At 71.1% G+C, this 54,570-nt stretch carries 53 protein-coding genes and 1 pseudogene (2 of these 54 only partly in view); 25 read left to right on the top strand and 29 right to left on the bottom strand.

The window, feature by feature from the left end:
• From ASF44_RS21490 to ASF44_RS21465, 7 genes are all read left to right on the top strand, one after another.
• Nucleotides 1–34: the end of an ABC transporter substrate-binding protein gene (locus ASF44_RS21490; RefSeq protein ID WP_056901288.1), read on the top strand. Its footprint begins 1,124 nt before the window's first position; 34 of the gene's 1,158 nt are visible here — the last part of the coding sequence; its start codon lies beyond the left edge, outside the window; it ends in the stop codon at nt 32–34.
• Between the two features lie 16 nt (nt 35–50).
• Nucleotides 51–923, top strand: a complete 873-nt coding sequence (locus ASF44_RS21485) for a branched-chain amino acid ABC transporter permease (RefSeq protein WP_056901287.1) — start codon at nt 51–53, stop codon at nt 921–923.
• Nucleotides 920–1,960 (top strand): branched-chain amino acid ABC transporter permease, encoded by a 1,041-nt coding sequence (locus tag ASF44_RS21480; protein WP_056901286.1) that lies wholly within the window; start codon nt 920–922, stop codon nt 1,958–1,960. The genes ASF44_RS21485 and ASF44_RS21480 overlap by 4 nt, the downstream gene beginning before the upstream one ends.
• A gap of 241 nt (nt 1,961–2,201) precedes the next feature.
• Nucleotides 2,202–2,981 carry an ABC transporter ATP-binding protein gene (locus ASF44_RS21475; protein ID WP_056901285.1) on the top strand — a complete coding sequence of 260 codons (780 nt, stop codon included), beginning with the start codon at nt 2,202–2,204 and terminating at the stop codon, nt 2,979–2,981.
• The gene (locus tag ASF44_RS21470; RefSeq protein WP_056901284.1) at nt 2,968–3,672 is read left to right on the top strand and encodes an ABC transporter ATP-binding protein; all 705 of its coding nucleotides are present in this window, start codon (nt 2,968–2,970) and stop codon (nt 3,670–3,672) included. The genes ASF44_RS21475 and ASF44_RS21470 overlap by 14 nt, the downstream gene beginning before the upstream one ends.
• A 131-nt stretch (nt 3,673–3,803) precedes the next feature.
• The gene (locus ASF44_RS31990; RefSeq protein ID WP_156374622.1) at nt 3,804–3,953 is read left to right on the top strand and encodes a hypothetical protein; all 150 of its coding nucleotides are present in this window, start codon (nt 3,804–3,806) and stop codon (nt 3,951–3,953) included.
• 37 nt (nt 3,954–3,990) lie between these two features.
• Entirely contained in the window at nt 3,991–4,623 is a 633-nt protein-coding gene (locus tag ASF44_RS21465) for a DedA family protein (protein ID WP_082524952.1), read from the top strand.
• A 114-nt stretch (nt 4,624–4,737) separates the two neighbouring features.
• On the opposite strand, the gene ASF44_RS21460 is transcribed toward ASF44_RS21465, so the two are convergent.
• From ASF44_RS21460 to ASF44_RS21440, 5 genes are all read right to left on the bottom strand, one after another.
• Complete coding sequence (locus tag ASF44_RS21460) at nt 4,738–6,375, bottom strand: MFS transporter (protein ID WP_056901282.1); 1,638 nt, start codon at nt 6,373–6,375, stop codon at nt 4,738–4,740.
• Nucleotides 6,372–6,773 carry a DoxX family protein gene (locus tag ASF44_RS21455; RefSeq protein ID WP_056901456.1) on the bottom strand — a complete coding sequence of 134 codons (402 nt, stop codon included), beginning with the start codon at nt 6,771–6,773 and terminating at the stop codon, nt 6,372–6,374. The genes ASF44_RS21460 and ASF44_RS21455 overlap by 4 nt, the downstream gene beginning before the upstream one ends.
• Nucleotides 6,773–8,659, bottom strand: coding sequence for an amidohydrolase (locus ASF44_RS21450; protein WP_056901281.1), 1,887 nt, complete (start codon nt 8,657–8,659; stop codon nt 6,773–6,775). The genes ASF44_RS21455 and ASF44_RS21450 overlap by 1 nt, the downstream gene beginning before the upstream one ends.
• A gap of 308 nt (nt 8,660–8,967) precedes the next feature.
• The gene (locus ASF44_RS21445) at nt 8,968–9,621 is read right to left on the bottom strand and encodes an isochorismatase family protein (protein WP_056901280.1); all 654 of its coding nucleotides are present in this window, start codon (nt 9,619–9,621) and stop codon (nt 8,968–8,970) included.
• A gap of 116 nt (nt 9,622–9,737) precedes the next feature.
• A complete protein-coding gene (locus ASF44_RS21440; RefSeq protein ID WP_056901279.1) occupies nt 9,738–10,439 on the bottom strand; it encodes a pirin family protein in 702 nt (233 codons plus the stop codon).
• 111 nt (nt 10,440–10,550) lie between these two features.
• Here ASF44_RS21440 and ASF44_RS21435 point away from each other — a divergent pair, with 111 nt between their 5' ends.
• On the top strand, nt 10,551–11,462 hold the full coding sequence (locus tag ASF44_RS21435; protein WP_056901278.1) for a LysR family transcriptional regulator: 912 nt from the start codon (nt 10,551–10,553) through the stop codon (nt 11,460–11,462).
• A 93-nt stretch (nt 11,463–11,555) separates the two neighbouring features.
• Here ASF44_RS21435 and ASF44_RS21430 read toward each other — a convergent pair whose 3' ends face one another.
• Entirely contained in the window at nt 11,556–14,060 is a 2,505-nt protein-coding gene (locus ASF44_RS21430; protein WP_235579299.1) for a hybrid sensor histidine kinase/response regulator, read from the bottom strand.
• Between the two features lie 211 nt (nt 14,061–14,271).
• Here ASF44_RS21430 and ASF44_RS21425 point away from each other — a divergent pair, with 211 nt between their 5' ends.
• Nucleotides 14,272–14,976, top strand: coding sequence for a VIT family protein (locus ASF44_RS21425; RefSeq protein WP_056901277.1), 705 nt, complete (start codon nt 14,272–14,274; stop codon nt 14,974–14,976).
• A 53-nt stretch (nt 14,977–15,029) separates the two neighbouring features.
• On the top strand, nt 15,030–15,668 hold the full coding sequence (locus ASF44_RS21420) for an MBL fold metallo-hydrolase (RefSeq protein WP_056901276.1): 639 nt from the start codon (nt 15,030–15,032) through the stop codon (nt 15,666–15,668).
• Nucleotides 15,669–15,674: 6 nt separating this feature from the next.
• Here ASF44_RS21420 and ASF44_RS21415 read toward each other — a convergent pair whose 3' ends face one another.
• Together ASF44_RS21415 and ASF44_RS21410 are read right to left on the bottom strand one after the other, a co-directional pair.
• A complete protein-coding gene (locus ASF44_RS21415; RefSeq protein ID WP_056901275.1) occupies nt 15,675–16,643 on the bottom strand; it encodes an NADPH:quinone oxidoreductase family protein in 969 nt (322 codons plus the stop codon).
• A 107-nt stretch (nt 16,644–16,750) separates the two neighbouring features.
• The gene (locus ASF44_RS21410) at nt 16,751–17,695 is read right to left on the bottom strand and encodes a LysR family transcriptional regulator (RefSeq protein WP_056901274.1); all 945 of its coding nucleotides are present in this window, start codon (nt 17,693–17,695) and stop codon (nt 16,751–16,753) included.
• 92 nt (nt 17,696–17,787) lie between these two features.
• Between ASF44_RS21410 and ASF44_RS21405 the strand changes: the two genes are divergently transcribed.
• The 3 genes from ASF44_RS21405 (at nt 17,788) to ASF44_RS21395 (ending at nt 20,189) form a co-directional block, all read left to right on the top strand.
• Complete coding sequence (locus tag ASF44_RS21405) at nt 17,788–18,582, top strand: SDR family NAD(P)-dependent oxidoreductase (protein ID WP_235579298.1); 795 nt, start codon at nt 17,788–17,790, stop codon at nt 18,580–18,582.
• Nucleotides 18,583–18,658: 76 nt separating this feature from the next.
• Nucleotides 18,659–19,624, top strand: coding sequence for a tripartite tricarboxylate transporter substrate binding protein (locus tag ASF44_RS21400; RefSeq protein WP_056901272.1), 966 nt, complete (start codon nt 18,659–18,661; stop codon nt 19,622–19,624).
• A gap of 37 nt (nt 19,625–19,661) precedes the next feature.
• Nucleotides 19,662–20,189, top strand: coding sequence for a carboxymuconolactone decarboxylase family protein (locus ASF44_RS21395; protein ID WP_056901271.1), 528 nt, complete (start codon nt 19,662–19,664; stop codon nt 20,187–20,189).
• A 21-nt stretch (nt 20,190–20,210) separates the two neighbouring features.
• Here the strand turns inward: ASF44_RS21395 and ltnD are convergent.
• Both ltnD and dtd read right to left on the bottom strand, forming a co-directional pair.
• A pseudogene (gene ltnD / locus ASF44_RS21390) lies at nt 20,211–21,110 on the bottom strand (L-threonate dehydrogenase); the annotation flags it as partial.
• A gap of 10 nt (nt 21,111–21,120) precedes the next feature.
• Complete coding sequence (gene dtd, locus ASF44_RS21385) at nt 21,121–21,558, bottom strand: D-aminoacyl-tRNA deacylase (protein ID WP_056901269.1); 438 nt, start codon at nt 21,556–21,558, stop codon at nt 21,121–21,123.
• Nucleotides 21,559–21,669: 111 nt separating this feature from the next.
• On the opposite strand from dtd, the gene ASF44_RS21380 reads away from it, so the two are divergent.
• Entirely contained in the window at nt 21,670–22,455 is a 786-nt protein-coding gene (locus tag ASF44_RS21380; protein WP_082524951.1) for a class II aldolase/adducin family protein, read from the top strand.
• Between the two features lie 231 nt (nt 22,456–22,686).
• Here the strand turns inward: ASF44_RS21380 and ASF44_RS21375 are convergent, their stop codons facing one another.
• From ASF44_RS21375 to paoA, 5 genes are all read right to left on the bottom strand, one after another.
• On the bottom strand, nt 22,687–24,159 hold the full coding sequence (locus ASF44_RS21375; RefSeq protein WP_056901268.1) for a Fic family protein: 1,473 nt from the start codon (nt 24,157–24,159) through the stop codon (nt 22,687–22,689).
• Between the two features lie 13 nt (nt 24,160–24,172).
• Nucleotides 24,173–24,640: an N-6 DNA methylase gene (locus ASF44_RS21370; RefSeq protein ID WP_056901267.1), complete on the bottom strand. Its 468-nt coding sequence runs from the start codon at nt 24,638–24,640 to the stop codon at nt 24,173–24,175.
• 312 nt (nt 24,641–24,952) lie between these two features.
• Nucleotides 24,953–27,169 (bottom strand): aldehyde oxidoreductase molybdenum-binding subunit PaoC, encoded by a 2,217-nt coding sequence (paoC, locus tag ASF44_RS21365; RefSeq protein ID WP_056901266.1) that lies wholly within the window; start codon nt 27,167–27,169, stop codon nt 24,953–24,955.
• Nucleotides 27,166–28,122, bottom strand: coding sequence for a xanthine dehydrogenase family protein subunit M (locus tag ASF44_RS21360; protein ID WP_056901265.1), 957 nt, complete (start codon nt 28,120–28,122; stop codon nt 27,166–27,168). The genes paoC and ASF44_RS21360 overlap by 4 nt, the downstream gene beginning before the upstream one ends.
• A complete protein-coding gene (paoA, locus tag ASF44_RS21355; protein ID WP_056901264.1) occupies nt 28,119–28,790 on the bottom strand; it encodes an aldehyde dehydrogenase iron-sulfur subunit PaoA in 672 nt (223 codons plus the stop codon). The genes ASF44_RS21360 and paoA overlap by 4 nt, the downstream gene beginning before the upstream one ends.
• Before the next feature lie 209 nt (nt 28,791–28,999).
• Here paoA and ASF44_RS21350 point away from each other — a divergent pair, with 209 nt between their 5' ends.
• Both ASF44_RS21350 and ASF44_RS21345 read left to right on the top strand, forming a co-directional pair.
• Nucleotides 29,000–29,986, top strand: coding sequence for a DnaJ C-terminal domain-containing protein (locus tag ASF44_RS21350; protein ID WP_056901263.1), 987 nt, complete (start codon nt 29,000–29,002; stop codon nt 29,984–29,986).
• Between the two features lie 2 nt (nt 29,987–29,988).
• A complete protein-coding gene (locus ASF44_RS21345) occupies nt 29,989–30,309 on the top strand; it encodes a chaperone modulator CbpM (protein WP_056901262.1) in 321 nt (106 codons plus the stop codon).
• A 33-nt stretch (nt 30,310–30,342) separates the two neighbouring features.
• Here the strand turns inward: ASF44_RS21345 and ASF44_RS21340 are convergent, their stop codons facing one another.
• The 6 genes from ASF44_RS21340 to ASF44_RS21315 form a co-directional block, all read right to left on the bottom strand.
• Entirely contained in the window at nt 30,343–31,125 is a 783-nt protein-coding gene (locus ASF44_RS21340) for a GntR family transcriptional regulator (protein WP_056901261.1), read from the bottom strand.
• A gap of 26 nt (nt 31,126–31,151) precedes the next feature.
• Entirely contained in the window at nt 31,152–32,009 is an 858-nt protein-coding gene (locus tag ASF44_RS21335) for an oxaloacetate decarboxylase (protein WP_056901260.1), read from the bottom strand.
• Nucleotides 32,006–32,533 (bottom strand): 3-isopropylmalate dehydratase, encoded by a 528-nt coding sequence (locus tag ASF44_RS21330; RefSeq protein WP_056901259.1) that lies wholly within the window; start codon nt 32,531–32,533, stop codon nt 32,006–32,008. The genes ASF44_RS21335 and ASF44_RS21330 overlap by 4 nt, the downstream gene beginning before the upstream one ends.
• Nucleotides 32,530–33,810 carry a 3-isopropylmalate dehydratase large subunit gene (locus tag ASF44_RS21325; RefSeq protein WP_056901258.1) on the bottom strand — a complete coding sequence of 427 codons (1,281 nt, stop codon included), beginning with the start codon at nt 33,808–33,810 and terminating at the stop codon, nt 32,530–32,532. Before ASF44_RS21325 ends, ASF44_RS21330 begins: the two co-directional genes overlap by 4 nt.
• Nucleotides 33,807–34,778, bottom strand: a complete 972-nt coding sequence (locus ASF44_RS21320) for a tripartite tricarboxylate transporter substrate binding protein (protein ID WP_082524950.1) — start codon at nt 34,776–34,778, stop codon at nt 33,807–33,809. Before ASF44_RS21320 ends, ASF44_RS21325 begins: the two co-directional genes overlap by 4 nt.
• A 110-nt stretch (nt 34,779–34,888) precedes the next feature.
• Nucleotides 34,889–35,356: a CopD family protein gene (locus ASF44_RS21315; protein ID WP_056901257.1), complete on the bottom strand. Its 468-nt coding sequence runs from the start codon at nt 35,354–35,356 to the stop codon at nt 34,889–34,891.
• Nucleotides 35,357–35,471: 115 nt separating this feature from the next.
• Between ASF44_RS21315 and ASF44_RS21310 the strand changes: the two genes are divergently transcribed.
• The 3 genes from ASF44_RS21310 to ASF44_RS21300 are packed head-to-tail and all read left to right on the top strand — an operon-like array spanning nt 35,472 to nt 38,429.
• Nucleotides 35,472–36,551, top strand: a complete 1,080-nt coding sequence (locus tag ASF44_RS21310) for a S1C family serine protease (protein ID WP_056901256.1) — start codon at nt 35,472–35,474, stop codon at nt 36,549–36,551.
• A 2-nt stretch (nt 36,552–36,553) separates the two neighbouring features.
• The gene (locus ASF44_RS21305; RefSeq protein WP_235579297.1) at nt 36,554–37,543 is read left to right on the top strand and encodes a tripartite tricarboxylate transporter substrate binding protein; all 990 of its coding nucleotides are present in this window, start codon (nt 36,554–36,556) and stop codon (nt 37,541–37,543) included.
• 28 nt (nt 37,544–37,571) lie between these two features.
• On the top strand, nt 37,572–38,429 hold the full coding sequence (locus ASF44_RS21300; protein ID WP_056901254.1) for an alpha/beta hydrolase: 858 nt from the start codon (nt 37,572–37,574) through the stop codon (nt 38,427–38,429).
• A gap of 6 nt (nt 38,430–38,435) precedes the next feature.
• On the opposite strand, the gene ASF44_RS21295 is transcribed toward ASF44_RS21300, so the two are convergent.
• Both ASF44_RS21295 and mprF read right to left on the bottom strand, forming a co-directional pair.
• Nucleotides 38,436–39,773: a virulence factor family protein gene (locus ASF44_RS21295; protein WP_056901253.1), complete on the bottom strand. Its 1,338-nt coding sequence runs from the start codon at nt 39,771–39,773 to the stop codon at nt 38,436–38,438.
• Nucleotides 39,770–42,412, bottom strand: coding sequence for a bifunctional lysylphosphatidylglycerol flippase/synthetase MprF (gene mprF / locus ASF44_RS21290; protein ID WP_082524949.1), 2,643 nt, complete (start codon nt 42,410–42,412; stop codon nt 39,770–39,772). Before mprF ends, ASF44_RS21295 begins: the two co-directional genes overlap by 4 nt.
• Before the next feature lie 122 nt (nt 42,413–42,534).
• Here mprF and ASF44_RS21285 point away from each other — a divergent pair, with 122 nt between their 5' ends.
• From ASF44_RS21285 to ASF44_RS21275, 3 genes are all read left to right on the top strand, one after another.
• Nucleotides 42,535–42,741: a DUF3820 family protein gene (locus ASF44_RS21285; protein ID WP_056662692.1), complete on the top strand. Its 207-nt coding sequence runs from the start codon at nt 42,535–42,537 to the stop codon at nt 42,739–42,741.
• Between the two features lie 121 nt (nt 42,742–42,862).
• On the top strand, nt 42,863–43,156 hold the full coding sequence (locus ASF44_RS21280; RefSeq protein ID WP_056901252.1) for a hypothetical protein: 294 nt from the start codon (nt 42,863–42,865) through the stop codon (nt 43,154–43,156).
• Nucleotides 43,153–44,085: a glutaminase gene (locus ASF44_RS21275; protein ID WP_056901251.1), complete on the top strand. Its 933-nt coding sequence runs from the start codon at nt 43,153–43,155 to the stop codon at nt 44,083–44,085. Before ASF44_RS21280 ends, ASF44_RS21275 begins: the two co-directional genes overlap by 4 nt.
• Nucleotides 44,086–44,105: 20 nt before the next feature.
• On the opposite strand, the gene ASF44_RS21270 is transcribed toward ASF44_RS21275, so the two are convergent.
• The 6 genes from ASF44_RS21270 to ASF44_RS21245 all read right to left on the bottom strand — a co-directional run bounded on the left by ASF44_RS21270 (nt 44,106) and on the right by ASF44_RS21245 (nt 48,991).
• Nucleotides 44,106–44,522, bottom strand: coding sequence for a putative toxin-antitoxin system toxin component, PIN family (locus tag ASF44_RS21270; RefSeq protein WP_056901250.1), 417 nt, complete (start codon nt 44,520–44,522; stop codon nt 44,106–44,108).
• 10 nt (nt 44,523–44,532) lie between these two features.
• Nucleotides 44,533–44,778, bottom strand: a complete 246-nt coding sequence (locus ASF44_RS21265; RefSeq protein WP_056901249.1) for a hypothetical protein — start codon at nt 44,776–44,778, stop codon at nt 44,533–44,535.
• 95 nt (nt 44,779–44,873) lie between these two features.
• Nucleotides 44,874–46,016 (bottom strand): alanine racemase, encoded by a 1,143-nt coding sequence (locus ASF44_RS21260; RefSeq protein ID WP_056901248.1) that lies wholly within the window; start codon nt 46,014–46,016, stop codon nt 44,874–44,876.
• Nucleotides 46,013–46,990, bottom strand: coding sequence for a threo-3-hydroxy-L-aspartate ammonia-lyase (locus tag ASF44_RS21255; RefSeq protein WP_056901247.1), 978 nt, complete (start codon nt 46,988–46,990; stop codon nt 46,013–46,015). The genes ASF44_RS21260 and ASF44_RS21255 overlap by 4 nt, the downstream gene beginning before the upstream one ends.
• Nucleotides 46,991–47,088: 98 nt before the next feature.
• Nucleotides 47,089–48,003, bottom strand: a complete 915-nt coding sequence (locus ASF44_RS21250) for a LysR family transcriptional regulator (RefSeq protein WP_056901246.1) — start codon at nt 48,001–48,003, stop codon at nt 47,089–47,091.
• Between the two features lie 73 nt (nt 48,004–48,076).
• Complete coding sequence (locus ASF44_RS21245) at nt 48,077–48,991, bottom strand: LysR family transcriptional regulator (protein ID WP_056901245.1); 915 nt, start codon at nt 48,989–48,991, stop codon at nt 48,077–48,079.
• A 212-nt stretch (nt 48,992–49,203) separates the two neighbouring features.
• Between ASF44_RS21245 and ASF44_RS21240 the strand changes: the two genes are divergently transcribed.
• The 3 genes from ASF44_RS21240 to ASF44_RS21230 all read left to right on the top strand — a co-directional run.
• A complete protein-coding gene (locus tag ASF44_RS21240; RefSeq protein WP_056901244.1) occupies nt 49,204–50,076 on the top strand; it encodes an alpha/beta hydrolase in 873 nt (290 codons plus the stop codon).
• 112 nt (nt 50,077–50,188) lie between these two features.
• Nucleotides 50,189–51,460, top strand: a complete 1,272-nt coding sequence (locus ASF44_RS21235; protein ID WP_082524948.1) for an efflux RND transporter periplasmic adaptor subunit — start codon at nt 50,189–50,191, stop codon at nt 51,458–51,460.
• 77 nt (nt 51,461–51,537) lie between these two features.
• Nucleotides 51,538–54,570: the 5' portion of an efflux RND transporter permease subunit gene (locus ASF44_RS21230; RefSeq protein WP_056901243.1), read on the top strand. Its footprint extends 207 nt past the window's final position; the window shows 3,033 of its 3,240 coding nt (coding positions 1–3,033); the start codon lies at nt 51,538–51,540; the stop codon falls past the right edge of the window.

The following is a 54,570-nucleotide window of genomic DNA, read 5'->3' as shown; positions in this document are numbered from 1 at the left end:
CGAACTCAAAGACGGCCAGGTCTCCGTCAAGTAACCCATAGGGCACCGGCGTGGACCAGTTCCTCCAACACCTCTTGAACGGCCTCGTGCTCGGGGCCACCTATGCGCTGCTGGGGATCGGCCTGACGCTGATCTTCGGCATCATGAAGGTGGTCAACATGGCGCACGGCGAGCTGTACACGCTGGGTGCCTACGTGGCCTTCGGCTTCGTGTCGCTGCTGGGCCTGAACTACTTCGGCTCGGTGCTGATGGCCGCCGCAGTCGGCCTGGCGGCCGGCGCGGCCATCGAATGGCTGCTGCTGCGCCGGCGCAACCTCGCGGCCATCGACGAGGTCATGCTGATCATGATCGGCGTGATGATCGTGCTGCAGAACGCCGAGCTGCTGGCCTGGGGCGGCGTGGCCAAGGCCGTGCCTTCGCCATTCTCGCAGGAGCCCATCGTGTTCGGCGCGGTCTCGGTCTCGCCGATCCGGCTGTTCGTGCTGTGCATGGCGCTGGTGCTGCTGGTGGCCTTCTACCTGCTGATCGAGCGCTCGCGCCTGGGCCTGTCGATGCGCGCCACCTTCCAGGACAAGGACGCCGCCAAGATCGTCGGCGTCAACGTCTCGCGCATCTACACGCTGACCTTCGCGCTGGGCTCGTGCCTGGCGGCGGTGGCCGGCGCGCTGCTGGCACCGGTGTTCGTGGTCAACCCGACCATGGGCGACCTGGCCAGCCTGAAGGCCTTCGCCATCGTGATCCTGGGCGGCCTCGGAAACCTGGCCGGCGCCGCGCTGGGCGGTTTCGCGCTGGCGCTGATCGAGGAGTTCGGCGCCGGCTACATCTCCACGGCCTACCGCGATGCGATCGGCTTCCTGGTGATCCTGGGCGTGATGCTGTTGCGGCCCCAGGGCCTGTTCGTCATGAAGGAGCGCGTCGGATGAAGTCGTCCGTCCTGTTGTTCGCCGCCAGCGTGCTGGTGCTGGCCGGGCTGCCGTTCTGGTGGCCCGATCCCTATGTGCTGTCGGTCGTCGCCTCGGCCGGCATCTTCATCGTCGCGGCCATCAGCCTGAACCTGCTGCTGGGCTACACCGGCCAGCTGAGCCTGGGCCATGTCGCCTTCTTCGGCATCGGCGCGTACACCAGCGCGCTGCTGTCGCTGGGGTTCGACGTGTCGCTGCCCGGGCTGGATGCGCCCTTCGTCGTCACGCCCAAGCCCGTCTGGCTGGCCTTCGCCAGCGGCATCGTGGTGGCGGGCCTGTTCGGCTGGCTGGTCGGCAAGCTGGCCTTCCGGGTGCGCGGCGCCTACTTCGTGATCGTGACGATCAGCTTCGCGCAGGTCATGCGCATGGTGGCCACCAACTGGGTCGACCTGACCGAAGGCCCGATGGCGCTCAACAACATCCCGCCGCTCACGCTGTGGACGCCCGGCGGCGTGGTCGACCTCGTGACCAAGGCGCAGACCTACTGGCTGGTGCTGGCCGTGGCCGTGCTGGCCTGGCTGCTGGTGGCGGCGCTGGTGCGCAGCCGCACCGGCCGCGCCATGGTGGCGCTGCGCGAGAACGAGACGCTGGCGCGCTCCATCGGCGTGCCGGTCACGCACTACCTGCGCATCGCGGCCGTCGGCGCCGCCGCCATCGCGGGCGCCGCGGGCGGGCTGTATGCGCACACCGTGCGCATCATCGACCCCGACGTGTTCATGTTCATGTTCACCATCACCATGGTGATCATGGTCATCGTCGGCGGCAAGGGCACGCTGGCCGGGCCGGTGGTGGGCGGGCTGCTGTTCGGCCTGTTGCCCGAGCTGCTGCGCGGCACGCTGCGGCCCGAGGTGCAGTGGATGCTGTATGGCGCGCTGATGATCGTGATCCTGGTGTTCATGCCGCGGGGCATCGTGCCTTCGGTGTCAGGCTTGTTCCGCAAGCGGCCTGCGCGCCCGGTGGCCATTCCACCCGTCGCCGTGGCTGGGGAGCCGACATGATGGGTTGCGCCAAGACGGCGGCAGCGTGCCTGCGTTCTCCAGCCCACGCTCGCGGAAACCGGCAGTGGCATGCAGGACACACGCCCTTGAACACCGACGGCGCGCCAGATGCGCATCTCGCCGTCGCGAATGGGGCCTGCGCCCGCGAGCGTGCCCCGGAGAACGCGTGTCTGCGCCGCCTGCCGTCTGGGCCACAACCCTCGCGCACCACCTGCAAAAACCACCACAGGGACATAAAAGCATGAGCGAAGTCCTGCGACTCGAAGGGGTCACGGTCCAGATCGCCGGCCTGCGCGCCGTCGACCAGCTGAGCTTCGCCGTCGAAGCCGGCCAGATCGTGAGCCTGATCGGCCCCAACGGCGCCGGCAAGACCACCACCTTCAACGCGATCTCCGGCTACATGCGGCCCACCGCCGGCCGCGTGCTGCTGTTCGGCGAGGACGTGACGGGCCAATCGCCCGACCGCATCGCCCAGCGCGGCCTGGTGCGCAGCTTCCAGCGCACCAGCGTGTTCGCGGGCTGCACGGTGTTCGACAACATCCTCACGGGCCTGCACCTGCGCGGATCGAGCGGCGTACTGCAGGCCTTGCTGCGCGGCGCAGGTTTCCGGCGCGAGGAAGACAGGCTGCGCGAACAGGCGCGCGAGATGCTGGGCTTCCTCGGCCTGCAATCGCGTGCCGACGAGCTGGCCAGCAACCTCTCGTACGGCGACCAGCGGCTGCTGGGCGTGGGCCTGGCGCTGGCCGCGCAGCCGCGCGTGCTGCTGCTGGACGAGCCGGCCGCGGGCCTGAACCCGTCGGAGACCGAGGCCTTCAAGCAGATGGTGCGCCGCATCCGCGACAGCGGCGTCACCGTGCTGCTGGTGGAGCACGACATGCACATGGTGATGTCGATCTCCGACCACATCGTGGTGCTGAACCACGGCAAGCTCATCGCCACCGGCGGCCCCCAGGCCATCCAGCAGGACCCGGAAGTCATTCGCGCCTACCTCGGATCGGGGCTGCAGCATGCTCAAGCTTGAACAAGTCTCCGTGCGCTACGGCGCCACCCTGGGCGTGGACCACGTCTCGCTCGAAGTGCAGGAAGGCGAGCTGGTCACGCTGATCGGCGCCAACGGCGCCGGCAAGTCGACCACGCTGCGCGCCATCAGCGGGCTGGAGCCGCTGGCCGGCGGCAGCATCCACTTCGACGGCCACAGGATCTCCGGCGCCATGCCGGCGCAGATCATCGACCGCGGCATCGCACACTGCCCCGAGGGCCGGCGCGTGTTCCCGCAGCTCTCGGTGCGCGAGAACCTGGAGATGGGCGGCTACCGCCGCACGGACCGCCAGCGCATGCGCCAGGACATGGAGCACATGTTCGACAAGTTCCCGCGCCTGCGCGAGCGCAGCGGCCAGGCCGCGGGCACGCTGTCGGGTGGCGAGCAGCAGATGCTGGCGATCGCGCGCGCGTTGATGTCGCGCCCGCGGCTGGTGATGTTCGACGAGCCCTCGCTGGGCCTGGCGCCCAACTTCGTGGAGATGATCTTCGCGCTGGTGCAGGAGGTGCGGCGCGAGGGAACGACGGTGCTCATGGTCGAGCAGAACGCCTACGCGGCGCTGCAGATGTGCAACCGCGCCTACCTGTTGACCAACGGCCGGGTCGTCAGCCAGGGCACGGGCGCGGACATGCTGGCCAACGAAGGCGTCAGGACGGCCTACCTGGGCGGCTGAGGGCGCCGCCGGCGGACTGCGCGCGGGCCGCCGCGCGCTTTATTTGGGGCGTTTGTGCGCTTTTCCGCGAACAGTGCGTTGCTCCGCATGGGATTTATCGCGCGCGCAGGGCGGCATACAGTCCTCCCATCATGAAAAAGACCCTCGTCCTGACCATTGCCGCCCTCGGTGCCGTTGCCAACATCGCCTGGGCCGGCAGCACGCTGTCCACCTCCACGTCGCCGTCGACGTCCCACCCGCCGCTGCAGTGCGCCTGCGTGATGGGCGGCCCGGCCGCCTGAGCCTTTCCCCTCGCCAGATCCCAAGGAGCCCCACACCATGCAAGCCCTGACGTCACTGATGGCCGCGTACGGGCTCGCGCTCGTCTTCGCCGTCACGCTGGCGGCACGGGCGGGCGTGCCGCTGCCGGCCGCGCCCCTGCTGGTGGTGGCCGGCGGCGCGGCCGTCGCCGCACCGGGCGGCCTGGTGCAGATGTGGCTGCCCGCGCTGGCGGTGGCCATCCTGGCCAATGTGCTGGGCGACGTGGTCTGGTACCTGGCGGGCCGGCGCTATGGCCACCGTGTCATGCGCCTGCTGGCCCGGTTTTCGCCGTCGCGCGGCGCCCATGCAGCCGGCAGCGGAGCGCCTGCGGCCCACTGGGGCGGCGGCGCGCTGCTGGCCGCCAAGTTCGTGCCGGGCGTGTCGGTCGTCGCCGCGCCGATGGCCGGCGCGCTGGGCATGTCGATGCGGCGCTTCCTGCTCACCGACACGCTGGCCAGCGCCATCTGGTCGGCGCTGTACCTGGCCCTGGGTGCGGTGTTCAGCCGCCAGCTCGGCGCCGTGCTGGAGGCACTGGCCGGCGCGGGCCTAGTGCTCGCCCTGGCCGCGGCAGCCGGCCTGGCCGGCTTCTTCGCCTGGCGCTGGTGGCAGCGCCACGGCGCGCTGGCCTCGACGGTCGGCCAGGTCAGCTGAGGCGGGCCGCTCGCCCCGACCCTGGAATCAAGACGCGGCGTCGCAGCGCGCGCGCCGCCAGGCACCGGGCGTGGTGATGGTCGGCATGGCCTGCGCCTCCCGGTGGTCGACAAATCAGTCTTCGCGCGGTGCTGCGGCCTGCGCCTTGCCGTCCTTCAGGTCCAGCGCCAGGAAGTGGTGCACGACCGGCTTGTCCGGCTCGATGTGGAAGCGCACGGCGGCAGCCTGCATGTCGGCATCGGCCTTGGAGACGCGGTGGTGCTGGCGCAGGTGCTCGGCCCAGGATTCGACCAGGAACCACTCGATCACGCGCTCGGGCTGGCCGGTGTGCTCGGCCACGCCCCAGGCGTAGGCACCGTCGCGGCGCCGCTCGCGCGCCACCGCCTGCATGGCGTGCAGGAAGGCCGGGATGTCGTGCTTGCGGATGCGGTACTCGATCTGGATCACCACCGGGCCGCGGTCGTGCGCCACGGGCTCGGTCAGCATCGGCTCGGGCCAGTGGTTGGCGGCCTGCAGATCGGCCTCGCCGGTCGGCAGCTTCACGCGGTGGAAGACGAAGGCCACCACCACCAGGCCGGCCGCGCCGACCAGCAAGGCCATCGGCACGCCCACCTGCTGCGCCACCAGGCCCCAGGCCAGGCTGCCGCCGGCCATGGCGCCGTTGAACACCATCAGGTAGATGGCCAGGCCGCGCCCGCGCACCCAGTTGGGCAGCACCGCCTGGGCCACGCCGTTGAGCGTGGTCAGCGCGATGATCCAGCCCAGGCCCAGCACCAGCACCAGCAACACCGCGGCCCATTGCGGCGGCGCCAGCGACAGGGCGGCCATCACGGCGGCCGCCAGCAGCGCGGCCAGCAGCACCAGGCCGTCGGCGTCCAGGCGCTGGCGCAGCCGCGGCATCACCAGCGCGCCCAGGATGGCGCCCGCGCCCACGGCGCCCAGCATCACGCCGTAGAAGCCGGCCGTGCCCTGGAGCATGTTGCGCGCCACCAGCGGCAGCAGCGCCCACACCGCGCTGGCGAACAGGAAGAACACGGCTGCGCGCAGCAGCACCACATGCAGTTCCTTGCTGGCCCTGGCATAGCGCAGGCCGGCCCGGAAGGCGCCGAAGAACTGCTCCGACAGACCGGTGTCCACGGCCGGTGGCCGCTTCCACCACAGCAGTGCGGCGATCACGAACACATAGCTCAGCACGTCGGCGCCATAGGCCGCGGCGGCGCCGAAACTGGCCAGCAGCAGGCCGCCGACGGCTGGGCCCAGCGCGCGCGCGATGTTGATGCCCAGCGAGTTCAGCGCGACCGCGTTCTTGAGGTCGTGCCGCGGCACCAGCTCGGGCACGATGGACTGCCAGGTCGGCCCCATCAGCGCCGCGCCGATGCCGCCGACAAAGGTCAGCGCGACCAGGTATTCCACCGTGAGCGTGTTGGTGCGCGCCAACACCAGCAGCGCGCCGCTGACCAGCGCCAGCAGGATCTGGATGCCGATCAGGAAGCGCCGCCGGTCCAGGATGTCGGACAGCACGCCCGCGGGGATCGCCAGCAGGAAGATCGGCAGCGTGGCCGCCGTCTGGATCAGCGCCACGGCCGTGGGGCTGGCCGACAGCTCGGTCACCATCCACGAGCTGGCCACGTCGCGCATGAAGCTGCCGATGTTGCCCAGCACCGTGGCGGCCCACAGCACGGCGAAGACGGGTTGGCGCAGCGGCGCGAAGCTGCCGGAAGGAGGCGAGGCGGTGGGGGAGGGGTTGTTCATGGCGTCAGGCCCAGGTCATGCCAGGCGACGAGCAGGAACGCGCCCGCCAGGCCCAGGTGTTCGAAGAAGGTGTTGGTCACCGGCCGGCGTTGCGCGGCCGGCAGCGTCCAGAAGCGTGCGGCCAGGACGTTGGCCAGCAGCGTGAAGCCGCACAGCGCCAGCGCGCCCAGCCAGCGCCACCAGCCGCTGACCACCATCGCCGAGGCGACAGCCTCCAGCGCGATGGTGGCCGCGGCCAGCGGTGCGGCGGGCGCCAGGCCGAACTGCCGCATCTCGGCCACCGCGGCGGGAAAGTCGCGCGCCTTGTCGAATGCGCCCTGCAGGTAGGCCGCGCACAGCAGCAGCAAGGCCAGGCTGTGCACCCATGGCGAGACGAAGGCGCTGCGCAGTGCATCCATCAGACCGCCCAGCACGCGCAGCCCAGCGCGCCCCAGAAGCCCTTCAGATCGCTGATCGGCAACCTGCTGCTCCAGGCCGTGGCGTGCTGGTGGCCATGCACATTGCAGTCGTTCGCACAGGCGCAGGCGGCGGCCGCCTGGCGCAGCGTGGCCTGCAGCGGCGCGCCTTGCTCGCCCCAGTTGCCGTAGCCGCCGAAACGGCGCACGGGCGACCAGTCCGGCATGGCCGGCGGTGGTGCGCCTTCATCCATCGCGGCGAAGTCGCCGGCCGCGTAGACCACCTTGCCGCCGACCACCGTCAGCAGCGCCGTGGTGTCGGCGATCTCCGATTCGGCGCAGGCGAAGAAGTCGCGGTCGGGCACCACCAGGTCGGCGAACTGGCCTTCCTCGATGCGGCCCTTCTTGCCGACCTCGTTGGAGAACCAGGTGACGTTCTCGGTCCACATGCGCAGCGCGGCCTCGCGGTCCAGGCAGTTGCGCTGCGGGTACAGCTGCATGCCGCCCACCGTCTTGCCGGTGACCAGCCAGGACAGCGACACCCAGGGGTTGTAGGAGGCGACACGCGTGGCGTCGGTGCCGGCCGAGACCTTGACGCCTTTCTCCAGGATCTTCTTGACCGGCGGCGTGGCCTCGGCCGCACCGGCGCCGTAGCGCTCGACGAAGTACTCGCCCTGGTAGGCCATGCGGTGCTGCACGGCGATGCCGCCGCCCAGCGCGGCGATGCGGTCGATGCTCCGGTCGGAGATGGTCTCGCAGTGGTCGAAGAACCAGTTCAGGCCCTGCAGCGGCACGTCCTGGTCGACCTTCTCGAACACATCGAGCGCGCGGGCGATGGTCTCGTCGTAGGTGGCGTGCAGGCGCCAGGGCCAGCGGTTCTGCGCGAGCAGGCGCACCACCTCTTCGAGCTCGCCTTCCATCTCGGGCGCCATGTCGGGCCGCGGCTGGCGGAAGTCTTCGAAGTCGGCGGCCGAGAACACCAGCATCTCGCCCGCACCGTTGTGGCGGAACCAGTCCGTGCCCTGCTTGTACTGCGAGGTGGCGGTCCAGTTCAGGAAGTCGGCCTTCTCCTGCTTGGGCTTCTGCGTGAACAGGTTGTAGGCCAGGCGGATCGTGAGCTGGTCGGCCTTGGCCAGTTCTTCGATGACGGCGTAGTCGTCGGGATAGTTCTGGAAGCCGCCACCCGCGTCGATGGCGCCCGTCACGCCCAGGCGGTTCAGCTCGCGCATGAAGTGGCGGGTCGAATTGAGCTGGTATTCGTACGGCAGCTTCGGGCCCTTGGCCAGCGTGGCGTAGAGGATGCTCGCGTTGGGCTTGGCCAGCAACAGGCCGGTGGGGTTGCCTGCGCTGTCGCGCACGATCTCGCCGCCGGGCGGCGCGGGCGTGTCGCGCGTGTAGCCCACGGCGCGCAGTGCGGCACCGTTGAGCAGGGCGCGGTCGTACAGGTGCAGCAGGAAGACCGGCGTGTCGGGCGCCACGGCGTTCAGCTCGGCGATGGTGGGCAGGCGCTTCTCGGCGAACTGGTGCTCGGTGAAGCCGCCGACCACGCGCACCCACTGCGGTGCGGGCGTGATGTCGACCTGGCGCTTGAGCATGGCCATGGCGTCGGCCAGGCTGCGCACGCCGTCCCAGCGCAGTTCGAGGTTGAAATTGAGGCCGCCGCGGATGATGTGCAGGTGGTTGTCGATCAGGCCGGGCAGAACGCGTTTGCCGCGCAGGTCGATGAGCCTCGTGTCGGGGCCGGCCAGCGGCATGACCTCATGGTCCTGGCCTACCTTGAGGAAGCGGCCGTTCTGGATGGCGACCGCGCTGGCCGTGGGCTGGCTGCGGTTCAGCGTGGTGATGAGGCCGCGGTGCAGGATGAGTTCTGGGGTGGTGCGTGCTGTCATGTCGGTGGTTCCTGGCGGGTGGCAATGAAACGTGGCGCGTGGGCCGAGGACGCTGGGTGGCCCCTTGGCTCATGTCCCCCGCCCCGGGCCGCAGGCGGCCCGGGGCTCCTCCTTCACTTCGCTGCGGGGCCACCCAGCATCCTCGGCCCCGGAGCGTCGCGTCGCACGCGAAGGGGGATGCGACGGTGGTTCTCAGATCAGCGTGATGGCATGCCCTGCGCAGCGAAATAAAGGAGGAGCCGAAGGCGGGGGACATTCGCGGAGCAGGGCGTGCCGTCGCGCTGATCCCGCGCGACGTCACAGCAAGCTCAGCCCTCGTGCGCCCCGAACATTGCCCGCGCGTAGTTGATGCCGATGCCATACCCGCCGCCGAACTTGCGCGCGATGCCCGTGGTCATGTCGTAGGTGTCGGTGCGCGCCCAGTCGCGCTGCATTTCCAGCAAATACTGCAACGCCGTGATCGGCTGCGCCCCGGCCTGCACCATGCGGTCCATGGCGCGGTTGTGGGCTTCGGCGGAGATGTCGCCGCAGGCGTCGGCGATCACGTAGACCTCGAAACCCTGGTCCAGCGCCGACAGTGCCGGGCCGACGATGCACACGCTGGTCCACAGCCCGGCCAGCACGATGCGCGACTTGCCGATCTCGTTGATGCGGGCGATGACGGCGGCATCCTCCCAGGTGTTCATCGAGGTGCGGTCCAGCAGCTTGAGGTCCGGGAACGGCGCTGTGACCTCGTCGAACATCGGGCCGGAGAAGCTCTTCTCGGCCACGGTGGTCAGGATGGTCGAGGCACCGAAGCCGGCCGCCGCGCTGGCCACCAGCGCCGCGTTCGAGCGCAGCTGCACCGGGTCGATGGAGTGCGTGGCGAACGCCATCTGCGACTGGAAGTCGATCATGACCAGGGTGTGGTCGGTCGGGTTCAACAGCTTGGCGCCGGGCGTGGGGGTTGCGGTGATGGCCATGGTGAAAGCTCCTGTGGAAGTCGAAGAACGAAATGGGGTGGCGGGCGGCGGCGGAGGGTGGACCAGGCCGCCGCCTGCTGGATGGACCGTTGGTGCGGTCGGTCGGACGAATGTGCTCAGGCGGCCGAATCGACCAGCACCAGCTCGGCGTCGGCCACGGCCGTCACCCGCACGGTGTCCACGTCGCGGATGGCGGCGCCGTCGCGGGCCTCCAGGCGCACGCCGTCGATCTCGACCGTGCCGCTGGCCGGCACCAGGTAGCCGCGCCGGCCCTTGCCGAGCTGGTATTCGGCGCTCTCGCCGGCCTTCAGCGTGGCCCCCAGCACCCGGGCGTTGGTGCGGATCGGCAGCGCGTCGTCGTCGCCGGCCATGCCGCTGGCCAGGGCCACGAACTGGCCCGAGCGCGCGCCCTTGGGGAAGGGCTTGGCGCCCCAGGAGGGGGCCTTGCCGCGGCTGTCCGGCATGATCCAGATCTGGAAGATCTTGGTCACGCCGGGCTCCTGGTTGTATTCGGAATGGCGGATGCCCGTGCCCGCGCTCATGACCTGCACGTCGCCGGCTTCGGTGCGGCCCTTGTTGCCCATGTTGTCCTGGTGCGTGATGGCGCCTTCCCGCACGTAGGTGATGATTTCCATGTCGGCATGCGCGTGCGGCGGAAAGCCGGTGCCGGCCGCGATGGTGTCGTCGTTCCACACCCGCAGCGCGCCCCAGTGCATGCGGGCCGGGTCGTGGTAGTCGGCGAACGAGAAATGGTGCTTGGCGTCGAGCCAGCCGTGGTTGGCTCCACCGAGTTCTGCGAAGGGGCGGCGTTCGATCATGGTGTCTTCTCCTGGCGGTGCACGTGGTGCGTGTTGCGATGGAGTGACTTTAGGAAAGCACGATCGATAAGAGAATAGAAAAGATGGAAAACGATCTATTCCAAAAGCTGCATGTCAAAGCTGCCTGACCTGGAGGCCTGGGCGATCTTCGCCAAGGTGGCCGAGACCGGCTCCTTCGCCCGCGCGGCCCGCGACCTGGTGGTTTCGCAGCCCACCGTCTCCAAGGCCATCACGCGGCTGGAGGCGCGGCTGCGCGTGGTGCTGTTCCACCGCACCTCGCGCAAGATGTCGCTGACGGCCAGCGGCGAGCTCGCGCTGGAGCGCGCCGCGCGCATCCTGGCCGAGGGCGAGGCGGTGGAGGCGGAGGTCACGGAGCAGTCCAAGAGCCTGCGCGGCACGATCCGCGTGGCCGCGCCCATGTCGTTCGGCGTCACGCACCTGGGGCCGGTGCTGCCGGGCTTCATGGCGCAGCACCCCGAGGTGACGCTGGACGTGCACTTCAGCGACGCGCTGACCGATGTGGTGGCCGATGGCTTCGACCTGGCACTGCGCATCTCCAGCCTGCCCGATTCCAGCCTGCTGGCGCGCCGGCTCTGCGCGGTGCGCATCCTGCTCGTGGGCGCGCCGGCCTACTTCGCGCAGCACGGCCAGCCGGCCCATCCGCGCGAGCTGGCCGGCCACCGCGCGCTGCGCTACGTGCATGCGCGCGTGGGCGAGGCCTGGCGCTTTCGGCATGCGCGCCAGGGCGAGTTCGCGCAGGTGGTGCCCTCCGCGCTGCGCGTGAACAACGCCGAGGCGCTGGTGCCGGCCCTGCGCGCCGGCCTGGGCCTGGCGCTGCAGCCCGAGTTCCTGGCCTGGGAAGACCTGCGCGCGGGCCGGCTGGTGCAGGCGCTGCCGGACTGGGCGGTGGACCCGATCGCGCTGCACATCGTCACGCCGCCCGGCCGCGCCAAGCCCGCCCGCGTGCAGGCCTTGACCGACTACCTGGCGCTGGCCTTCCAGCAGGCGCCCTGGGCCAGTTGACGCACCGCGCCCGCGCGGCATCCGCATCCCGGCGTGGCCGGCTTCGCCGTCTGGCGCCTGCGGGCCACCGGGCCTGCCCCGGTCGCCCGCGCCTCAGGCCGCCGGCGGCTGCGCGCGCCGCGGCGCGTCCAGCACCTCGCGCACGCGCGCGGCGAGCTCTTCGATGGTGTAGGGCTTGCCGATCAGTTGCACGCCGGGATCGAGCACGCCGTTGTGCACGACCGCGTTGCGCGTGTAGCCCGTGGTGAACAGCACCTTGAGCAGCGGCCGCCGCTTGAGCGCCTCGTCGGCGAGCTTGCGGCCGTTGACCTCGGGCATCACGACGTCGGTGAACAGCAGGTCGATGTCCGGGTGCGCGTCGATGAGCCGCAGCGCCGCCGCCGCGCCGTCGGCCTCCAGCACGCGGTAGCCCAGCTCGTTGAGCGCATCGACGGAGAGCTGGCGCACGGCCGGCTCGTCCTCCACCACCAGCACCAGTTCGCGGCTGTCGCCTGTGGGCAGCGCCTGCGGCACCTCGTCCGGGGCGTCCTCACGGTGCGGGCCGAGCAGGCGCGGCAGGTAGACCTTCACGGCCGTGCCCTGGCCGACCTCCGAATAAATCTTCACGTGGCCGCCGGACTGCTTGACGAAGCCGTAGACCTGGCTCAGCCCCAGCCCGGTGCCGCGGCCGACCTCCTTGGTCGTGAAGAAGGGGTCGAAGGCCTTGCCGATGACCTCGGGCGACATGCCCGTGCCGGTGTCGCTGACGGCCACCAGCACGTATTGGCCCGCCGCCAGGCCCAGGTGATCGGCGGCGTAGCGCGCGTCCAGGTGGCAGTTGGCCGTCTCGATGGTCAGCCGGCCGTTCTCGCCCATGGCGTCGCGGCCGTTCACGGCGAGGTTCAGGATCACGCTCTCGAGCTGGTGCGGGTCCACGTGCGTGCGCCACAGGCCGCCGGCCAGCACGGTCTCCAGCCGGATGGCGCCGCCCAACGAGCGGCGCAGCAGGTCGGACATGCCGGCCACCAGCTTGTTGGCGTCCACGGCCTCGGGCTTGAGCGGCTGCTGGCGCGAGAAGGCCAGCAGCCGCTGGGTCAGCTGCGCCGCGCGCTTGGCGCCGTCCTTGGCGGCTTCGACATAGCGTTGCGCACGCGGGTCGCCGTCGGCGAAGCGCCGCCCCAGCAGGTCCAGCGAACCGATCACCACGGCCAGCATGTTGTTGAAGTCGTGCGCGATGCCGCCCGTGAGCTGGCCCACGGCCTCCATCTTCTGCGCCTGGCGCAGCGCGTCCTCGGTCTTGCTGCGCGCGGCCACTTCCTCGGCCACGCGGCGCTCCAGCGTGTCGTTGAGCTCGCGCAAGGCCAGTTCGGCGCGGTGGCGCTTGGTCACGTCCTGGAACAGCACGGCCACCTGCCGGCGTTCGACCGGGTCGACGCGGAAAGCCGCCAGCTCGAGATAGCGCCCGGTGCGCACCAGTTCGCGCTCGAAGCGCACGGGCTCGCCGGTCAGCAGCACCTTGCGGTAGATCTCGACCCAGCCATCGGCCTCCAGCGGCACCATCTCGCGCACGCGCTGGCCGACGACGTCGGCGATGCCGGCATTGGCCAGATAGGCGGGGTTGGCCGCGACGTGCACGTAGTCGCTGAGCGGGCCGTGCGGCCCGTCCAGGAACTCGATGACGCAAAAGCCCTCGTCGATGGTGTCGAACAGCGCGCGGAACTGGCGCTCACTCTCGAGCAGCGCGGCCTGCGTGGCCTTGCTCTCCGACAGGTCGGAGGCGGTGCCGAACCACTCGACGATCTCGCCATCGTCGCCGAACACCGGCACTGCGCGCGACAGCGTCCAGCCCAGCGTGCCGTCGGCGCGCAGCACGCCGTGTTCGAGTTCGAACGGGCTGCGGGTGTCGATGGCCCGGCGGATCGCCTGCATCACGCCGGGGTGCTCGCGTGCGGGCAGGTGCAGGTCCATCCAGCTCGGGTTGGGCTTGCTGGTGTCGGTCAGGAAGCCCTGGCCATTGACCTCCAGCGAGCGGCTCCAGTCCGCGTTCATGCGGTAGATGACATTGGTGCTCGCCCGCGTGAGGGCCTGCAGCCGCGATTCGCTGGCCGCCAGCCGGCGCTGCGCCAGCACCTTGTCGGTGGTTTCCCAGACCGTGCAGACCAGGCCGCGCACCACGCCGTCGTCGTCGCGCAGCGGCGCGTACGAGAAGCTGAACCAGGCGGACTGCTCGCTGTCGGCGCGCCGCACGCGCAGTTCCATGTCTTCGCGGTAGAGCGCCTGGCCGGCCAGCGTGGTCTCCACCAGCGGGCCGACGTCGGCCCAGATCTCGGCCCAGACCGTGCGCAGCGCGGCGCCCAGCGCGTGCGGGTGCTTGTTGCCCAGCATGGGCGCGTAAGCGCCGTTGTAGACCATCGTGAGCGCGTCGCCCCAGGCCAGCCACATGGGCACGGGCGAGTCCAGCACCATGGTGACGGCGGCCCGCAAGGGGCGCGGCCAGTGGGCGGGTGGACCGAGTGGGGAGGTGGCCCAGTCGTGGCCGCGCAACATGGCGGCCTGGGGGCTGGAACCCGGTGGGAATTGCGTGTCGTCGGGCAGCGATCTGCCCAAGCCCTCCAGCATGCCGCTGCCTTTCGTCGTTGCGCTTGTCCGGCAGCGCGTCCCCGGTGCGGAAGGCACCGCGGGCAGTATCGCATGGGGGGTCGCGGGGCCGAGCCCATCCCGGGCGATGATGCGCCACACAGAACTGAAGGGCTGAAATGCGGAACCACGAACAAGCGGGCGATGCAGGCGGGGCGCTTTCCGTCGGGGCGGCCACGGGGCCAGGCCAACCATGACGCGGGCGGGACATCGCCATGTGGAGCGCCACCGCATGGAGCGCATCGGCTGGCTGCGCGCCGCCGTGCTGGGCGCCAACGACGGCATCGTCTCCACCGCCAGCCTGATCGTGGGCGTGGCCGCGGCCGGCGCCGGCAGTGCCAGCGTGCTCATGACCGGGGTGGCCGGGCTCGTCGCGGGGGCCATGTCGATGGCTGCGGGCGAGTACGTCTCCGTGCACTCGCAGGCCGACACCGAGCGTTCGGACCTGGCCCGCGAGCGCCGTGAACTGGCCGAGACGCCCGATGCGGAGCTGCACGAACTGACGGCGATCTACACCGCCCGCGGCGTGGCGCCCGCCCTGGCGCGCGAGGTGGCGGTGCAGCTGACGCAGCACGACGCGCTCGGCGCGCATGCGCGCGACGAACTCGGCCTGTCCGTGCACACCCGCGCGCAGCCCCTGCAGGCGGCGCTGGCCTCGGCCGCCAGCTTCACGGCGGGCGCGGCCTGGCCGCTGGCGGTGGCGTGGCTGGCGTTCGGTCCGCGCCTGCTGCCATGGGTGGGGGCGGCGTCGGTCGCAGCACTGGCGCTGCTCGGCATGCTGGCCGCCCGGGTGGGCGGCGCCGCCATGCTGCCGGCCGCGCTGCGCGTGTCGGTGTGGGGCGCGCTGGCCATGGCCGTGACGGCCGGGGTGGGCGCGCTGTTTCCCGGCGTGGCGTGAGCGGCGGGCCGGCGCGCTCCCGGACAATGGGGCGAACCTTCCGCACGCAAGCCATGCTCCGCTACCACACCATCCCCGTCACCGCCTTCCAGCAGAACTGCTCCCTGGTCTGGGACGACGCCTCGCTGCAGGCCGCCGTGATCGATCCCGGCGGCGACCTGGACCGCATCCTGGCCGCCGTGGCCGAACGCGGCCTGCAGCTCCAGCAGATCTGGCTGACCCACGCCCACATCGACCATGCCGGCGGCACTGGCGAGCTGGCCGAGCGGCTGGGCCTGCCCATCGTCGGGCCGCACCAGGGCGACCAGTTCTGGATCGACGGCCTGCCCGAGCAGAGCCGGATGTTCGGCTTCCCGCCGGCCCGGGCGTTCACGCCCACGCGCTGGCTGGCCGACGGCGACACGGTGACGCTGGGCGCGCACACCTTGCAGGTGCGCCACTGCCCGGGGCACACGCCCGGCCACGTGGTGTTCCACGCGCCGGACATCCAGCGCGCCTTCGTCGGCGACGTGCTGTTCGCCGGCTCCATCGGCCGCACCGACTTTCCGCAGGGCAACCGCCAGCAGCTGCTGGACAGCATCGTCCAGCGCCTGTGGCCCATGGGCGACGAGACCGTGTTCATCCCCGGCCACGGGCCGGAGAGCAGCTTCGGCCGGGAGCGGCGCAGCAACCCCTACGTGGGCGGCACCTGAGCGCGGTCAGAAGTCCAGGATCACGCGCCCGGTCGTCGTGCGTGCGCCGGCCATGGCGAAGGCCTCGGCCGCCTGCGCGAGCGGGAAATGCGCGGCGATGCGCGGCCGGATGCGGCCTTCGCCGTGCAGGGCGGTCACGTCGGCCAGCAGGCGCTGCATGCCTTCGGGCTGGCGTTCGCGGTACTGGCGCAGGTCCACGCCGACCAGCGCGGCGCCCTTGACGATGCACAGGTTGGCCTTGAGGCTGCCGATGCTGCCGCCCGCGAAGCCCACCACCAGGTGGCGGCCGCCCCAGCCCAGCGTACGGAAGGCGGTGTCCATGGCCTCGCCGCCGACCGGGTCCAGCACCACGTCCACGCCGCGCGGGCCGGCCAGGGTCTTGACTTCGTCCTTCCAGGCGGGCGATTGCAGGTCGACCACCTCGTCGGCACCGGCCTGGCGGGCCGTGGCCTGCTTGGCCGGGCCGGAGACGGCGGCGATCACGCGCGCGCCCAATGCCTTGGCGGTCTGCACGCCCGCGTCGCCGATGCTGCCGGTGGCGCCCAGCACCAGCACGGTCTCGCCAGCCTGCACGCCGCCGCGCTCGCGCAGCGCGTAGAGCGCCGTGCCGTAAGGCGTGTGCAGCACGGCGGCCTCGTCGACCGCGGCCTGCGGCGCCACGGGCTGCAGCGCCGCGGCCGGCACGCACACCTGGCCTGCCCAGCCGCCGATGGACAGGGATCCGCAGACGCGCTCGCCGACGGCGAAGCCCGTGGTGCCCGCGCCCAGCGCGTCGACCGTGCCGGCGAACTCGCTGCCCACCGTGAACGGCAGCGGTGGCTTCCACTGGTAGGCGCCGCGCGCGATCAGCAGGTCGAAGAACGAGATGCCGCAGGCCTGCACGCGCACGCGCACCTCGCCCGCGGCGGGCTCGGGGGAGGGCAGGGTGTCCAGCTGCGGCGGCTGGTCGAAGGCGTGGACGCGCAGGGCTTGCATGGCAAGGAGCAAGGTGGTGGTTGGAGCCGCGGATTCTGGAAGGAGCCGGGGGCCGGTGCTGTCGCGCAGGTGGCGCGCAAGGGGCGAGAGCTGCGGGGCACGCCTGCTCAGCCCCGCGCCTCCTTGCCCGGCGCGAGCACGAATCCCGCGTGCTGCGCGATCAGCTGCCGCGCAACGGCGCGCACCTCCTGCATGGCCTGCAGCGCGATCTCGCTGGGCGCGCCGCGCTGGCGCGTGACGATGCCCACGGAGCGCACCGGCCCGTCGCTGATCTCCGAGACGCGCATGCCGCCCAGGTCCAGCAGCGGCATCATGCCCAGGTAGGGCAGCACCGCGATGCCCAGCCCCTGGCGCACGAAGCCGGCGATGGTGCCGACCTGGTCGAACTGCATCCTGGGTCGGAACTCCATGCCACGCTGCAGGTAGGCCGCCACCATGTAGCGCATCGCGGTGCTGGCGTCGGTCATGCTGATCAGCGGCAGCTCCACCAGTTCGTCCAGTGTCCTGCTGGCGCCGACCTTGCGGCGCCAGCGGCCGGCCGACAGCAGCACGAAGCGGTCGCGCAGCACTTCCTCATAGTGCAGCTCCGGGTGCGAGGGCGCCACCGAGGCCAGCGAGAAGTCGACATGGTGGTTGGCCAGCTGCTGGACCGACGCGGCATTGCTGCAGTCGTGGATGGTGATGTGCGGTGTGCCGTAGTGCTGCTCCAGTGCCGCGCACGCGGCCGGCAGCAGCACGTTGGCCAGCGAAGGCAGCGAGGCGATGCGCAGCTGGCGCGTTTCCTCTTCGGCGTGCGCCTGCAGTCGCTGCAGGCCGGCGTCGAATTCGCCGACCACGTTGCGTGCGATCAGCACCAGGCGCTGGCCCGCCGGCGTGAGGCGCACGGCGCGCGTGGTCCGCTCGAACAGCTTGAGGCCCAGCGCCTGCTCCAGGTCGCGGATGGCCTTGCTCAGCGAGGGCTGCGTCACGAAGAACTGCTCGGCCGTGCGGCTGAAGTTCAACGACTCGGACAGCGCCAGGAACATGCGCAACTGGCGCGGCGAGGCATTCATGCTTTCATTCTATGAATGGATAGAAAGAAAGAACTTCTCCGATGGATCGCCGCTGCCTAGGATCGCCCCATTCCGAACAACGAGGAGACGGTGTGCTGGATCTGAAGGGCAAGGTGGCGCTGGTGATGGGGTGCGGCGCGGTGGGCGAAGGCTGGGGCAACGGCCGCGCCACGGCGGTGCTGTTCGCACGGCAGGGCGCGCAGGTGTACGGCACCGATCTGCAGCTGGCCGCTGCGCAGGCCACGCAGGCGATCATCGCGTCCGAGGGCGGCGAGGCCGAGGTCGCGGCCTGCGACGTCACGCGGTCCGACCAGGTCGAACGCGCCGTGGCCGACTGCATCGCCCGCTTCGGGCGCATCGACGTGCTGGTCAACAACGTCGGCCTGTCGCAGCCCGGCGGTCCGGTGGACATGGACGAGGCGGTGTGGGACGCGCAGATGGACGTGAACCTCAAGAGCGCCTTCCTCACCTGCAAGCACGTGATCCCCGGCATGCGTGCACGCGGCAGCGGTGCCATCGTCAACGTGTCTTCGGTGGCGGGCCTGCGCTACGTGGGCAAGCCGCAGGTGGCCTATGCGGCGGCCAAGGCCGGGCTGATGCACTTCACGCGGACCAGCGCCGTGATCCACGCGGCCGATGGCATCCGCATGAACTGCGTGGTACCGGGCCTGATGCACACGCCGCTGCTCGAAGGCCTGGCCGCCAAGTACGCCAAGGGCGACACCGAGGGTTTCATCGCGCACCGCAACAACCAGGTGCCGATGCGGCACATGGGCGACGGCTGGGACACCGCCCACGCCGCCCTGTTCCTGGCGGCCGACGAGAGCCGCTATGTCACCGGCACCGAGATCGTGGTGGACGGCGGCCTGGTGGCCGCCACGCGCTGACGGACCGCAGGACCCACCGCAGCGTGCCGGCCGCGGGCGGCACGCGACGCATTCCCCAAGAACAGGAGACAACACCATGCTGCGCAGAACCCTCATCCATGTCCTGGCCGCCGCCCTGGCGTGCACGCTGCCGACGCTGGCCGCCGCCCAGGCCTACCCCAGCCAGCCGGTGCGGCTGATCGTGCCGTTCGCGCCGGGCGGCGCCGTCGACCAGACCGCGCGCACCATCAGCAACACGCTGGGCGAGCGGCTGGGCCAGCCCATCGTGGTGGAGAACCGGCCTGGCGCCAGCGGCTCGCTGGGTGCGGGCGAATTGCGGCGCGGCAAGCCCGACGGCTACACGCTGCTGCTGGCGCTCGACTCGCAGGCCGTGAACCACCACATCGTCAAGAGCCTGCCGTTCGACACCTTCAAGGACTTCGACTACCTGAGCCTGCTGGTCACCACGCCCCAGGTGCTGGTGGTGCGCAACGAGCTGCCGGTGCAGAACCTCGACCAGCTGGTCGCCTACCTCAAGGCCCGGCCCGGCACGGCCTACGGCTCGGCCGGAACCGCCTCGGCCGGGCATGTGAACAGCGCGCAGCTGTCCATCGCCAAGGGCCTGCAGACCACGCACGTGCCGTACAAGGGGGCGGCGCCGCTGCTGGCCGACCTGCTCGGCGGGCACGTCGACTTCGCGTTCGCCGGGCTGTCGGTGATGCTGCCGCACATCCAGGCCGGCAAGATGCGGGCGATCGCGGTCAGCACGGCGGCCCGCTCGCGCCAGCTGCCGCAGGTGCCGGCCATGAACGAGCTGATCCCGGGCTTCGAATTCCCGACCTGGATCGGCCTGGTCGGGCCGACCGGCCTGCCGGCCGACGTGCGCGCGAAGATCCTGAAGGCCTTCCAGGAGACCATGCGCGATCCACAGGTCGCTGCGCGCTTCGCCGAGAACGCCTTCGACATCGTCAGCAGCACGCCCGAGGCGTTCACGGAGCGCGTGCGCAAGGACGACCAGGTCATGGCCGACCTCGTCAAGCGCAAGATCGTGGGCACCGACTGACGCCAACCCCTGCTTTGCAACCTCCACCGAACCCGACATGGCCCGCATCCCCTACGCCCGCCTGGACGACGACGCCGTCCGCCCCCTTGCCGAGCGCATCACCGCCGAGCGCGGCAGCGTGCTGCACCTGTACCAGATGCTGCTGCACAGCCCGCCCGTGGCGCAGGGCTGGCTGGGCTACCTGACGGCGATCCGCCAGCAGTCCAGCCTGCCCGGCGCCTTGCGCGAGCTGGTCATCATGCGCGTGGCGCTGGTCAATGGCGCGCCGTACGAGGCCGACCAGCACGCACCCATCGCGCGCCAGGAGGGCGTCAGCCAGACCAAGCTCGATGCGTTGGAGAGCTGGGAGGCCAGCGCCCTGTTCGATGCGACCGAGCGCGCCGTGCTGGCCTACACCGACGCGATGACGCGGCATGTGCATGTGGACGACGCGGTGTTCGCCGCGGTGGCGCAGTGCTTCGCGCCGCCGCTGCTGGTGGAGCTGACGGCGACGATCGCGGCCTACAACATGGTCTCGCGCTTCCTCGAGGCGCTGCAGATCCATTCGGACGACATGCGACCGTGAGCCGGGCCCGGGCGGCCGGGCTCAGCCTGCCTTCGGCAGCGTGATCCCCGGAAAGATCTTGATCACCGCCGAGTCGTCCTCGCCCGCATGCCCTGCGGTGGACGCCTGCATGAACATCTGGTGCGCCGTGGCCGCCAGCGGCAGCGGGAATTTGCTGGCGCGCGCGGTGTCCAGCACCAGGCCCAGGTCCTTGACGAAGATGTCCACCGCCGACAGTGGCGTGTAGTCGCCGGCCAGCACGTGGGCCATGCGGTTCTCGAACATCCAGCTGTTGCCCGCGCTGTGGGTGATGACCTCGTACAGCGCGGCCGCGTCCACGCCCTCGCGCAGGCCCAGGGCCATGGCCTCGGCCGCCGCGGCGATGTGCACGCCGGCCAGCAGCTGGTTGATGATCTTGACCTTGCTGCCCGCGCCGGCCTTCTCGCCCAGCCGGTAGACCTTGCCGGCCATGGCGTCGAGCACGCCGCCGGCCCGGGCGTAGGCGGCGGGCGTGCCCGCCGTCATCATGGTCATCTGGCCGCCCGCGGCCTTGGCGGCGCCGCCGGAGATCGGCCCGTCGATGTAGAGCAGGCCGAGCGCGGCCAGCCGCGCCTCGAGCGCGACCGACCAGTTCGGGTCGACCGTGGAGCACATCACGAACACGCTGCCGGGGGCCATGGCCGCCGCGGCACCGTTCTCGCCGAACAGCACGGCCTCGGTCTGCTGCGCGTTGACGACCACCGAGACCACCACGTCGCTGCCCTGCGCCACCTCGGCCGGGCTGGCGCAGGCCGTGCCGCCCTCGGCCGCGAAAGCTGCCGCGACACCGGGCCGCGCGTCGCACACGCGCAGTGCGTGGCCGTTGCGGCGCAGCGTGGCGGCGATGCCCGCGCCCATGGCGCCCAGGCCGATCAGTCCTACCGTCTCTTTGCTCATGTCGTCTCCTCGTTGTTCAGGCTTGCATCGGGATCGTCACCGGGCCGTCGTTGACCAGGTGCACCTGCATGTCGGCGGCGAAGCGGCCGGTGGCCACCTGCGGGTGCAGCGCACGGGCCCGGTCCACGAAATGTTCGTACAGCCGGCGCCCGTCCTCGGGTGCCGCGGCGCCGGAGAAGCCCGGCCGGTTGCCACTGCTCGTGTCGGCCGCCAGCGTGAACTGGCTGACCAGCAGCAGGCCGCCGCCCACATCCTGCACGCTGCGGTTCATCTTGCCGGCCTCGTCCGCGAAGATGCGCAGCCTGAGCACCTTGGCGAGCAGCCGGTCGGCCTGGTCCTCGGTGTCGCCACGCTCGGCGCAGACCAGCACCAGGAGGCCCTGGCCGATGGCGCCGATGGTCTCGCCTTCCACCGCCACATGGGCCTGGCGCACGCGTTGCAGCAGCAGTTTCATACGGGACAGCCCTTTTGGCACAACACTGGACAATGCCTGCGGCCACCTGCCAGCCCCGGCGACGGCGGGACTTTACGTCAACCTCCAACCCACAGCCATCCACGAGGCCCCATGAACACCAGCGCACCCAGGACCTACGGCCATCTGCACGCCGTCTCGACCGACGACGACATCCGCCAGGCGCGGGTGCACCTGGCCGCCGCCAACCGGCTGGCCGTGCACGACGGCCTGGAAGAAGGCATCGACAACCACTTCACGATGGTCGTGCCCGGCAGCACCGACCGCTTCCTCGTGCTGCCCTTCGGGCTGCACTGGTCCGAGGCGCGGGCCAGCGACCTGATCGTGTTCAACGAGGCGGGCGAAATCCTGGAGGGCAGCGGCAGCCTGGAGCTCAGCGCGCTGAGCATCCATGCCCCGCTGCACCGGATCACGGGCGCCAGGGTGGTGCTGCACACCCACCAGACCTGGGCGCTGGCGCTGAACATGCTGCAGGACAACCGGCTGCTGCCCGGCAGCCAGACCGCCGCCTTCCTCAGCAAGAACGTCGCCTACGACGACGGCTACACGGGTCTTGCGGCCGAACTGAGCGAAGGCGAGCGCCTGGCCCGCATCATCGGCGACAAGCACGTGCTGTTCATGAAGAACCACGGTGTGGTGGCCGTGGGCGACACCGTGGCCCAGGCCTACCGCCGGCTCTACCGGCTGGAGCGTGTGTGCAAGGCGCAGATGCTGGCCATGGCGACCGGCAGGCCGCTGGCGCTGCTGTCCGATGAGCTGGTCGCCAAGGTGGACAAGCCCAACCCCCACGACAGCCACCCGCGCGCAGAGCGCGAGGCACTCTACTTCGCGGCCATGATGCGGGTCTTGGACCGCACGAACCCGGGCTACGCGGAATGACGGCTTCTTGCCATTGATGTTTGGGGCGCGCATGCGGGGATGGCGCACTTGCCCTTGAAGCCGGTGCCGGCCGCATTGAACAGCGTGAGTACTTGCAGGCCTTGTAGGTGCTCGACGCCACCAGGATGGCGTCGCCACGCCCGCTGGACAGTCGCTGCTACCGAAGTTGGTGACGCTGGGTCGAACTTGATGTCGTCCACCACGCGCTGCCTGCGCGAGCGAGAACTGAGCTCATCGGTTCCCCTGGCGCAGAAGTGCGGCACGACGCGCCAGGCCGGTGTCGGTCAGGCGGTACTGCTGGCGGCTGCTGCGTGGCTTGTCCGGCACGGTCATGGCCACCAGCTCGGCAGCCAGTGCCGGCAGCAAATATCCGTCACGGAAGTTGTCCCTGTGCTTCAGGCCCAATGCCTGCTGAATGTCCGCCCGGCTCATCGCGCCCTCAAGCACCAGGACGAGCCGGTCCACTTCCTGGCCGACTTGCCCGGTGACTTGCCCGGTGACTTGCCCGGTGACTTGCCCGGCCACTCCCTTTGACACCCGGCCGGCAGGACCAGCGGCCAGTTCGGCTGGTCCCTGAAGGGCCGACAGGTACGCGGGCGAGAACGCAAACTCCATCGACCAGTCTCCTTCCGTGTACTCCAGATGTGGCAGCGGCGCACCGGCCAAACGGCAGGCATCGAAGATGCGCTGGATGCCGCGCCCCCAGGCCTCGATCTCGCCGGCACGGAAGAAGGCATTCGCGATCGTCGGGTTGAACGGGCGCGACGGGTGCGCCTGCAGCAGCCGCTCCACCGACCAGTGCTCCGGCAACTCGCCAGGGTTCCAGATGCGCAGCCGGTCGTCGTACACGCGGATCTGGATCGGTGCCCCCACCGCATAGTCGCGGTGGATCAGGGCATTCAGCAGCGCCTCGCGCAGCGCAGCCTCCGGCACCGGCAGCGTCTCCACGCGCTGCAGGCCCTCGTAGCTGATCACGGCCTTCAGGTACTTGGCCAGCAGCACCTCGACCGTGCGCTGCGCCTGCGCGAACAGATCGCCCTCGATCTGGTCGTGGTGGACCAGATCCGTGTCGCTGCGGAAGTAGCCCACCTTCACCGACGCGCCGATGAACCAGCGCTGCGGCGTGGCGTGGAACAGCAGGATGGCGGCACGCTTCAGGTAGGCGCCTTCCAGCAGGTTCAGCTTCTCGACCAGTGCGGCATCCGCCTCCTGCAGCGTGGCCGCGTCCAGGCGCTGGCTGCGCGCGGCCAGCTTGCGAAAGCGCGCGATGGCCTCGGTGGACAGGGCGGCCACCGCGACATGCGGCACCGGCACCGCATCCCAGGCGCGGCCCTGCTTGCGCAGCAGAAAGCGGTCCAGCGCCGCGCCCCGCAACTCCTGCTTGGTGCTGCCGCTGCGCACGTGGTATTCACCCTTGTAGCTGATCGGGCTGGGATAGGCCTCCACCAGGATCTCGATCAGCTCCTTGTCGCCCTCCTGCACGAGCCGCACATCGGCCACGATGCCCAGCACGTCGCGGATCTTGTTGGGCAGGTCTTCCAGCAGCCGGCCGGCGTTCTTCACGCCCACCGCCTCGCCGCGATCATTGCGGCCGATCACCAGCACGCCGCCCTCGGCATTGGCGAATCCGCAGAGCCAGCGCAGGTACTCGTCGCGCCACGACTCCTTCCACTCGACGTGCTGGTGTTCGCGGACGGTGGGCATGGTGGCCTCTTTTCTACGCTGGAAACAAGGTGCAGGCGTCCCGGCTGGTGCTCTTGGGCGAGCGCACGATGTGCAGCAGGTCAGCGTCGTCACCCTGTTTGGCCGGCGGCATACCGAAAGCCTCGAAGCGCTGCCAGAGGGCGTCGAGCAGGTCGACGCCCGTACCCTGCGCCGCGTCAGCCACCTTGAGCAGCAGCGAGCCCGAGCCGCAGGCCGGGTCGTGCACGGTCGTGTCGGGCGTGGTCGTCGCGGTACCGATACCCCGCACCTGGGCGATCACGCGCCTGACCTCGGCCGGCGTGTAGAACTGTCCTTTGCTCTTGCCACTTTCGGTGGCGAAGTGCTGCATCGGGTACTTGGACGCATCGCCGAGGATGTCGTCACCGTTGAAACGGGTCTTCGAGAAATCCAGCGCCTTGCTCTGGAAGATGGCCCCCAGGTCGGTGAGCGATGAATAGCGTTCGGATTTCTTGTGGGCCATCGGTCAGCTTGCAAATCGAGGGGCGAGGATACCTTCAGCCACCTTGACCGCGTGCGGATCGGGCCGGTACCTCACCTGCACGATATGGTGAGCGCGCCCTCCATCACCTGGCGCTCCTCGATCGCAGTGCACCGCCGGGACTTGCTGAAAGACGGCAGGAGTCGACGACCTCCCATGGTGACGTCGATCCCCTCTTCAGACCTGGGCGGCGCACCTCACTGGTCGTGGGGTGGCTCGACTGCCGCCACAGCCTGCCCACGGGGCATCAGGGCCAGCATGAGCCACCCACGATGTCCCCTCGTGCGTGAGAGCTCAAGTGGCCAGCGGCATTCCCTTGAGCAGCTTGTCCAGCGTGATCGGGTAATCGCGCACGCGCACGCCGGTGGCGTTGTAGATGGCGTTGGCCACCGCCGCGCCGACGCCGCAGATGCCGAGTTCCCCCACGCCCTTGGCCTTGAGCGGCGTGGACATCGGGTCGGTCTCGTCCAGGAACACCACCTCCTGGTGCGGGATGTCGGCATGCACCGGCACCTCGTAGCCGGCCAGGTCGTGGTTGACGAAGAACCCGCGCCGCTTGTCCACGGCCAGGTCTTCCATCAGCGCGGCGCCCACGCCCATGGTCATCGCGCCGATCACCTGGCTGCGGGCGGTCTTGGGGTTCAGGATGCGGCCGGCCGCGCAGACGGCCAGCATGCGGCGCACGCGGATCTCGCAGGTGGCCATGTCCACGCCCACTTCGACGAAGTGCGCGCCGAAGGTCGATTGCTGGGCCTTCTCCGACAGCGCCTTGTCGTACTCGATCTTGTCCTCGGCCACCAGCTCGCGGTCGGCCACGGCCTGCTTGATCGGCAGGCTGCGCCCGCCGACGACCACCTGGCCGTCGACGAACTGCGCCTGTTCGGCGTCCACGCCCAGCCGCTCGGCCACCTGCTTGCGCAGCGCCATGCATGCTGCATAGACGCCGGCCGTGGAGTTGGCTGCGCCCCACTGGCCGCCCGAGCCGCAGGACACGGGCAGCAGCGAATCGCCCAGCCGCACGGTGACGCGCTCCAGCGGCAGGCCCATGGTCTCGGCCGCGGTCTGCGCCAGGATGGTGTAGCTGCCGGTGCCGATGTCGGTCATGTCGGTGTCCACCGTCAGCTGGCCCTGGGTGTCCAGCCGCACGCGCGCGGCCGAGGTCTGCAGCATGTTGTTGCGGAACGCCGCCGCCACGCCCAGGCCGACCAGCCAGCGGCCGTCGCGCTGCTGGCCGGGCCGCGCCTGGCGCGCGTTCCAGCCGAAGCGCTCGGCGCCCTGGCGCAGGCATTGCGCCAGCTGGCGCTGCGTGAACGGGCGCGCGGGCTTCTCCGGGTCGACCTGCGTGTCGTTGAGGATGCGGAAGGCGATCGGGTCCATGCCCAGCCGCTCGGCCATCTCGTCCATGGCCACCTCCAGCGCCATCATGCCCGGCGCCTCGCCGGGCGCGCGCATGGCGTTGCCCTCGGGCAGGTCGAGCACCGCGAGCTTCATCGCCGTCATGCGGTTGGCGCCGGCGTACAGCAGCCGTGTCTGGTTCACCGCCGTTTCGGGCCCGCCGCCGGGCAGGTCGCCCGACCAGCTCTCGTGCGCGACCGCGGTCAGGCGGCCGTCCTTGCCCGCGCCCAGGCGGATGCGCTGGATGGTGGCGGGGCGGTGCGTGGTGTTGTTGGCGATCAGCGGGCGCTGCAGCGCCACCTTCACCGGCCGCTTGGCAGCGCGGGCGCCCAGGGCGGCCAGCACGGCGTCGGCCCGCACGAACAGCTTGCCGCCGAAGCCGCCGCCGATGAACGGCGAGATCAGGCGCACCTTGTCCTTGGGCATGCCCAGCGTGCGCGCGAGGTCGCCCACGCCCCAGTCGATCATCTGGTTGGCGGTCCACACGGTGAGCGCGCCGTCGTCGTTCCAGACCGCCAGCGTGGCATGCGGCTCCATCATCGCGTGCGACTGGTCCGGCGTGGTGTAGGTGCAGTCCAGCTGCACCGCGGCCGCGGCGTAGGCGCCGTCGAAGTCGCCGACGCTGGTCTCGGTGGGGCCGGTGTTCTCGTTGGGCTTGGGCGTCTTGGCGCTGTCCTTGACGAGCGACAGGTCGTAGGCGCCGCGGACGCTTTCGTAGCGCACCTGCACCAGTTCGGCCGCGGCGCGCGCCTGCTCGAAGGTCTGCGCCACCACCAGCGCGATGGCCTGGTGGTAGTGGTCGACCTGCGGGCCACCGAGCAGCTTGGCGGTGTTCATCTTGCCCTTGCCCAGCTTGCCGGCGTTGCGCGCGGTGACGACCGACAGCACGCCCGGCGCGGCCTGGGCCGCGCGGGTGTCCATCGATGCGATGCGCCCCTTGGCGATGCCGGCGCCCACGACCACGCCGTAGGCGATGTCGCCGGGCACCTCGTGGTGCTCGTAGGCGTAGGGTGCGGTGCCGGTGGTCTTGTACGGCCCGTCGATGCGGTTCAGCGGGCGGCCGACGACCTTGAGCTGGTCGATCGGGTTGGTGGTGGCGGGGGCTTCGAATTTCATGTGGTCTTCCCGGTTTCCATCAGCACATCGGAGAGCGTGCGTGCCACCAGTTGCGGCTTGAAGGCGTTGTGCTCGGTGGTGCGCGCGCCGGCCAGCAGCTGCGCCGTGAACGCGGCGGCGCCATTGGGCAGCGCCGCTTCGGCCGCCTCCATGCGCCAGGGCTTGTGCGCCACGCCGCCCAGCGCCACGCGCCCGCGGCCGTCTCGCTGCACGATGGCGGCCACGGAGACCAGCGCGAAGGCGTAGGAGGCGCGGTCGCGCACCTTGCGGTACTCGTGCCTGCCGCCCACCGGCGCGGGCAGCGTCACCGCGGTGATCAGCTCGCCGGGTTCGAGCGCCGTCTCGCGCTGCGGCGTGTTGCCGGGCAGCCGGTGGAAGTCGGCGATCGGGATGGTGCGCGTGGCGCCGCTGGGCTGCACGGTCTCCACCGTCGCGTCCAGCACCCGCATGGCCACGGCCATGTCGCTCGGGTGCGTGGCGATGCAGGCCGTGCTGGTGCCGACGATGGCGTGCTGGCGGTTGATGCCGTCCATGGCCGCGCAGCCGCTGCCCGGCTTGCGCTTGTTGCAGGCCTGTGCGGTGTCGTAGAAGTAGGGGCAGCGCGTGCGCTGCAGCAGGTTGCCCGCCGTGGTGGCCTTGTTGCGCAGCTGGCCCGAGGCGCCCGCCAGCAGCGCGCGGGACAGCACGGCGTAGTCCTTGCGCACGCGGGCGTCGGCCGCCAGATCGGTGTTGCGCACCAGCGCGCCGATGCGCAGGCCGCCGCCGGATGCCGGCTCGATGCGGTCCAGCGCCAGGCCGTTCACGTCGATCAGGTGCGGCGGCGTCTCGATCTGCAGCTTCATGAGGTCGACGAGGTTGGTGCCCCCGGCGATGAAGCGTGCGCCCGGCGTGCGGGCCGCGGCCGCTGCGGCTTCGGCGGGGCTGCGGGCGCGTTCGAAGGTGAAGGCCTTCATGACCGGGCTCCGGCCACTTCCGTGATCGCCTCGACGATGTTGGAGTACGCCCCGCAGCGGCAGATGTTGCCGCTCATGCGCTCGCGCAGTTCCTGGGCCGACAGCAAAGGCTTGGCGTTCAGGTCGGCGCTCACGTGGCTCGGAATGCCGGCGCGCACCTCGTCGATCACGGCCACGGCCGAGCAGATCTGCCCTGGCGTGCAGTAACCGCACTGGTAGCCGTCGTGCTTGACGAAGGCTGCCTGCATCGGGTGCAACTGCTTGGGTGTGCCCAGGCCCTCGATGGTGGTCACGCTGCCGCCTTCGTGCAGCAGCGCCAGCGACAGGCAGGCGTTGATGCGTCGCCCGTCGGCGATGACGGTGCAGGCGCCGCACTGGCCGTGGTCGCAGCCCTTCTTGCTGCCGGTCAGGTGCAGGTTCTCGCGCAGCAGGTCGAGCAGCGTGGTGCGGGTGTCCAGTTCCACGGTGTGGGGCTGGCCGTTCACTGTCAGCGTGAGGCGGTGCAGGGGCATGGCACCGGCAGCCGGCCGGGCCGCGGCCGGTGTCGCCGGCCCAGCGGCGTGGGCGCCGCCCGCGGCCACGCCGGCCGCGCTGGCCAAAAGCAGGTTGCGCCGCGTGAGCGCGAGGTCGCAGTCTGCGCCGGGGGCGCAGGTGTCGGATGGTTGCATCGTGGGGCTCCTGCCGCGCGCCGACATGGCACGCGGGATGTTGTGCCGTGAGCGTCGCGCAAGGATGCGCCGGGCACAGCCGGCCGACACGGCGCGCTGGCGTAGGCAGCGGCCGACGGCGAGAGGGCGTGCGCGCCCTGGCAAGGCCCCTTGCAATCGTGCGCGGGCGACCCCATGCTTGTGTCCGATCACCCCTCGATGGGAGCACCATGGACTTCAAGGACTACTACAGTGCATTGGGCGTGGCCAGGACGGCTTCGGACGACGAGGTCCGCAAGTCCTACCGCAAGCTCGCCCGCAAGTACCACCCCGACGTCAGCAAGGAGGCCGACGCCGAGCAGCGCATGCGCGAGGTCAACGAGGCCTACGACGTGCTGCGCGACAAGGACAAGCGCGCCGCCTACGACGCGCTGGCCGAACGCGTGGCCAGCGGCCAGGCGGGCCCGCACGCCGGCGCCGGCGGGCAGGGCTTCACGCCGCCGCCGGGCTGGGACCAGGGCTTCGACTTCCAGCGCAGCGGCGGCGGCCCCGCCGACGACGCGGACTTCAGCGACTTCTTCTCCTCGCTGTTCGGCGCCGCCCAGCGCCGCCAGGCCGGCCAGCGGCAGGCGCGCATGCGGGGCGAGGACCAGCACGCCGCCATCGAGATCGACGTGGCCACCGCCTTCCGTGGCGGCGAGCGCACCCTGCAGCTGCGTGCGCTGGAGATGGACGCGCAGGGCGAGCCGCAGTTCGTGCAGCGCACGCTGCAGGTGCGCATCCCCGCGGGCGTGCGGCCCGGCCAGTACATCCGGCTCGCGGGCCAGGGCCTGCCGGGCCACGGCGGCGAGCCGGCCGGCGACCTGTTCCTGGAGGTGCGCATCGCGCCTGACGCACGCTACCGCGTGGAAGGCAACGACCTGACCATGCGCCTGCCCGTGACGCCGAGCGAAGCGGCGCTCGGCGCCCAGGTGCGGGTGCCGCTGCCGGCCGGCGGCGAGGTGGAGGTCAGCGTGCCGCCCAACTCGCGCGGCGGACGCAGGCTGCGCCTGAAGGAGCGCGGCTTCGCGGCCAAGCCACCCGGCCACCTCTACCTGGAGCTGGAGATCGCGCTGCCACCGGCCGATTCCGCCGCCGCCCGCGCCGCCTACGAAGCCCTGGCCCAGGCCGGCACGGGCTTCGACCCGCGTGCCCACCTCGCCACCGCAGGAGCCTGAACATGCCCATCCGTCAAACCACGGTGTCCATCGTGCAGTGCGTGCCGGTGGACGACGACCATCCACTGCGCGCCGACGAGCTCGCGCGCGCCGTCGGTGACCGCCTGGAGTGGGTGCTGGAGCTGGTGGAGGCCGGCGTGATCGCGCCGACCGCACCCGAGGCGCCGCGCGCGCAATGGTCGTTCCCGAGCGAGGCGCTGCACGGCGCGCTGCAGGCGCGGCGCCTGCAGCGCGACTTCGACGTGGGCGTGGACGCCGCCGCGCTCATCATCGACCTGCAACGCGAGGTGCGGCGCCTGCGCGGCCTGCTGGGCAGCCGCTGACCGCGCCGGGCGCCCGGCGCGCCACGGCCACGCTCACCCCGCCGCCTCGGGCGGCCGGTCGTTCTCGATCCAGACCTTGGTCGCGCCGCCCACGCGCGAGAGCTGCATGTGGTACTCGTAGCGCGTGGGGTGGTACAGCCCGGTCAGGAACTGCACCGGCCGGCCGGCCGTGTCGAAGGCCACGCGCGCCACGCGCAGCAGCGGCGTGCCGGGCGGCACGCGCAGGGCCTGCGCCACGTGCAGGTCGGCCAGGGCGGCGCCCAGCGTCTGCTCGGCCGATTCCACCTGCACGCCATGCTGCTCCAGCGCCACCAGCATCGGCACGTCCTGCAGCGTGGGCTTGTCCACCGCGTCGGCCAGGTCGGGCGGCAGGAACACCTCGGTGTAGGCGATGGGCTGGCCCTTGAACTTGCGCACGCGCACGACCTTGAGCACGCGGCTGCCCGGCGGCACGCGCAGCGCCTCGGCCGCGTGCGAGGGCGCGGGCAGCAGGCGCCGCTCCAGCACCGCCACGCGCGTGCGCAGGCCCATGTTGACGATGTTGTCCAGCAGGCCGCCGCGCAGCCGCAGGTGCCCGGGCGGCTCGGCCTGCGTGGCCGGCAGCGTGCCCTTGCCGCGCAGGCGCACGACCAGGCCCTCCTCCTCCAGCCGGGCCAGCGCGGAACGGATGGTCACCCGCGCCACGCCGAACTCCTCGGCCAGCTGGCGCTCGCCGGGCAGCGGCAGCCCGCGCTCGTAGACGCCGGTCTTGAGGCGTTCGCGCAGCACCAGCCGCACCTGGTGGAAGCGCGGCAGGGGTGCGTCGGGGGCGGTCATGGGGCCACTGTACGCGGCCCGGCGGCTCACCCGTACCGCTTGCCCTGCGCCAGCATCTCGGGCGTGCCGATGAGCTCGTTCAACTGGTCGAACTGCAGCATCTGCGGCCACCAGGGTTCGGTCGTGCCGTGCGTGCGCAGGCTGGCCAGGTAGCCCTGCAACGCGAAGCTCAGCGCACGCACCGTGCCACCCGGGAAGATGGCGATGCGGTAGCCCAGGGCCTGCAGCTCGGCCGCGGGCAGGATGGGCGTCTTGCCGCCTTCCACCATGTTGGCCAGCATGGGCGCGCGCGGCGCCAGGCGCTCGAGGGCCGTGGCCATGTCGGCCGGTGTGCGCAGGGCTTCGACGAACAGCACGTCGGCGCCGGCGTCGGCATAGCGGTCCGCACGGTCGAGGGCGGCGTCCAGGCCCTCGACGGCCACCGCGTCGGTGCGGGCCACGACCAGCGTGTCGGCGCTGCGGCGCGCGTCCACGGCCGCGCGGATCTTGCCGGCCATCTCGGCCGCGGGGACCAGCGTCTTGCCGTCCAGGTGGCCGCAGCGCTTGGGGCTGGTCTGGTCTTCGAGCTGGATGGCGCTGGCGCCGGCGCGTTCGAGCAGGCGCACCGTGCGCTGCACGTTCAGCGCGTTGCCGAAGCCGGTGTCGGCATCGACGACGAGGTGCAGGTCCACGCGCTCGCGGATGCTGCCCGCCACGTGCGCCACGTCGTCCAGCGACAGCAGGCCGATGTCGGGCCGGCCGAAGCGCGTGTAGGCGATGCTGGCGCCCGACAGGTAGGCGGCATCGAAGCCGGCCTGCTGCACCAGCAGCGCGGAGAAGGCGTCGTAGACGCCGGGGGCGGTGACGATGTCCGGCGACTGCAGCCGGTTCTTGAGCGAGGTCATGCGGTGGGTGTGGCGGCGCGCTGGGCAGCCAGGCGTTGGGCGAGATGGGGCACCAGGCCGCCGGCGCGGACCATGGCGATGAGGTGGGCGGGCGGCGCCACGCAGGCCAGCGGGCGGCCGCTGCGGTGGTCGTGCACGGTGGCGTTGTCCAGGTCGCAGGCCACGGGCGACCCGGCCGCGACCGTGGGGGCCTCGGCGCAGACCAGCAGCGGCAGGCCCAGGTTGAAGGCGTTGCGGTAGAAGATGCCCGAGAACGACTGCGCGACCACGCAGGCGATGCCCAGGTGGCGCAGCACCTCGGCCGCCTGCTCGCGCGAGGAGCCCGCGCCGAAGTTGCGGCCCGCGAACAGGATGTCGCCGGCGCGCGCTTCGGCGGCGAAGCGCGGCTCCACCGATTCCAGGCAGTGCTGCGCGATCCCGGCGATCGGCAGCTTCATGTAGCGGCCCGGTGCCAGCAGGTCGGTGTTGAGGTCGTCGCCGAACAGCCAGGCCTGGCCGGTGGCGGGAAGCAGGTCGTGGCTCACTGCAGCATCTCCCGCGGATCGGCCACGCGGCCGGCGACGGCCGAGGCGGCCACGGTCCAGGGCGAACCCAGGTAGATCTGCGCCTGGGCCGAGCCCATGCGGCCCTTGAAGTTGCGCGCCGTGGTGCTGATGGCCACGGTGTCGTCGCCGAAGGTGTGCTCGCCGTAGCCGGCGCAGGCGCCGCAGCCCGTGGGCAGCAACTTGGCGCCGGCGTCCGTCAACGCGGCCAGGGTGCCTTCGGCCTGGGCCTGGTGCTGGTCCTGCAGGCTGGCCGGTGCCACCAGCAGCCGCACGCCGCGCGCGACCTGGCGGCCGCGCAGCACCTGGGCGGCCATGCGCAGGTCCTCCAGCTTGGCGCCGGTGCAGGCACCCACGTAGGCGAGGTTGATCGCGGTGCCGGCCAGCGCATCCACGTCGTGCCCGCGTGCCGGGCTGTGCGGCTCGGCCACCTGGGGCGGCAGCGCGGCGGCATCGAAGCGGTGTTCGGCCAGCAGGGGGGCGCCGGGGTCGGTGTGCCAGGGGGCGGTGTCCACCTCCAAGGCGCCGGCCTGCGCCAGCCAGGCCCGCGTGGTCTCGTCGGGCGCCACCAGGCCGGCCTGGCCGCCCAGTTCGGCCGTCATGTTGGCCAGCGTCATGCGCTCCTGCATGGGCAGGGCCTGCACCGCGCTGCCCGCGTACTCGACGGCCTGGTACTGGCCGCCCTCCATGCCGAAGCGCCGGCACAGGTACAGCATCATGTCCTTGGCCGAGACGCCGTGCGCGAGCCGCCCGTCCCACACCATGCGGATGGTGTGCGGCACCTGCAGCCAGATCTCGCCGGTCACGAGCACGCCCAGCATGTCGGTCGCGCCGACGCCGAACATGTAGGCGCCGAAGGCCCCGCCCGTGGGCGAGTGGCTGTCGCCACCCACCGCGAACATGCCGGGGCGCAGGTAGCCCTTCTGCGGCACGACCACGTGGCAGATGCCCTCCATGTCGTGGAAGCGGGCCACGCCGGCCTCGCGCACCCAGTCGCGCGCGATCTGCACGATGGCGCGGCTGTCGGCGTCGTGCGCGGGCACGTAGTGGTCGGTCACCACCACCACCTTGGCGGGGTCCCACACCCTGGCGCCGAGCTCGTCCAGCTTGGGCTTGACGCGGCGCGGCCCGCCCGAGTCGTGCATCATGGCCAGGTCGACCTTGCAGGTCACGGTCTCGCCCGGCGTCACGTGCGGCAGGCCGGCGGCGCGGGCCACCAGCTTTTGCGCCAGCGTCTGCGGTGTGCTGGCGGCGTTCATTCGACGGTCGCGCCCGAGGCCTTGATGATTTGGGCCCAGTCCTGCACGTCCTGCGCCACGAACTTCGCGAACGCCTCGGGCGTCATGTCGACGGCGCTGGCGGCCTCGGTGTGCATGCGCTCCTGGTAGGCAGGCGACTCCACGGCCTTCTTGACCGCGGCATAGAGCTTGTCGGTCACGTCCTTGGGCATCTTCGCCGGGCCGAACAGGCCGAACCAGGCCTGCGACTCGAAGCCCTTGACCGTCTGCGCCAGCGGCGGCACGCCCGGGAACTGCGGCAGCGCCGCCTTGCTGCTGACGCCCAGCAACTGGATGCTGCCGGTCTTCTGGTGCGGCAGCACGTTGACGGTGCTCGCGAACATCAGGTCCACCGTGCCAGCCAGCACGTCGGCCAGTGCCGGGCCCGTGCCCTTGTACGGCACGTTCACGATGTCCGTGCCGGTGGCCATCTTGAACTGCTCGCTGGCCAGGTGCAGCGAGGAGCCCTGGGCGCCGATCGCGAAGTTCAGCTTGCCAGGGTTCTTCTTGGCGTAGGCGATCAGCCCGGCGGTGTCGTTGAAGGGCAGGCCCTTGCGCGCGACCAGCACGCTCGGCACCTTGGCCACCATGGTGATCGGCGTGAAGTCCTTGACCGGGTCGAAGCCCAGGTTCTTGTACAGCGTGGCGTTGATGGTGTGCCCCGTGAAGCTCATCAGCAAGGTGTTGCCGTCCGGCGGCGCCTTGGCGACGAAGCTGGCCGCGATGTTGCCGCCGGCGCCGGCGCGGTTCTCGACCACCACCGGCTGCCCCAGCGTGTCGCCCACCATGCGGCCGATCACGCGGGCCAGCGTGTCGGTGGTGCCGCCGGCCGGGCTGCCGACGACGATGGTGATGGGGCGGCCCTGGGCCGTGGCGGTGAGCGGGGCCGTGGCCGTGGCGGCCAGCAGCAGCGCGGCCAGGGTGCCGCGGCGGGTGAGCAGGGATCGCATCTTGTCTCCGGGTGTGGGGGAATGCGCGCATGCTAGGCATGCCCGGCCCGGGATTCAATGGAACCTGCTGGTCCTGTCGTGCGGACCAGTGGTCGACTTGGCGCCGCGGCTCAGGCGGCCCGGCCGACCAGCGCCACCGCGAACACGAGCGTGCCCAGCGCCAGGTTCAGCGCGACCAGCTGGCGCACCGTGCCCAGTTGCGCGCCGGCCTGCGGCCACTGCTTGTCGGCCACGGCACGGCGCATGCGCGGGAACACGCGGCCGCGGATGAAGCCGTAGACCACCGTCATCACCAGCGCCAGCGTGAACATGGCGTGGATGCGCCAGTGCGCGCCGCGGAAGCCGCCGACGGCCATGAACATGGCCAGGCCGCTGATCCACAGCGCGGCCAGCGCGATGTCCACGCCGCGCAGGAAGCGGCCCAGCGCCTGCGCCATGAACGGCAGGCGCAACGGCGGCTCCAGCACGGCCGCGGCGGCCGGCCGCACGGCCAGGTGCATGGTGGCCATGCCGCCCACCCAGAAGGCGGCGGCGGCCACGTGCACGAAGAGGAGGAGGGCGTAGGTCGTGGGGTTCATGGGGCGATGATCGCGCATGCGTCGGCGGCGCCCCTGGCGACGGCCGGTTCGCGCACGGGGGGCAGGGCCATCGGGGCCATTACCATCCCCGGCTGTCGTTCGCCCGAGGGTCTCCATGGCGCTGTTCCGCCGTCTTTCCGCTCTGTTCCTGTGCGTGGCGCTGGCCGCGCCCGTCCTCGCCCGCACCGAGGCGGCGCCGCGCCCCGTCACGCCGCGCGGCGCGCTCGGCGCGGACGAGCAGAACCACATCGCCGTGTTCAAGGCGGCATCGCCCTCGGTGGTCAACATCACCTCGCTCGGCCTGGAGCGCGAGCTGTTCTCGCGCAACGTGCAGCAGGTGCCGCAGGGCACGGGCACGGGCTTCGTCTGGGACGTGCAGGGCCACATCGTCACCAACTTCCATGTGATCCAGGGCGCCAGCGGCGCGCGCGTGACGCTGGCCGACCAGAGCCACTACGCGGCCAGGCTGGTCGGCGTGTTCCCCGACCGTGACCTGGCCGTGCTCAAGATCGACGCCCCGGCCGGCCTGCTGCGCCCGCTGCCGATCGGCACCAGCGCCGACCTGCAGGTCGGCCAGGCGGTCTATGCCATCGGCAACCCCTTCGGCCTGGACCAGACGCTGACCACGGGCATCGTCAGCGCCCTGAACCGCGAGATCGAATCGGTCACGCGGCGCACCATCCGCGGCGCGATCCAGACCGACGCCGCCATCAACCCCGGCAATTCGGGTGGCCCGCTGCTCGATTCGGCGGGCCGGCTGATCGGCGTCAACACCGCCATCTACAGCCCCTCGGGCGCCAGCGCCGGCATCGGCTTCTCGATCCCGGTGGACGAGGTCAACCGCATCGTGCCGCGGCTGGTGCGCGACGGCCGCTTCGTGCGGCCCGCGCTGGGCGTGGCCTATGCCGCGCAGCCCTTCAACCGCGCGCTGGGCCTGCCGCGCGGCGTGCCCATCCTGCGCGTGCAGCCGGGCAGCCCGGCGGCGCAGGCGGGTCTGCGCGCCTTCACGCGCGGCGAACGCGGCATCAACGCGGGCGACGTGATCACCGCCATCGACGGCGAGGCCGTGGCCAGCCCCGACGACGTGCTGAACCTGCTGGAACGGCACCAGGCCGGCGACCGCGTCGAACTCACGCTGTGGCGCGGCGGCAGCACGCGCACGGAGCGCGTGACGCTGGCCGCATCCGAGGAATGAACATGCACACCCCTTCCGCCCCCAGGACCTGGATGCGCCGGGCGGCACTGGCGCTGTGCGCGGCGCTGGCCACGGCCGCCGTGGCACAGGACTGGCCGCAGCGCCCGGTGCGCATCGTCGTGCCGTTCGCGGCGGGCTCCTCGCCCGACATCCTGGCGCGCATCGTCAACGACAGGCTGGGCCCGCTGCTGGGCCAGCCGCTGGTCGTGGACAACAAGCCCGGCGCCGGCGGCAACACCGGCACCGACCTGGTGGCCAAGGCGGCGCCGGACGGCCAAACCTTCCTGCTCTCGGTCAACGCGCCGCTGGTCTACAACACCGTGCTGTTCAAGCGCCTGCCCTACGACCCGTTCACCGACCTGGTGCCGGTGTCGCTGGCCGCGACCACGCCCAACGTCTGCGTGGCCACGCCGGGCATGGGCGTGGCCTCGGTCAAGGACTGGCTGGCCGCGCTGCGGCGCAACCCGGGGCAGTACAACTTCGCGTCCACCGGCAACGGCTCCATCGCCCACCTGGGCGTGGAACTCGTCAAGCTGCGCACACAGTCGTTCGCGGTGCACATCCCCTATGCGTCCTCGGCCCAGGCCGCCACGGCCATGCTGCAGGGCGATGTGCACTTCGCCTGCCTGCCGCCGGTGTCCGTGATGCCGCAGGTGCAGGCCGGCAAGCTGGTGGCGCTGGCCGTGACCTCGGCCGAGCGCTCGGCGCTGCTGCCCGAGCTGCCCACGCTGCGCGAAGCCGGCCTGCCCGACATCCAGGCCGTGCCCTGGTTCGCCTACATGGCGCCCAAGGGCACGCCGGCGGCCATCGTGCAGCGCATGGGCCAGGCGATTGCCGAGGTGCTCAAGGAGCCGGAGACCCGGCGCCGGCTGGCCTCCGCCTACTTCGACCCCGTGGGCAGCACACCGCAGGAGCTGGCCGATTTCATGCTGAAGGAGCTGCGGCTGTGGCGCCCCGTGATCGAGCGCGCCGGCCTCAAGCCGAGCGACTGACCTGGACCGACAACTCAGAGGAGACGACATGCAGGAAACCACCATCACCGTGACCACGCGCGACGGTATCGCGCTGCAGACCTGGCGCTGGGCGCCCGAGGGCACGCCGCGCGCGGCCGTGCAGCTGCAGCACGGCCTGGGCGAGCATGCCGGCCGCTACCGCCGCTTCGGCGAGGCGCTGGCCGGCGCGGGCTATGTGGTCTACGCGCCGGACGGGCGCGGCTCCGGGCGCAGCGCGGCCGGCGCCTACGGCCGCTGGGGGCGCGACGGCTGGCCCGGCTGGGTCGACGATGTCTGGCAACTCAACCAGCACATCCGCGCCGGGCACCCGGGCCTGGCGCTGGGCCTGATCGGGCACAGCATGGGCTCGTTCGCCACGCAGCAGTTCCTGCTCGACCACTCTGCCGACGTGCAGGCCGCGGTTTTGCTGGGCACGAGCGAGCCGGCCGGCATCGCGGCCATGCTGAGCGCCGAGGCGCCGATGGACCTGAGCTCGCTGAACCAGGGGTTCGAACACCGCACGGGCTACGAGTGGCTGAGCCGCGACGACGCCGAGGTGGACAAGTACTGCGCCGACCCGGCCTGCGGCTTCCTGCCCGAGCCGTTCCAGGGCATGGCCACGCTGGCGCGCGCGGCCGATCCGGCGGAGCTGGCACGCGTGCGCAAGGACCTGCCCATCCTGCTGCTCTCGGGCGACGCCGACCCCATCGCCGGGCCCGGCGGTGCGGCCGTGCAACTGGTCGGCCAGCGCTACCGGGACGCCGGGGTGCGCGACGTGGAGGTGGTGCTCTACCCCCAGGCGCGGCACGAGCTGCTCAACGAGACCTGCCGCGACGAGGTGACGGCACGCCTGCTGGCGTTTCTGGACGGCAAGCTTGCGCGGTGAGGCTGTTCAGGGCCCGGCCGCGCGCAGGATGCGGTCGGCCAGGCCCGCGTAGTCGCCATCGAAATGGTGGTTGCCCTTGATCGTGACCACCTGGGCCTGCGCCGGCCCGAGCTGCGGGCACAGCGAGCGCTTCTCCTCGCTGCCGTGCACGCACAGCGTGTGCGCGGCCTGCAGTTTCTGCGCCTCGGGCAGCACCGGCTTGTCGCCGCTGGGCCCCAGCCAGTTGCTGACGTGGAACTCGAACGAGGCCTTCTCGGCCGGCGCCAGCAGCACCGACAGGCGCACCGCGGCGCGCGTGCGTTCGGGCAGGCGGTTCAGCGCGAAGGGCAGCACGTCGGCGCCCTGCGAGAAGCCGATCAGGATCACCTCGCTGCGCTGCCAGCGCGCGGCGTAGTAGCGCACCAGCCTGTCGAGGTCCGCCGCCAGGCCCTCGGGCGTGCGCCGGCTCCAGAAGTAGCGCAGCGAATCGAAGCCGGCCACCGGCACGCCCTGGCGCGCCAGGGCGGCCGCGATGTCCTTGTCGATGCCGGCCCAGCCGCCGTCGCCCGACAGCAGCACGGCGAAACGCTTGCCGGCCTGCTGCGTGGGCACTTCCACCACGGGCAGGTCGGCCAGCTGGGCGGGAGCGGCCTCCAGCGCCGGCCGCTGCGCGGCGATCGCGGCCGCGGCGGCGTCGAAGCTCGCGAGCTGGCGCGCCTGCGGCACCTGGGCGACGAAGGCCTGGGCCGCGGCGGCGTCGCAGGCGGCCGCGGGTGCCGGGGCCGGGGCGGCCATCCAGGGGATGCCGATGGCCACGGGCGCCATGTCCACGGCCGGTCCGGCACCGGCCACACGCCAGCTGAGCTTGTTGACCGCGCACAGTGGCGGCTGCACGACGAGCCGCGGGCAGAAGCCGGCTGTCAGCAGCGCGCCGAACGAGCCGGCCGGCGCCTGCGCGACCATGCCGTAGGCATAGGCCGCATAGTCGCCCGCGCCGACCACCGTGCTTTCGAAGTAGGCCGGCAGCTTGAGCATGGCCTGGATGTGGCGCGCGAGGTTCTCGAAGTCACCGCCCGCGTAGCCGCACTTCTCCTTCTGCGCACGCACCTTGGCCTGGTAGGCGGCCATGGAGACCTCGGCCACCATCGCGCCACCGGCCAGCAGCCGGCTGCGCATGGCCTGTTCCTGGGGCGACGCTGCAGCGCCCTCGACCAGCAGCAAGGCGAACTGGCGCACCGGCCCGCTGGGCGAGTGCACCTGCACGCGCTCGAACTGGCCGTGCGTGATGCTCTGCACCGGCGGCGGGTTCTGTGCGCTGGCTGCGCCGGCGGCGAGCAGCAGCGCGAGGGATAGCGCGGATTTCATTTGGACACGACCCCCTTCACACCACCGCCGATCAGCGTGGCGACATCGGCCAGCACCAGCACCGGCTCCAGCCCGCCCGGCGCGGCCAGGTAGCGCGCCTCCCACACGGGTTCGAACTTGTCCTTGAAGCTGTGCAGGCCGCGGAAGTTGTAGAAGCGCTCGCCGTGCTCGAACAGCAGCCGGCCGATGCGTTGCCAGCGCGGCGCGCGCCGGCGTTCGGCCATGCCGGCCATGGGCGCCATGCCCAGGCCGAAGCGCTGGTAGCCCTCGGCCTGCAGGTGCAGCATGGTCTTGGCGAACAGGTAGTCCATGGTGCCGGGGGGGGCGTCGGGCAGGTAGCGCATGAGGTCGATGCTGGCCTCCTCCTTCTGGCCCGTGACCAGCAGGTTGGCGAAGGCGATGACGGCCCCCTCGCGCCGCACCACGGCCACGGGCAGGCGGCGCAGGTAGGCGTCGTCGAAGCGGCCGACGGAGAAGTTCTTCTCGCGCGCGCTCTGCTTGCGCATCCAGGCATCGGAGACGGCGCGCAGCGCGGGCAGCAGCGGTGCCACGCCCTCCGGCGGCACCACCTCGAACACCAGGCCCTCGCGCTCGCCGCGGTTCACGCCCGAGCGCAGGTTGGCGCGCTTGGCGCCCTTGAGGTTGAACTCGGGCAGCGGCACGTGCGCGTACTCGCCGAGCTTGAAGGCCTGCAGCCCGCAGTCCAGGAACAGCGGCAGCATGGACGGGCGCACCTGGTAGAAGGCCGGCCGCCCGCCATGCGCGTTGGCATGCTCGATGAAGCGCCAGACCAGGTCGGCCCATTCCTTGCGCTCGCCGACCGGGCCGAACAGCGCCACCCACGAGCGGCCCTGCTTGCCGTACATGAGGAAGCTCTTGCCCGAGGGCGAGAACATCAGGTTCTTGTCGCCCACCAGCGCGAAGCAGCCGGCCGCGCTGGGGCTGGCGCGCACGATGGCGGCGGCGCGCTCGATCTCCTCCAGGCTGGGCGGCGCCACCGCGCCGGCCGGCGGTCGCATGAGCTGCCACAGCCCGACGGCCAGCGCGAACAGCGCCACGCCCAGCAGGGCGCGCAGCGAGCGCGGCGCCTGCGCATCGAGCTCGAACTGCCACCACAGGCGGTTGCTGTAGGCCACCTCCTGGTAGGCGAAGAACAGGATCCAGACGCAGGCCGCTAGCACGCCGCCCACGGCCAGCAGCCAGCCCGGCTCCAGCCGCTGCGCGAACAGCGAGGACGGCCGGTCGAACTGGCGGCGCGACAGCACCAGAAGCACCGCCAGCGCCGACAGCAGCGCCGCCTCGCCCCAGGCGATGCCCTTGGGCAGCGCCAGCAAGCCGGCCACGATGGACAGTGCCAGCGCCGCCCACCAGGAGGCATCGAGCCGGTGCAGCAGGCCGCGCGCGACCAGCAGCAGGCCCAGGCCCGCCACGCTGCCGAGGAAGTGCGCGGCCTCCACCACCGGCAGCGGCACGTTCAGCGACTCCAGCAGCAGCTGGCTGTCTTCGGTGAACGGCGTCACGCCCGAAACCAGCAGCCACAGGCCGGCCACCAGGGTCAGCGCCGCCAGCAGCCGGGGGCTCAGGCGCGCGGCCGCGCGCACGGCGGGCGCTGCCGCGCGGCCCACCTGCGCGCCCACGCCGGTGCGCAGCTCGAAGCCGGCCAGCAGCGCCGTGGCCAGCACCAGCGGCAGCACGTAGTACAGCGCGCGGTACAGCAGCAGCGCGCCCAGCATGGTCTCGGTCGGCAAATAGGGGCCGCTGGCCAGCAGCATCACGGCCTCGAACACGCCGATGCCGCCCGGCACATGGCTCAGCAGGCTGGCGCTGATGGCGATCGCGTAGAACGCCAGGAAGGTCGGCAGCGGCAGGTCCGAGGTGGGCAGCAGCACCCACAGCGCCAGCGCCGAGGCGCCAAGTTCCACGGCGGAGATCGCCAGCTGGCGCAGCGCCAGCGGCAAGGGCGGCAGCCGCAGCGTCCAGCGGCCGGCGATCTGCAGCACGCGCTGGCGTGCGCACAGCCACAGCAGCACGGCCACGCCGGCCAGCAGCGCCACGGCGGCCAGGCGCAGCACCAAGGCCGGCAGGTGCAGCAGCCGCGCCACGTCGGGCGCGCCCCACAGGAGTGCGAGCGCGCCGAACACCGACATGCCGAGCAGGAAGGCGCTGGCGTTGAAGGCCACCACCTGGGCGATCTTGGCCGGTTCCACGCCGGCCGCCGCGAACAGGCGCATGCGCACGGCGCCGCCGGTCAGCGTGCCGAGGCCGATGGTGTTGCCCAGCGCATAGGCCACGAAAGAGGTCAGCAGCAGCATGCCCCGCGCGACCTTCGCCTGCGCATAGGCCAGCGCCGAGGCGTCGTAGCCCGACAGCGCGAGGTAGCTGGCGGCCGTGAGGGCCAGCCCCGCCAGCACCTGCAGCGCAGGCGTGCCGTGCACGGCGTTCATGATCTCGGCGTAGCGCACCTCGCGCAGCAGGCCGTGCAGCGCAAAGCCCACCAGCAGCATCAGCACCGCCGCCGTGGCCCCGATGACCCAGGGCTGCCAGCGCTGCAGCGCATCGCGCAGCCAGGGGGCCGGTGGCTTGAGCCCGGCCTGCTGGGCAGGGTCGGGCAATGGCGCGGTGTGGGCGGTGTTCGACATGGATGTTCGAAAACTATAGCCACGCGGGCCCGGGGCCACGCGGCGCCGAAGGCCTCATCTTCTGTGTGTCTTTGTGTCGCGTCCCTGTAAGGTGCGTGCATTCCTCCCTGCACACCCACCGCATGAACCCCGAAGACCTGCAGCGCCTGACCACGCTGGCCATGCCCTACGGCCGCTACAAGGGCACCGTGATCGCCGACCTGCCCGGCAACTACCTGGCCTGGTTCGCGCGCGAGGGCTTTCCGAAGGGCGAGCTGGGCCGCCTGCTGGCCCTGATGCTGGAGATCGACCACAACGGCCTGGGCCATCTGCTCAAGCCCTTGCGATGACACCTCGCCCGCCTCAGATATTTTTCCAGGCCTTGCCGCGACGCGGGCTTGCGCTTGCTAGCATCGACCCAACCTACACCAGCCGCGTCCACCCCCCGCGCAAGCGACGGAGACTGTCCCCATGCCATTGCCTGCACTCAGATCCCTGGCCCTGTCGGTCCAGGAGTACCGCAGCGGCGAGTACCGCTGGGTCATCCTGGAGCGGTTCGCGGACGATGAGCCCTTCGAAGTCCTGCTGGCCGCCGAGGAAAGCTGCGCCACCTACGGCGATGCGCTGGCGAACGGCACGGCCGTGCTGAGCGCGCTGGCCGACGACAACATGGCCATCGGCCCCCGCGTGAACGAGGAAGAGCAGCCCGTGTTCGTGCAGACCGACCGCCCCGGCCTGTACGAGCTGCGCGACGACGACAAGTGAGCGCCTGCGCCGCGTTCCAGCCCGTGCTGGACGGGATCGTTGCGGAGCTGGCCGATCTCCGCGGCGCCGAAGGCCAGGTTGCCAGCTACATCCCGGCGCTGGCCCGCGTCGACGCCCGGCACTTCGGCATGGCGCTGGTCGCGGCCGATGGCCAGGAGGCCGTGGCTGGCGACGGTGCCTTGCCTTTCTCGATCCAGAGCATCTCCAAGGTCTTCACGCTCACGCTGGCCATGCAGCACCTGGGCGAAGCGCTGTGGGAGCGCATCGGCCGCGAGCCCTCGGGCACGGCCTTCAACTCGCTGGTGCAGCTGGAGTTCGAGCAGGGCCGGCCGCGCAACCCCTTCATCAATGCCGGCGCCATCGCCGTGGCCGACCGGCTCGTGACCTTGTTCGGCAGCCGCGCCAAGGCCGAGCTGCTGGCGCTGATGGCGGCGCTGGCGGGCGAGCCCGTGGCCTTCGACGAGGAGGTGGCGGCCTCCGAGGCCGCCACCGGTTTCCGCAACCTCGCGCTGGCCAATTTCATGAAGAGCTTCGGCAAGCTCGACAACCCGGTCGAGCAGGTCCTGGACCTGTACTTCCATCAGTGCGCGTTGCGCATGGGCTGCCTGCAGCTGGCGCGCGCGGCCGCCTACCTGAGCCGCGACGGCCACCACCCGCGCTGGAACGGTGGCGCCGTCTGCACCGAGCGGCAGACGCGCCGCATCAACGCGCTCATGCTGACCTGCGGCACCTACGACGCGGCCGGCGAATTCGCCTACCGCATCGGCCTGCCCTGCAAGAGCGGCGTGGGCGGCGGCATCGTGGCCGTGGTGCCGGACCGGCTCACGCTGGTGGTCTGGTCGCCTGCGCTGGACGCCACGGGCAATTCGGCGCTGGGCCGCCAGGCGCTGGAGATGTTCGTGGCGCGGACCGGGCTGTCGGTGTTCTGACCGGCGCCGCGGCGCCGGCCTCACGCAGCGCCGATCAACTGCAGCGTCTGGGCGACGCCGATGAGCCTGACACCTTGGTACCCGGCGACCGACAGCAAAGCCTTGTCGCCGGTGACGAGTCCGTCGGCTTTGGCGGCCAGCGCGGTGGCGATGACCACGTCGTCATCCGGATCGGGCGCGATGCGCGGTATCGGCGAAGGCCGCACTGGCGTTGCCAGCGCTGCATAGCGGTCCACGATCTGGTCGATGGTCAAGGCGGACGCGGCGATCTTGCGGTCGAATTTGCTGCGTCCCAGGATGTCGGTGAGCTCGGCCAGGAGCGCCGTGCTGGTGAAGATCTGCACGCGCTTCTCACGCGCGGCCTGCAGGACCATGCGTGGTGCGCCGCCCCACAGGATCGCGGACGCGACCACATTGGTGTCCAGGACCAGCCGCACGGCTGGCCCCTCAGTGCGCCTTGTTCGCGCGCCGCTCCGCCCGCATGGCGGCGATCTCCCGCGTCAGCTCCTCGGCGGACATCGCGGCCGGTTCATCGACGTCGGTCATGCGGTCCATCGCCGAGAAGAGTTCCTCCACCTGCTGGTCTGCCAGCTGGTCTCGCAACCACTTCTCCAACCGTGCCGGCGACAGAAGGCCGGCGCGCTGCGCTTCCTGCGCGAGTTGATCGGGCAAGGTGATCTGCACGGTGGTCATGGCGGTCCTTTCTTTTGCGCGCGCCATTCCGATGCGCTCGGCGCGTCCGGTCACCATTGTGAGCCCGCTCGGCGCCGTCGGGTGGCATGGCGGTCCTACCAGCCGCTGAAGCGCGGCCAGGTCTGCGGCGCACTGCCTTCGGCCGGCAGCACGTGGTAGGCCGCATGCTGCGCTCCCGTCGCGCAGGCGTGGTTGGGGTGGATGCGCAGCTGGCTGCCCAGCGGGAAGCGCTGCTCCAGGCCGGTGCCCGGGGCGCCGTGCCATTGCAGCACGCCGTGCTCCTGGTTGGCCTCGCCGAACGACAGGCCGGCGATGGGCTGGCCGTCCAGGTCGGTGACCAGGCCATAGCCGCGGTCCAGCGCCTGCCTGGCGGTGCCGCGGTCGCGGCTCATGGCCATCCAGCCGGCGTCGGTGATGATCCAGCCGGCCTCGGGGCGGTGGCCGATCACGGTGGCCAGCACGCTCAGGGCGATCTCGTCCACGCCGCAGACGCCGATCCCGGCCATCACGAGGTCGAAGAACACGTAGACGCCGGCGCGCACCTCGGTCACGCCGTCCAGCCGGCGCGCGTGCAGCGCGGTGGGCGTGGAGCCCACGCTGACCACGCGGCAGGCGTGGCCGGCGGCGCGCAGGCGCTCGGCCGCGCGCACGCAGCCGGCGCGTTCCTGCTCGGCCATGGCCTCGAGTGCGGCGGGCGTGTCCAGGCCGTAGGAGCTGCCGGCATGGGTCAGCACGCCGGCCAGTTCGGCGCCATCGTCCACGAGCGCCGCGGCCACGGCCAGCAACCGCGCGTCCTCGGGCGGGATGCCGCTGCGGTGGCCGTCGGTGTCGACCTCGATCAGCACGCGGTGGCTGTGGCCGTGCGCGCGCCCGTGTGCGGCCAGCTGTTCGGCGGCGGCGACGGACTCCACCAGCAGCGTCAGCCGGCAGCCCGCGCGCACCAGGCGCAGCGCGTGGTCGAACTTGGATGGCGCGATGGCCACGGCATACAGGATGTCGTCGATGCCCGCGGCGAAGAACTGTTCCGCCTCCTTGAGCGTGGAGACGGTGATGCCTTGCGCGCCCGCGGCGACCTGGCGGCGCACCACCTCGGCGCACTTGCTGGTCTTGGCGTGCGGGCGAAAGCGCACGCCCAGCGCGTCCATGCGCTGCTGCATGCGCGCGATGTTGCGCTGCATGCGGGCTTCGTCGAGCAGCAGCAGCGGTGTCTCCAGCGCCGACAGGTCGGGGCTCGTCATGCCGCTTGCGCCCCGAGCAGTTCGCACAGCCGCGCCAGGTCGACGTTGCCGCCGCTCAGCAGCACGCCGATGCGCTGGCCGCGCAGCGCGGGAGCCTCGCGCCGCACGGCGGCCAGGCCCAGGCAGCCGGTCGGCTCCACGACGGTCTTCATGCGCGCGGCGGCGAAGGCCATGGCGTCCACCAGCTCGGCGTCGCTGGCGGTCTGGATGTCGTCCACATCGCGCCGGATCACGCCGAACGTGTAGTGGCCCAGGTGCTGGGTCTGCGCGCCGTCGGCGATGGTCTTGGGCACGTCGATGTGCACGATGGCGCCGCTGCGCAGCGACTGCTGGCCGTCGTTGCCAGCCTCGGGCTCCACGCCGACGATGCGGGTCTTCGGCGACAGCGCGCGCAGCGCCAGCGCGGAGCCCGACAGCAGGCCGCCACCGCCCAGCGGCGCATAGAACGCGTCGAGCGGGCCGACCTCTTCGATGAGCTCCTTGGCGGCCGTGCCCTGGCCGGCGATCACGTCGGGATGGTCGTAGGGCGGGATCAGCGTGAGGCCGTGCTTTTGCGCCAGCTCGCGGCCGATCTGCTCGCGGTCCTCGGTGTAGCGGTCGTAGCCGACGACCGTGGCGCCGTAGCCCTTGGTGGCCGCGACCTTCATGGCCGGCGCGTCGTTCGGCATCACGATGGTGGCCGGAATGCCCAGGATGCGGGCCGACAGCGCGATGGCCTGCGCGTGGTTGCCCGACGAGAAGGCCACGACGCCGGCGCGGCGCTGCGCCGCGTCGAACTTCGACAAGGCGTTGAAGCCGCCGCGGAACTTGAAGGCGCCCATGCGCTGCAGGTTCTCGCACTTGAGGAACACCTGGGCGCCGATGGCCTCGTCGAGCGTGCGCGAGGTCATCACGGGCGTGCGGTGGGCGTGGCCTTCGATGCGGCGCGCAGCAAGGGCCACATCCTCGTAGGTCGGCAGGGTCAGGTCGTTCATGGCAATCGGCAGTCCGCAGGACAAAAGGCTATTGTGTTCAGAAACGCGGCCCGGCCGCCGGCGCCGCCCCTGTGGCGCGGGCCGGGCGCGGGGGGCGTTCAGCGCGCCTGCAGGTAGGGCGTTCCGGCGAACAGCGCGGTCGCCCAGTCCACGAAGGCGCGCACCTTGGCCGACAGGTGGCGGTTGGGCGGGTAGACCACGTGCAGCGGGATCGGCGGGTGGCTCCACTCGGACAGCACGCGCACGAGCGTGCCGTCGTCCACCAGGTGCTGCGCGCCGAAGCGTGCGATCTGCGTGATGCCCAGGCCGTTGACCACGGCCGTGGTCAGCGCATTGCTCTCGTTGACCGCGAGCTGGTAGGCGCCCTGGATCTCGTAGTGCTCGTCGCCCAGGTCGAACAGGTGCGGGAACTGCCGGCCTGTGCGCGAGGAGAAGTAGTTGATGAGCCGGTGGCCCTGCTCCAGCTCGCTCGGGTGGGCCGGCGTGCCGTGCGCCGCGAGGTAGCCGGGGGTGGCGACCGTCATGAACTCCACGCCGCCGATGCGCCGCGCCACCAGCGACTGCTCGGTCAGCTCGCCGCCGCGGATCACGCAGTCCACGTTGTCGGCGATCAGGTCCACCGGCCGGTCGCTCACGCCCAGGTCGAGCTGGATGTCGGGAAAGCGCTCGAAGAACTCGTGCAGCCGCGGGATCACCAGCAGCCGCGCCAGCGAGGCGCCCACGTCCACCCGCAGCCGCCCGCTGGGGCGCGACTGGGCGTTGCTCATGCTGGCCTCGATGTCGTCGAAATCGGACAGCAGCCGCACGGTGCGCTCGTAGTAGGCCGCGCCGTCGGGCGTGACGGTCACGCGGCGCGTGGTGCGGTTGAGCAGCTTGACGCGCAGGCGCGCCTCCAGGTACTGGATCTGCTTGGTGACGGTGCCCTTGGGAATGTCGAGCGACTCGGCCGCCTTGGTGAAGCTGCCGGCCTCGACGACGCGCGTGAACATGCGCATGGACTGGATCTGGTCCATTCGTCTTTCCTGTGGTGATGGGTGCCCGCTGGATGCGGTGGGGGCGCGACTTTAGCGGGAACCTCGAAAACTGTCAGCGCACCTGCATGTAGGGGTTCTTGCCGAACAGCTCGGCCGCCCAGTCGACGAAGGCGCGCACCTTGGCCGACAGGTGGCGGTTGGGCGGGTAGACCACGTAGAAGGGCAGGGTGCGGCGCTTCCAGTCGGGCAGCACCTGCACCAGCGCGCCGCTTTCCAGGTGCGGCTTGACGTCGAAGCGCGTCAGCGCGGCGATGCCCAGGCCGGCCAGCGCCGCCTCGGACAGCGCGTTGCTCTCGTTCACGGCCAGTTGGTAGCGGCCGGCGATCTCGTGCACCTCGCCGTTGCACTCGAAGTAGTGGTCGTACTGGCGGCCCGTGCGCGACGAGAAGAAGCTGACCATGGTGTGCTGCTGCTCCAGTTCGGTCGGGTGCGCGGGCGTGCCGTGGCGCGCCAGGTAGGCCGGCGCCGCCACGCTCACGAAGTCGATGTTGCCGATGCGCCGCGCCACCAGCGACTGCTCGGTCAGCTCGCCGCCGCGGATCACGCAGTCCACGTTGTCGGCGATGAGGTCGACCGGCCGGTCGCTCACGCCCAGGTCGAGCTGGATGTCCGGGTAGCGCGTGAAGAAGTCCTGCAGCGCCGGGATCACCAGCAGCCGCGCCACCGAGGCACCGATGTCCACGCGCAGCCGCCCGCGCGGGCGGGCCTGGGCGTTGCTCATGCTGGCCTCGATGTCGTCCAGGTCGGACAGCAGCCGCAGCGTGCGCTCGTAGTAGGCCGCGCCGTCGGGCGTGACTGTCACGCGGCGCGTGGTGCGGTTCAGCAGCAGCACGCGCAGCCGCGTCTCCAGCGCCTGGATCTGCTTGGTGACGGTGCCCTTGGGCAGGTCGAGCGACTCTGCAGCCTTGGTGAAACTGCCTGCCTCGACGACGCGCGTGAACGTGCGCATAGCCTGGATCTGGTCCATGGGCTCTTTCTTGCTTGTTTTTGAGGATCAGTAGATACCCGCGGTTCCGAAAGGTTCAGCGGGAAGATCCCCCGGCATTCTGGAGGGATTGTTGGTGACTCGGAAACAGTGAAACGGTTGCTTGCGCATTTATCCGACGCCGTGATGGGCCTACATTCACCAGCATCGTTAAAAGTTCTGTGTTCTCACCACGCTCACACCAGGAGTCCGCCATGTCCGCCGCCACCGCCACCCCGTCGACCACCGCTGCCCCGCAGGGCAACGGTTTTGCGAGCTGGCGCGAGACCGTGGTCGAGCTCAAGGGCCTGGCGCCCGTGCCCACCCGGGTCTACGGCGAGCGCAAGCGCGGCCAGGTTGCCCCGCTGGTGGTGCACTTCCATGGGGGCGCGTTCACGGCCGGCGGGCTCGATTGCGGCGTCAAGCTGGCCAGCATGCTGGCCGAAGCCGGCGCCATCGTCGTCTCCATCGCCTACCCGCTGGCGCCGGCCCACCCGTTCCCGCAGGCGCTGGACGTGGGCTACGGCGTGCTGGAGTGGGCCTACAAGCAGCGCGCCAAGCTGGCCGGCACCGGCGCCCCGGTGTTCCTGGCCGGCGAGGAGGCCGGCGGCAACCTGGCCGCCGCCACCGCGCTGATGGCACGCGACCGCGCACACCCGCCGCTGGCCGGCCAGGTGCTGGTCTCGCCCATGCTGGACCCGTGCACGGGCATGGCCTCGGTGCGCGCCGTCACGTGCACCGAAACCCAGGGCAAGTGGGCCGACGGCTGGCGCAACTACCTGCGCTGCCCGCAGGACGCCACCCACCCGTACGCCGTGCCCGGCGGTTCCCTGCGGCTCGGCGGCATCGCGTCCACGCTGGTGTTGACCTCCAGCGACGACCCGATGCGCGACGAGGCCCGTGCCTATGCCGACAAGCTGCGCGCCGCTGGCGTGCCGGTCGATTTCGAGATGCTGACGCCGGCCACGGGCTGGCCCAACACCTTGCTGGCCAACGAGCCCATGGAATGCGCCTGCGCGGCCATGGTGCGGCCGCGCCTTGAGAGCTTCTTCGCGGCCCGCATGCCGGCGAAGAAGAGCACCGACTAGCGTTTTGCCCTCCCTGCGCGGGACGGGGCCTTCTTTCCAATCTGCCCGAACCGGCCACCCAGAACGGCCGGGAGGGATGCCTTTTTCTGTTTTTCGTTTCGAGGGAGTTGCCATGTCCGATCCATTTGCCGATCCGTATTCCGATCCGACCCAGGTCCGCCCGCGGCGCAACCGCGTGCTGGCCGTGGGCACTGCGCTGGTGCTGGCCATGGCCGTTGCCGGCGTGGTCTTCATGCTGCAGTCGCCCAAGGTGCATGCCGATGCGCTGCCGGTGCAGCCGCCTGCCACGCCGGTCTCCGTCGCCACGGTGGCGCAGGCCGACGTCGCCACCTGGGACGAGTTCTCGGGCCGGCTGGAGGCCGTGGAGCGCGTCGACCTGCGCTCGCGCGTCGCCGGCACCGTGCTGTCGGTGCACTTCCGCGAAGGCGCACTGGTCAAGAAGGGCGACCTGCTCGTCACCATCGACCCGGCCTCGTACGCGGCCGATGTCGAACGTGCCGAGGCCCAGGTGGTGGCGGCCGAGGCCCGCCAGTCCTTCACGCGCAGCGAACTCGACCGCGCCCAGCGCCTGCTGGACGAACGCGCCATCGCCCAGCGCGAGCACGACGAACGCGCCAACGCGCACCGCGAGGCCCAGGCCAACCTGCGCGCCGCCCAGGCCGCGCTGCAGTCGGCCAGGCTCAACCTGTCGTGGACGCAGGTGCGCGCGCCGGTCGCCGGCCGCGCCGGCAAGGTCGAGATCACGGTGGGCAACCTGGTGTCGGCCGGCGCCGGTGCACCGGTGCTGACCACGCTGGTCTCGGTCAGCCCGATCTATGCCAGCTTCGACGCCGACGAGCAGGTCGTCACGCGGGCGCTGCGCGAGTTGCCGGGTGGTGGCGCACGCACGCAGATCGAGCGCATTCCAGTGCAGATGGGCACCGCCGCGGACGACGCCACGCCGCTGGTCGGCCGGCTGCAGTGGGTCGACAACCAGGTCGATGCCAAGAGCGGCACCGTGCGCGTGCGGGCCCAGTTCGACAACAAGGACGGCACGCTGATGCCCGGCCAGTTCGCACGGCTGCGCATGGGCCAGGTCAAGAGCAGCGCCGTGTTGCTCGTCAACGAGCGTGCCGTCGGCACCGACCAGGACAAGAAGTTCGTGATCGTGGTCGACGCCGAGAACAAGGCGCAGTGGCGCCAGGTGCAGTTGGGCGCCAACGCCAACGGCCTGCGCATCGTGACGCAGGGCCTGCAGCCGGGCGAGCGCGTGGTCGTCAACGGCCTGCAGCGCGTGCGCCCGGGCACGGTGGTGGACCCGCAACCGGTGGCCATGGATGCCCGGCCGCAAGGCCCGGGACAGCAGGCCAAGGCCGACGCCGCGGCCGCCGCGCCCAAGTCCTGATTCCCTAGCCCCATCCGAATTCAGCCACACCATGCCTGCCGGCGCCCTGCGCGCCGGTGGCAGGGGGGACCTTTGCCATGAACCTCTCCAAATTCTTCATCGACCGGCCGATCTTCGCCGGCGTGCTGTCGGTGCTGATCTTCCTCGCGGGCCTGATCGCCATGCGCGCGCTGCCGATCTCCGAGTACCCGGAAGTCGTGCCGCCCTCGGTGGTGGTGCGCGCCCAGTACCCCGGCGCCAATCCCAAGGTCATCGCCGAGACGGTGGCCACGCCGCTGGAAGAACAGATCAATGGCGTCGAAGGCATGCTCTACATGGGCAGCCAGGCCACGACCGACGGCGTGATGACGCTGACCGTGACCTTCAAGCTCGGCACCGACCCCGACAAGGCCCAGCAGCTCGTGCAGAACCGCGTGGCGCAGGCCGAGCCGCGGCTGCCCGAGGAGGTGCGGCGCCTGGGGCTGACGACGATCAAGAGCTCGCCCGACATCACCATGGTGGTGCACCTGGTCTCGCCCAACGGCCGCTACGACATGAACTACCTGCGCAACTACGCGGTGCTCAATGTCAAGGACCAGCTGGCGCGCATCCAGGGCGTGGGCCAGGTGCAGATCTTCGGCGGCGGCGAGTACTCCATGCGCGTCTGGCTCGACCCGCAGAAGGTGGCGCAGCGCGGCCTGTCGGCCAGCGACGTGGTGGCCGCCATCCGGGGCCAGAACATCCAGGCCGCGGCCGGTGTGGTCGGTGCCTCGCCAGGCCTGCCGGGCGTGGACGTGCAGCTGTCCATCAACGCCCAGGGCCGTTTGCAGAACGAGGAAGAGTTCGGCGACATCATCGTCAAGACCGGTGCCGATGGCGCCGTGACGCGGCTGCGCGACATCGCGCGGCTGGAACTCGGCGCGGCCGACTATTCGCTGCGCTCCCTGCTCAACAACGACCAGGCCGTGGGCATGGGCGTGTTCCAGGCCCCGGGCGCCAACTCGCTGCAGATCTCGGCGCAGGTGCGCGAGACCATGGCGCAACTCAAGCACAACATGCCCGAGGGCGTGGAGTTCCGCATCGCCTACGACCCCACGCAGTTCGTGCGCGCCTCCATCGAATCGGTGGTGCACACGCTGCTGGAAGCCATCGCGCTGGTGGTGATCGTGGTGATCGTGTTCCTGCAGACCTGGCGCGCGTCCATCATTCCGCTGCTGGCCGTGCCGGTGTCGGTGGTGGGCACCTTCGCCGTGCTGCACATGCTGGGCTTCTCGATCAACGCGCTCTCTCTGTTCGGCCTGGTGCTGGCCATCGGCATCGTGGTGGACGACGCCATCGTGGTGGTGGAGAACGTGGAGCGCAACATCGCCGAAGGCCTGAGCCCGCGCGAGGCCACCTACCGCGCCATGCGCGAGGTGTCCGGCCCCATCATCGCCATCGCGCTGGTGCTGGTGGCGGTGTTCGTGCCGCTGGCCTTCATCAGCGGGCTCACGGGCCAGTTCTACAAGCAGTTCGCGGTGACGATCGCCATTTCCACGGTGATCTCGGCCATCAACTCGCTGACGCTGTCGCCGGCCCTGGCCGCGCTGCTGCTCAAGGGGCATGACGAACCCAAGGACGCGCTCACGCGCGGCATGGACCGCGTGCTGGGCGGCTTCTTCCGCGGCTTCAACAAGCTGTTCGCGCGCGGCTCCAACGCCTACGGCGGCGGCGTGAAGCACGCGATCGCACGCAAGGGCCTCATGCTGGTGCTGTACGCGGCCCTGGGCCTGGTCACGGTCGGCGTGTTCAAGGCCGTGCCCTCCGGCTTCGTACCGCTGCAGGACAAGCAGTACCTGATCGGCTTCGCCCAGCTGCCCGACGGCGCCACGCTGGACCGCACCGAGGACGTGGTCAAACGCATGGGCGACATCATGAAGAAGAACCCGTACGTGGAAGACACCATCGCGTTCCCCGGCCTGTCGATCAACGGCTTCACGAACAGCTCGAACTCCGGCATCGTGTTCGCCACGCTCAAGCCCTTCGCGGAGCGCCAACGTGCCGACCAGAGCGGCGGCGCCGTGGCCGGCCAGCTGAACCAGTCGTTCGGCAGCATCCAGGACGCCTTCATCGTGATGTTCCCGCCGCCGCCCGTGCAGGGCCTCGGAACCACGGGCGGCTTCAAGCTGCAGCTGCAGGACCGCGGATCGCTGGGCTACGAGGGCATGGACGCGGCCGTCAAGGCCTTCATGGCCAAGGCCTACCAGACGCCTGAACTCGCCGGCATCTTCAGCAGCTGGCAGGTCAACGTGCCGCAGCTGTACGCCGACATCGACCGCACCAAGGCGCGCCAGCTCGGCGTGCCCGTGACGGACATCTTCGACACGCTGCAGATCTACCTGGGCAGCCTGTACGCGAACGACTTCAACAAGTTCGGCCGCACCTACAGCGTGCGCGTGCAGGCCGATGCGCCGTACCGCGCCCGTGCCGAAGACGTGGGCCTGCTCAAGGTGCGTTCGAACACGGGCGAGATGGTGCCGCTGTCGGCGCTCATGAAGGTCAATTCCAGCTTCGGCCCGGAACGCGCCATGCGCTACAACGGCTACCTCTCGGCCGACATCAACGGCGCTCCGGCGCCGGGCTTCTCGTCGGGCCAGGCGCAGGACGCCATCGAGCGCATCGCCAAGGAGACGCTGCCGCCCGGCGTGGGCTACGAATGGACCGAGCTGACCTACCAGGAGATCCTGGCCGGCAATTCGGGCCTGTGGATCTTCCCGCTGGCGCTGCTGCTGGTGTTCCTGGTGCTGGCCGCGCAGTACGAGAGCCTGACGCTGCCCATCGCCATCATCCTGATCGTTCCCATGGGCCTCCTGGCCGCGATGGCCGGGGTCTGGCTGACCAATGGCGACAACAACGTGTTCACGCAGATCGGCCTCATGGTGCTGGTCGGGCTCAGTGCGAAGAACGCGATCCTGATCGTGGAATTCGCGCGCGAGCTGGAGTTCGCCGGGCGAACGCCCATCCAGGCGGCCATCGAGGCGGCGCGGCTGCGGCTGCGGCCCATCCTGATGACCTCGCTGGCCTTCGTCATGGGTGTGCTGCCGCTGGTGCTGTCCACCGGCGCCGGCGCCGAGATGCGTAGCGCCATGGGC

It is taken from the genome of Pseudorhodoferax sp. Leaf274 (assembly GCF_001422445.1).
Classification (GTDB): domain Bacteria; phylum Pseudomonadota; class Gammaproteobacteria; order Burkholderiales; family Burkholderiaceae_C; genus Pseudorhodoferax.
The sequence above is the reverse complement of the archived record's forward strand: the minus strand, read 5'-3'. Positions and strand labels throughout refer to the sequence as shown.

What these genes read in the sequence shown, in the direction of transcription:
- ASF44_RS21360 (WP_056901265.1), bottom strand. Translation starts at nt 28,122, where the DNA reads ATGAAGGCCTTCACCTTCGAACGCGCCCGCAGCCCCGCCGAAGCCGCA.
- ASF44_RS21415 (WP_056901275.1), bottom strand. Translation starts at nt 16,643, where the DNA reads ATGCAAGCCCTGCGCGTCCACGCCTTCGACCAGCCGCCGCAGCTGGAC.
- ASF44_RS21280 (WP_056901252.1), top strand. Translation starts at nt 42,863, where the DNA reads ATGCCATTGCCTGCACTCAGATCCCTGGCCCTGTCGGTCCAGGAGTAC.
- ASF44_RS21265 (WP_056901249.1), bottom strand. Translation starts at nt 44,778, where the DNA reads ATGACCACCGTGCAGATCACCTTGCCCGATCAACTCGCGCAGGAAGCG.
- ASF44_RS21410 (WP_056901274.1), bottom strand. Translation starts at nt 17,695, where the DNA reads ATGAATGCCTCGCCGCGCCAGTTGCGCATGTTCCTGGCGCTGTCCGAG.
- ASF44_RS21305 (WP_235579297.1), top strand. Translation starts at nt 36,554, where the DNA reads ATGCACACCCCTTCCGCCCCCAGGACCTGGATGCGCCGGGCGGCACTG.
- ASF44_RS21240 (WP_056901244.1), top strand. Translation starts at nt 49,204, where the DNA reads ATGTCCGCCGCCACCGCCACCCCGTCGACCACCGCTGCCCCGCAGGGC.
- ASF44_RS21320 (WP_082524950.1), bottom strand. Translation starts at nt 34,778, where the DNA reads ATGCGATCCCTGCTCACCCGCCGCGGCACCCTGGCCGCGCTGCTGCTG.
- ASF44_RS21425 (WP_056901277.1), top strand. Translation starts at nt 14,272, where the DNA reads ATGACGCGGGCGGGACATCGCCATGTGGAGCGCCACCGCATGGAGCGC.
- ASF44_RS21350 (WP_056901263.1), top strand. Translation starts at nt 29,000, where the DNA reads ATGGACTTCAAGGACTACTACAGTGCATTGGGCGTGGCCAGGACGGCT.
- ASF44_RS21300 (WP_056901254.1), top strand. Translation starts at nt 37,572, where the DNA reads ATGCAGGAAACCACCATCACCGTGACCACGCGCGACGGTATCGCGCTG.
- mprF (WP_082524949.1), bottom strand. Translation starts at nt 42,412, where the DNA reads ATGTCGAACACCGCCCACACCGCGCCATTGCCCGACCCTGCCCAGCAG.
- ASF44_RS21315 (WP_056901257.1), bottom strand. Translation starts at nt 35,356, where the DNA reads ATGAACCCCACGACCTACGCCCTCCTCCTCTTCGTGCACGTGGCCGCC.
- ASF44_RS21325 (WP_056901258.1), bottom strand. Translation starts at nt 33,810, where the DNA reads ATGAACGCCGCCAGCACACCGCAGACGCTGGCGCAAAAGCTGGTGGCC.
- ASF44_RS21400 (WP_056901272.1), top strand. Translation starts at nt 18,659, where the DNA reads ATGCTGCGCAGAACCCTCATCCATGTCCTGGCCGCCGCCCTGGCGTGC.
- ASF44_RS21375 (WP_056901268.1), bottom strand. Translation starts at nt 24,159, where the DNA reads ATGCCCACCGTCCGCGAACACCAGCACGTCGAGTGGAAGGAGTCGTGG.
- ASF44_RS21430 (WP_235579299.1), bottom strand. Translation starts at nt 14,060, where the DNA reads ATGCTGGAGGGCTTGGGCAGATCGCTGCCCGACGACACGCAATTCCCA.
- dtd (WP_056901269.1), bottom strand. Translation starts at nt 21,558, where the DNA reads ATGAAACTGCTGCTGCAACGCGTGCGCCAGGCCCATGTGGCGGTGGAA.
- ASF44_RS21250 (WP_056901246.1), bottom strand. Translation starts at nt 48,003, where the DNA reads ATGGACCAGATCCAGTCCATGCGCATGTTCACGCGCGTCGTCGAGGCC.
- ASF44_RS21255 (WP_056901247.1), bottom strand. Translation starts at nt 46,990, where the DNA reads ATGAACGACCTGACCCTGCCGACCTACGAGGATGTGGCCCTTGCTGCG.
- ASF44_RS21345 (WP_056901262.1), top strand. Translation starts at nt 29,989, where the DNA reads ATGCCCATCCGTCAAACCACGGTGTCCATCGTGCAGTGCGTGCCGGTG.
- ASF44_RS21370 (WP_056901267.1), bottom strand. Translation starts at nt 24,640, where the DNA reads ATGGCCCACAAGAAATCCGAACGCTATTCATCGCTCACCGACCTGGGG.
- ASF44_RS21340 (WP_056901261.1), bottom strand. Translation starts at nt 31,125, where the DNA reads ATGACCGCCCCCGACGCACCCCTGCCGCGCTTCCACCAGGTGCGGCTG.
- ASF44_RS21465 (WP_082524952.1), top strand. Translation starts at nt 3,991, where the DNA reads ATGCAAGCCCTGACGTCACTGATGGCCGCGTACGGGCTCGCGCTCGTC.
- paoC (WP_056901266.1), bottom strand. Translation starts at nt 27,169, where the DNA reads ATGAAATTCGAAGCCCCCGCCACCACCAACCCGATCGACCAGCTCAAG.
- ASF44_RS21445 (WP_056901280.1), bottom strand. Translation starts at nt 9,621, where the DNA reads ATGGCCATCACCGCAACCCCCACGCCCGGCGCCAAGCTGTTGAACCCG.
- ASF44_RS21235 (WP_082524948.1), top strand. Translation starts at nt 50,189, where the DNA reads ATGTCCGATCCATTTGCCGATCCGTATTCCGATCCGACCCAGGTCCGC.
- ASF44_RS21285 (WP_056662692.1), top strand. Translation starts at nt 42,535, where the DNA reads ATGAACCCCGAAGACCTGCAGCGCCTGACCACGCTGGCCATGCCCTAC.
- ASF44_RS21470 (WP_056901284.1), top strand. Translation starts at nt 2,968, where the DNA reads ATGCTCAAGCTTGAACAAGTCTCCGTGCGCTACGGCGCCACCCTGGGC.
- ASF44_RS21480 (WP_056901286.1), top strand. Translation starts at nt 920, where the DNA reads ATGAAGTCGTCCGTCCTGTTGTTCGCCGCCAGCGTGCTGGTGCTGGCC.
- ASF44_RS21475 (WP_056901285.1), top strand. Translation starts at nt 2,202, where the DNA reads ATGAGCGAAGTCCTGCGACTCGAAGGGGTCACGGTCCAGATCGCCGGC.
- ASF44_RS21440 (WP_056901279.1), bottom strand. Translation starts at nt 10,439, where the DNA reads ATGATCGAACGCCGCCCCTTCGCAGAACTCGGTGGAGCCAACCACGGC.
- ASF44_RS21245 (WP_056901245.1), bottom strand. Translation starts at nt 48,991, where the DNA reads ATGGACCAGATCCAGGCTATGCGCACGTTCACGCGCGTCGTCGAGGCA.
- ASF44_RS21395 (WP_056901271.1), top strand. Translation starts at nt 19,662, where the DNA reads ATGGCCCGCATCCCCTACGCCCGCCTGGACGACGACGCCGTCCGCCCC.
- ASF44_RS21335 (WP_056901260.1), bottom strand. Translation starts at nt 32,009, where the DNA reads ATGACCTCGCTCAAGAACCGGCTGCAGTCGCCGGACATCGTCACCGCC.
- paoA (WP_056901264.1), bottom strand. Translation starts at nt 28,790, where the DNA reads ATGCAACCATCCGACACCTGCGCCCCCGGCGCAGACTGCGACCTCGCG.
- ASF44_RS31990 (WP_156374622.1), top strand. Translation starts at nt 3,804, where the DNA reads ATGAAAAAGACCCTCGTCCTGACCATTGCCGCCCTCGGTGCCGTTGCC.
- ASF44_RS21460 (WP_056901282.1), bottom strand. Translation starts at nt 6,375, where the DNA reads ATGAACAACCCCTCCCCCACCGCCTCGCCTCCTTCCGGCAGCTTCGCG.
- ASF44_RS21450 (WP_056901281.1), bottom strand. Translation starts at nt 8,659, where the DNA reads ATGACAGCACGCACCACCCCAGAACTCATCCTGCACCGCGGCCTCATC.
- ASF44_RS21435 (WP_056901278.1), top strand. Translation starts at nt 10,551, where the DNA reads ATGTCAAAGCTGCCTGACCTGGAGGCCTGGGCGATCTTCGCCAAGGTG.
- ASF44_RS21310 (WP_056901256.1), top strand. Translation starts at nt 35,472, where the DNA reads ATGGCGCTGTTCCGCCGTCTTTCCGCTCTGTTCCTGTGCGTGGCGCTG.
- ASF44_RS21455 (WP_056901456.1), bottom strand. Translation starts at nt 6,773, where the DNA reads ATGGATGCACTGCGCAGCGCCTTCGTCTCGCCATGGGTGCACAGCCTG.
- ASF44_RS21380 (WP_082524951.1), top strand. Translation starts at nt 21,670, where the DNA reads ATGAACACCAGCGCACCCAGGACCTACGGCCATCTGCACGCCGTCTCG.
- ASF44_RS21420 (WP_056901276.1), top strand. Translation starts at nt 15,030, where the DNA reads ATGCTCCGCTACCACACCATCCCCGTCACCGCCTTCCAGCAGAACTGC.
- ASF44_RS21295 (WP_056901253.1), bottom strand. Translation starts at nt 39,773, where the DNA reads ATGAAATCCGCGCTATCCCTCGCGCTGCTGCTCGCCGCCGGCGCAGCC.
- ASF44_RS21260 (WP_056901248.1), bottom strand. Translation starts at nt 46,016, where the DNA reads ATGACGAGCCCCGACCTGTCGGCGCTGGAGACACCGCTGCTGCTGCTC.